Source organism: Kribbella voronezhensis (genome assembly GCF_004365175.1).
Classification (GTDB): Bacteria; Actinomycetota; Actinomycetes; order Propionibacteriales; family Kribbellaceae; genus Kribbella; species Kribbella voronezhensis.
The window spans coordinates 743855-801525 of record NZ_SOCE01000001.1; the positions used below are offsets into that span (position 1 = coordinate 743855).

Here is a 57671-nt window from a genome sequence, read left to right on the forward strand (position 1 = left end):
CCTCGAACCGGAGGAACGATGTCTGCTCCGTGGTTGTCCTGGAAACTGTTCGCCGCAGCTATGGTGCTGATCGGTGGTGTGCTGCCCGGTGGCGCGGCGCAGGGCGGGACCGGTCGCGGGTGGTGCAACAGCGTTGTCAGCCTGCCCAGTGCGCATTGCCGTGGCGCTGCGCCCAGGTTGCGGGACAAGGTGCCCTCGCGGCCGCTGATGGCAGTCGGTCGTTCGCGGCGGCGGGCTCGCCGCCGCGAACTCGAACCGTTCGTGCCCTGTTCAGGGCAGTTGGTCAGCTCTCCCGGACGTTGACCGTCACGAACGGCGGCTTGACCACCTCGAAGGCTTCCTGCCGGCCACGGATGTCCACTGCCACCTCGTCGCCCTCCTTGACGCTCGCGTCGAGGAGGGCGAGGGCGATGCCCTTCTTCAGCGTGGGCGAGAACGTGCCGGAGGTGACCTCGCCCAGCGCGGCGCCGCTGGCGTCCACGACGGTCATGTGCGGCCGCGGGATGCCCCTGCCGACGGCCCGCAGCCCACGGAGGATCTTGGCGGGCCCGGCCTCCTTCTCCGCCCGCAGTGCCTGGTCGCCCCAGAAGTGCTCCTTCTTCCAGCCGACGGCCCAGCCGGACCGCGCCTGGACGGGCGTGATGTCAGGCGAGATGTCCTGTCCGTGCAGGGGGTAGCCCATCTCGGTCCGCAGGGTGTCGCGGGCACCGAGGCCGGCCGGGACGATGCCGTACTGCTCCCCCGCCGCGAGCAACGCGTCGAACACGGCTACGGCCGCCTCGTTCGGTACGACGAGCTCGTAGCCGCGCTCGCCTGTGTAACCGGTGCGGCACACGACGACCGGCGTACCGGAGAAGTCGGCGACCACGAAGGACATGTAGTCGTGCCCGGTCGGCAGACCGATCGCAGCGACCACCGCGTCGCTGTCGTGGCCCTGGACAGCGAGGATCGCGTAGTCGTCGTGGGTGTTCGTCACCACGACGCCCTCCGGCGCCTGGGCCTGCAGCAGGCGGACGACCTCGGCGGTGTTCGCCGCGTTCGGGATCAGGAACACGTTGTCGTCAGCGTGCAGGTACGCGATCAGGTCGTCGACCACACCGCCGTTCTCGGCGCAGCACAGCGTGTACTGCGCCTGGCCGGGCGCGATCTTGCCCAGGTCGTTCGTGAGGCAGGAGTTCACGTACGCCGCGGCGCCGGGTCCCTGCACGGTCGCCTTGCCCAGGTGACTCACGTCGAAGACCCCGACGGAGGTCCGGACAGCGGTGTGCTCGGCGACGACACCGCCGTACTCCAGCGGCATCTCCCAGCCACCGAACTCGGCGAACTTGGCTCCGAGCGCGACGTGCCGCTCGTGCAACGGGGACTTCTTCAGGACACCAGACTCGGTCATGCAGCGGAACTTACCGGAAACCGATGGCGCAACAGTGTGGCCCGCATCTCCGTGCCACTTCCGTGCGGCCATCTGCGCACATCCGCCGGCTGGTGACGCGTAGCATGCACAGGCAGCACGCACGTACCGTGACGACCGGCGGCCTGCCATCCGGTCAAGGAGGACTGAGGATTTCGTGAGCACCATCACTTTGAGCAAGTCCGATGCAGCCGGCGTCAAAGCCGACGTCGTGGTCATCGGCGTGGTCAAGCTCGACGGCGGCGTGGCCCTGCCCGCCGGTACCGAGTCGCTGAACGCCGCGTACGGCGGGCAGCTGGTGGAGGTGCTGTCCGGTCTCGGCGCCACCGGCAAGACCGGGGAGGTCACCAAGGTGCCCGGCCCGAAGCCGGGCAAGTCGGCGCTGCTGATCGCGGTCGGCCTCGGTACCGCCCCGGACGGCGCACTGAAGACCGAGGACCTCCGTACGGCGGCCGGGGTCGGGGTCCGCGCCGCCAAGACCGGCCAGTCCGTCGCGTTCGCCCTGCCGACGCCGGACGCCGAGTGTGTCCGCGCGATCGCCGAGGGTGCGCTGATCGGGCGGTACTCGTTCAACGCCTACAAGTCCGAGGCGAGCGAGGATGTCCCCGGCAACCTGATCGTGCTGACCGACCTGGCCCGCAACCGGGACGCGAAGGCCGCCCTCGAGCGCGCCGAGATCGTCGCCGACGCCGTGCACCAGGTCCGCGACTGGGTGAACATGCCGCCGTCCGACCTGCACCCGGCCGAGTTCGCGGCGCACGCGGTGAAGCTGGGCAAGGAGCACGGCGTCAAGGTCGAGGTGCTCGACGAGAAGGCGCTGGCCAAGGGCGGGTACGGCGGCATCCTCGGCGTCGGCCAGGGATCGGAGAACCCGCCGCGGCTGGTCCGGCTCACCTACACACCGAAGAAGCCGGTCACCCACCTCGCCTTCGTCGGCAAGGGCATCACCTTCGACTCCGGTGGCCTGTCGCTGAAGACCGCCAGCGGCATGGTCAGCATGAAGTCCGACATGGCCGGCGCGGCAGCCGTGATCGGCGCCACTCTGGCGATCGCGCGCCTCGGCCTGCCGGTGCAGGTCACCACGTACGCCGCGATGGCCGAGAACATGCCGTCCGGCTCGGCGGCGCGGCCCTCCGACGTACTGACGATGTACGGCGGCAAGACGGTCGAGGTGCTGAACACCGACGCCGAAGGCCGGCTCGTGCTGGGCGACGCACTGGTCCGGGCGTCCGAGGACCACCCTGATCTGATCGTCGACGTGGCGACCCTGACCGGCGCCTGTGTCGTTGCCCTGGGCACCAAGGTGGCGGGCGCCTTCGCCAACACCGACACCGCCCGGGACCGGGTCGTCGACGCCGCGATCGCTGCCGGTGAAGCGATGTGGCCGCTGCCGATCCCGACCGAGATGCTCGACAAGCTGCGCTCGCACTCCAAGGTCGCCGACCTGGCGAACATCACCGGCGAGCCGTGGGGCGGCGCACTGGCGGCGGCTGCCTTCCTCGGCGACTTCGTTGCCGACGGCATCGACTGGGTGCACCTCGACGTGGCCGGTCCCGCCTTCAACGACGGCGGACCGTCCGGCTACACCCACTCCGGCGGCACCGGCTACTCGGTCCGCACCCTCGTCGAACTGGCCGCATCGGCCAGCTGATCACCCGCTCGCAGGCCGGGTCGAGCAACTGTCCGAAGTACTCGATCCGGCGGATCGGTTTCGCTAGGCGCGGCCGTTCTTCTTCTGGCGCGCGTTGTATTCGCGCATCCGCGGCGGATAGCCGACGACGGCCGCGTCGTACGACGGGATGCCCAGCTTGTTCGCGAAGTTGTGCGCCCAGGCGACCGACGGGACGCGGCGTCGGGTCCACTCACCGTCGATGGCGACCAGCAGCAGCGTGTAGTCGGTCACGGCCGTCTTCGGCTCGACGAATCCCTCGACACCTTGCCGTGTCTGGGCGAACTCCCGCAGGTGCGCCTGGTCGGGGTTGTCCGACTTGCGCATCGTTCCCGGCCGCTGCCGGCGAAACCACTTCATCCCGTAAGTGTCGCCTATCTCCGCAAGCCCACGGTGACACGCCGGTCCCGCAGTACGGGCCCGGGAGCGACAGTCCGCGCCCGCGGTGACAAGATGACGCCGGGCCGGAACCCCGCGATCCGGGGCCGCCCGCCGACTCAGACGCCCACGGAGGAACCTGTGACGAACGCGGCAGACAGCACCACGACCTACGACCTGCTGATCCTCGGCGGAGGCAGCGGCGGGTACGCCGCCGCGCTGCGGGCCGCGGTACTCGGGATGTCCGTGGCGCTGGTCGAGAAGGACAAACTCGGCGGCACCTGTCTGCACCGCGGCTGCATCCCGACCAAGGCGCTGCTGCACGCGGCCGAGGTCGCCGACTCGGCGCGCGAGGGCGAGCAGTTCGGCGTACGGACGACGCTCGAGGGCGTCGACATGGGCGGCGTCAACAAGTACAAGGACGGCGTCGTCGACCGGCTCTTCAAGGGGCTGCAGGGACAGATCAAGTCCCGCGGCATCACCGTGATCGAGGGCGAGGGGCGGCTCACCTCCCCGACGACGGTCGCGGTCAACGGGACGACGTACACCGGCAAGAACGTGATCATCGCGTCCGGCTCCTACTCGCGCTCGCTGCCCGGGCTGGAGCTCGACGGCAACCGGGTGATCGCCAGCGAGCACGCGCTGACGCTGGACCGGGTCCCCGAGTCCGCGGTGATCCTCGGCGGTGGCGTGATCGGCGTCGAGTTCGCCAGCGCGTGGACCTCCTTCGGTACCAAGGTGACCATCGTCGAGGCGCTGCCGCGACTCGTCCCGGCCGAGGACACCGACTGCAGCAAGACGCTGGAGCGGGCGTTCCGCAAGCGCAAGATCGCCTTCAAGACCGGTACGCCGTTCGAGTCGGTCGACACTCACGACAACGGCGTCCGCGTCACGGTCGCCGGTGGCGAGGTGATCGAGGCCGAGCTGCTGCTGGTCGCGGTCGGCCGCGGACCGAACACCTCCGGCCTGGGCTACGAGGAGGTCGGCATCGCCCTCGACCGCGGCTTCGTCACCGTCGACGAGCACCTGCAGACCAGCGTCCCCGGCGTGTACGCCGTCGGCGACATCGTGCCCGGTCTCCAACTCGCGCACCGCGGTTTCCAGCAGGGCATCTTCGTCGCCGAGCACCTGGCCGGCCTGAACCCGGCGCCGATCGACGAGGCCGGCATCCCGCGCGTCACGTACTCCGAACCCGAGGTCGCCTCCGTCGGCCTCACCGAGGAGCAGGCGAAGGCGAAGTACGGCGAGGTCGAGATCCTGAACTACAACCTCGGCGGCAACGGCAAGAGCCAGATCCTCAAGACGGCCGGCTTCGTCAAGCTGGTCCGCGCCAAGGACGGCGCCGTGGTCGGCCTGCACATGGTCGGCTCCCGGGTCGGCGAGCTGATCGGCGAAGCCCAGCTGATCTACAACTGGGAAGCCTTCCCGGCCGACGTCGCCCCGCTGGTCCACGCCCACCCGACCCAGAACGAGGCCCTCGGCGAAGCCCACCTCGCACTGGCCGGAAAGCCTTTGCACTTCCACGAGTAAGTTTGCAGATGCTGGTACGGGTGGGTGCGCTGTGACCCGCGTCCCGCTCGTACCGGCGGCACCGTAGGCTGACTCTCGAACCGATCAGACGAAGGAGCAACGACCGTCATGCCGACCTCTGTATCCCTGCCGGCCCTCGGGGAGAGCGTCACCGAAGGAACCGTCACCCGCTGGCTCAAGCAGGTCGGTGACACGGTTGCCGTTGACGAGCCCCTGCTGGAGGTCTCGACCGACAAGGTCGACACCGAGATCCCCTCCCCCGTCGCCGGCACCTTGCTCGAGATCAAGGCCGCCGAGGACGAAACCGTAGAGGTCGGCGCCGAACTTGCCGTCATCGGCGACGCCGGCGAATCCGCCGGCTCCGAGCAGGCGGCTCAGCCTCAAGCCGAAGCCCCCGCGGAGCAGGCACCCGCCGAGGAGCCCCCGGCGGCTGAAGAACCGGCTGCCGAGGAAGCCCCGGCCGCTCAAGCCCCTGCCGCTGAAGCTCCGGCCGCTGAAGAAGCCCCGGCGCAGGAGGCCGCTCAGGAGGCTCCGGCCGCTGAAGCAGCCCCGTCTTCGTCGGGTTCGTCTTCTGGTACGTCGGTGACGCTGCCCGCGCTGGGTGAGAGCGTGACCGAAGGCACCGTCACCCGCTGGCTCAAGCAGGTCGGCGACGACGTAGCCGTCGACGAACCGCTCCTCGAGGTCTCCACCGACAAGGTCGACACCGAGATCCCCTCGCCCGTCGCCGGCAAGCTCCTCGAGATCAAGGTCGCCGAGGACGAAACCGTCGAGGTCGGCGCCGAACTGGCCGTCGTAGGCTCCGGCGACGCCGCCCCGGCCCAGTCCGCGCCCGCCCAGTCCGCACCGACTCAGTCCGCCGACTCGGCCCCTGCCCAGTCCGCGCCGGCCGCATCGTCGACCACCGACAACGCGCCTTCGAACACCAACTCGGCAGCAGCGGCTCCAGCTCCGGCCGCCGCACCGGCCGCACAGCAGGCAGCCCCAGCCGCCGCTCCGGCCCCACAGCCTGCTCAGGCCCCGGCAGCTCAGGCCCCCGCAGCTCAGGCACCGGCAGCTCAGGCTCCCGCTGCTCAGCCGCCTGCGCAGGCTCCCGCCCCGCAGAGCGCACCTGCACCCGCGGCACAGGCCGCACCCGCCGCGACGCAGGCGCCCGCAGTACCGGCTTCTTCCAACGGCTCCTCCTCCGACGGCCCGAACTACGTCACCCCGCTGGTCCGCAAGCTCGCGGCCGAGCACGGCGTGGACCTCGGCTCTGTGGCAGGCACCGGCGTCGGCGGTCGCATCCGCAAGCAGGACGTGCTCGCGGCAGCCGAGGCCAAGAAGGCCGCAGCGGCCGCCGCTCCTGCACAGGCTCCTGCTTCGTCCGCACCGGCTGCCGCGGCCTCGGCCCCGGCCGTCAGCCCGCTGCGCGGTACGACCGAGAAGATGAGCCGTATCCGCAAGGCGATCGCCAACCACATGGTCAACTCGCTGCACGTCTCGGCGCAGCTGACCACCGTGGTCGAGGTCGACGTCACCGAGATCGCCAAGCTGCGGAACGCGAAGAAGGCGGAGTTCGAGGCCCGCGAGGGCGTCAAGCTGTCGTTCCTGCCGTTCTTCGCCCTCGCCGCCGTGGACGCACTCAAGCAGTACCCGAAGCTGAACGCGTCCATCAACGACGAAGCCGGCGAGGTGACGTACCACGCCGCCGAGCACCTGGGCATCGCCGTCGACGCCGAGAAGGGCCTGATGGTCCCGGTCGTGCACAACGCCGGTGACCTGAACATCGCGGGCCTGGCCAAGAAGATCGCCGACCTCGCCGAGCGCACCCGCAACAACAAGGTGCTGCCGGACGAGATGGCGGGCGGCACGTTCACCATCACCAACACCGGTAGCCGCGGCGCCCTGTTCGACACCCCGATCCTGAACCAGCCGCAGGTCGGCATGCTCGGAACCGGCGCCGTCGTCAAGCGTCCCGTCGTGATCACCCACCCGCAACTGGGCGAGACGATCGCGATCCGCCAGATGGTCTACCTGGCGCTCACCTACGACCACCGTCTGGTCGACGGAGCCGACGCGGCCCGCTACCTGACCGCGGTCAAGCAGCGCCTGGAAGAAGCCCAGTTCGACGTCTGAGCTTCCGCACTGACTGAACATCCCGCGGGGTCGGGCGCTACGAGCGCCCGGCCCCGCGGCCTTTCCCACGCCACCTTCACCAGACACCGCGCGCCTCCGCTCCAACTCGGCACCGCTGCTCCGGCTCAGTGGCTGGCGTACGGCGGTGGTGTGGACGACGTTCCGTCGCCCTGGTTCAGGTCGGCGGCTGTTCGGTGACGAACCGCACAACTCGCGCCACACGAAGCAGCGCGTGAGCGGCTTCGGTGTGACTGCGAACTCAGCGGCGACTTGTCTCGGCGGGTCTCGGCGTTGGTTTTGTGGGAACTGGTTCGATGGCGTTGTCGGCTGAGCTGGAGCTGCCGCCGGACCGAATTCTTTCCGCGACCGAGGGGCCGATGATCGGATGAAGTACGTACTGGCCGGTTCGTCCGGCTTCCTGGGCAAGGCACTCGCGCGCGACCTGATGTCCGACGGCCATGAGGTGGTCCGGCTCGTACGCCGCGCGCCGAGCCGACCCGACGAGGTCCGCTGGGACCCGGCTGCCGGCCAACTGGATCCCGCCGCACTCGCCGACGCCGACGTACTGGTGAACCTCGCCGGCGCCAACATCGGCCGGCCATGGACCCCGGCGTACCGCAAGACCATCCGCGAAAGCCGCGTCAGCACAACGGCAACCCTTGCCTCGGCGGCCGCCGCGCTCGACCACCGGCCGGTGTTCATCACCCAGAGCGGGATCGGCGGATACGGCAAGGACTGCGGCGATCGCATCCTCACCGAAGAATCCGAACTCGGCGAAGGATTCCTCTCCGACGTCGTCCGCCTCTGGGAAGGCGCGGCCGAACCCGCCCGCGCCGCCGGCTGCCGAGTCGCCTCCCTTCGCACCGGCGTCGTCATCGATCGCGACGCTCCCGCCTTCCAGCTCATGTCACTTCCCTTCCGTCTCGGCTTCGGCGGTCGCCTCGGCTCCGGCAAGCAGTACTTCCCCGTGGTGTCGCTCACCGACTGGCTCCGCGCCGTACGCTTCGTCGCCGAACACGACGAGATCAGCGGGCCGGTCAACGTCGACCTTCCGACCCCTGTCACTAACCAGGACTACACAACCGCCCTCGGCAAGGCCCTGCACCGCCCGACCTTGATCCCCGTACCGTCCTTCGTCCTCACCACCCTGCTCGGCGAATTCGCCTGGGAACTCATCGGCAGCAAACGTGCCCTCCCCGCCAAACTCCTCGACGCAGGCTTCACCTTCACCCACCCGACCGCCGAAGCAGCCTTGGCAGCCACCCTCACCTGACCCGAACTCTTTTAGCTCGAACGGATTGGTCAGAGGGCGTTGATCTCGGATATCCGCCACGCGCCGGTCATTCGGGCTTGGAGGACGATGCGGCGGGCAACCGGTCTACCTCTTGGAAAGGTGGTCCGACGGCCGGCCGGATCGACAGCGGCGCCGGCCACCAGGCGATCGACGACCTTGAGGACAGCGCGGTCCGCCTCCTCGCTTTCGATGACCAAGCTTCGGATTTCCATGGTGAGCCCCTCGATTCGTAGTCGCTGCGTCCGGTAGCTCGCGAGCAGGTTCTTGTCCGCCTTCCAGGGCACGCTTCCGGGGACATAGATCGCATCTAGTCCGCCGACGTCTCCCGTCTGGAAGACCGTTGATCGCTTTCTGTCGAGCGCCCTCAACACGTCCAGCCAAGGCGTCGGCCAATCCGTACCAGGCGGAGTAGACACCGCCGTAGCCGTAGGAAGACTCCCTGCGGGATTCGGCGAGCCGGCGTCGGAAATCGTCGCTCGCCCAGACGCGACTGACGCATCGGTCCCCGGAGACTCGGCATCCCCCGTGGATGCCGCAGTACTCGGACCTCCGCCCAAAACACCAACAGCAACCAGACCAAGCACCAGCACAACCATCGCCGCCGCCCCCACCGCAGCCAGTACGCCGTACGCCGGTGCTCGTCCTCGCAGCCTCTCGCTCAGCCGCAGTCGAACACCCCACCAATGCCACGGCCGCCTGCTCTTCCGCCGTCCCGCCCGACCTCGACCCCCGCTCGAACGCCGCTGCCCCCTCCAATCACGCCCTCCTCTCCGGCTACCGGCAGCCGCATCAACTCGTGGAACAACAACAGCAACTACGGATGGTCGATCTCCATCGCCAACACCGAGACCATCTGGTTTGTCTGCTTCAGCACCCGATTGAGCACCACCGAGGCCTTGAAGCCGTAGCCGTCCGCCGACACCCCCTAGCCCCGTCGATCCGGGGCTCGCGAATGTTGCCTCTTCGCGGGCGAAACCACTGAAAGCGCTAACAGATCCCTCCGCCGCTCGACTACCAAATGCACGCCTAGCAGCTGAACCAGCGCGCTGCCGCCCGCCACCGGCACCCTTAAAGAGACGATCGATCAACCGAGCGCGCGAGCTGGAAACCCTCGGCGTAACCGTCCGACCTCTCCCCTGGCGCCCTCCGCTCCGGCCCTTCCCATGACGGTCCACTGCACTCTTTCCGCCACGCCGAGCGCCGCCCACCCCCGGCCGCGCCGACACAGCCGACGATTTGTCGGGAGTTCCGCCCATTGACCCCGCAACATCGCTGGCCTCTGCATCGTCCTCGGAATCCGAGGACCCAAACGCCTCACGGCTCCGCTCTGAAGACCCTTCCTCCGGCCGCTTTCGCCGCCTTCCTTGGCGGTTCCCGTTCAGAACTCCCGCACCGCCGCCCGTTCCGTCCCCGCCTCGAATGCCCGTCCCGCCTCCGCCTCCACCACTCGTACCAGCGCTCTCATCGGAATCGCCAGACGCCGAACTCACGCCCGACGCACCAGGCCGAATTTCATCGGACGCCGGATCCTCGCCCGCCCCCACAGGTGCACCGAGAACCTCGGAACCACCCGCGAAGCTAGCGCCGTCCACGGAACGCGTGTCACCCGCCGATCTCACGTCGCCTGCCAACCCGTCCTCACCAGCCGGGCGCCCGCCGTCAGCCGCGCTTCCGGCGCCCGCCGACCTCGCGTCGTCAGTCGAGGTCATGTCGTTCGCCGAGTTCGTGTCACCTGCAGACGCGGTGCCGTCTGCTGCGGGCGAGGTGGAGCGTCCTGGTCGGCTGGTCGGCGTACGGATGTTTGGGCTTTCGAAGTCGGTGCCGGGCAACGGCAACGCTGGCGGGACTGCTGTGGCGCCCAAGAGGGCGATCGGGGTGGGTACCGCAAGGCGTAGTACCCGGTCGGCTGTCTGCTGGGCGTCGCCGGCGAAGAGCGATGCCTTGAACAGGTCCGGATCTCCACCAGCGGCTATGGCTAGCTCGGCGAGCGCCTCCAGGTCTGACTGCGGGGTCGCGACGGGGTCGGTCAAGCTGCGGAGACCGACATCGGTCAGGACCGGTCGGCCTTCGGCGTCGAGCATGACGTTGTCCAACGTGAGATTGCCGTGAGTCAGCCCGATGCGATGGATCACCGCGAGCCCCTGCGCCAGCGGGCCGATCAACGTCACCAATTCCCCCTCCGACAGCGGTTGGCGGCGCTCCAAGAGACTCGCGAGCGTGCCGGCCGCGACGTACTGGCTGAAGAGCAGCCAAACGCGGTCGGTTTGCCGTACGTCGAGCAAGCGCGCGACGTGCGGGTTGTCGATGGATCTGGTGAGGGACAGGTCCCGCCCGAACTCCTCGACAGCCGGGACCGTGGCTGCCGGGATGCGTTTGAGCACGGCGTGCCGGCCGGAGCGGAGGTCCCGCAGCAGCCAGACAGAGCCGGTCGCTCCGGACCCGAGGCCGCGGCGCAAGCTGTAGCCGGCGATGTCTTCGAGTGCCATGCCTAGGAGGATGCCCGGATTGCTCCCGCCGCCGCGGAAGTTATCCACAGCTCCTGTCGCGGACCGTGCCTGTGGATGGCGACGAACGGCGCCACGACCGGCGACATACACTCGAAGGCGTGCGCGAGATCAAGTATGTGAGGGCCGGGTTCGGCGCCGAAGCGGTCGACTACGAGCAGGCGTGGGCGGAGCAGCGCCACCTGCACGCAGCAGTTGCCGAGGGCACCGGACCGGACACCGTCATCCTCCTCGAACACCCACCCGTATACACAGCAGGCAAACGCACCGAGCCGCACGAACGCCCGCTGGACGGTACGCCGGTGGTCGACGTGGACCGAGGCGGCAAGATCACCTGGCACGGGCCGGGGCAACTCGTCGGCTACCCGATCGTCAAGCTCGCTTCGCATGTGTACGTCGTGGACTACGTTCGGCGGCTGGAGGAAGCGCTCATCGCGGTCTGCGCCGACCTCGGCGTCAAGACCGGTCGCGTCAAGGGACGCAGCGGAGTCTGGGTTCCCGCGGACGACCGCGGACGTGAGCGCAAGATCGCGGCGATCGGCATCCGCGTCGCGCAGGGCGTGACGATGCACGGCTTCGCGCTGAACTGCGACAACGACCTCGCCTGGTTCGACCGGATCGTGCCGTGTGGCATCTCGGATGCCGACGTCACGACGCTCAGCAAGGAACTGGGACGTCAGGTCACCATCGCCGAAGTCCTGGACTCGGTCGAACACCACCTGACCAACGTGCTCGCCTGGAATCCGTACGAGCGCACTCCCGACCTTGTCCACGCTGAGCCCGAGGCCCCCACCGGCATCACCTACGGCCTCACCGTCGCCCCGCTCTCCTGATCCCGCCGCTCGGGCGGCGGAACATCACGGTCGCTTCTGCAGACCGCTGTGATCAGCTGCGCCGGTGCCGACGGATTCGTTGCGACGGTCGGGGTCGAGCGGGAGGAAACCTTCGGCGGCCAGCGCGGCAAGGCCGATGGCGGGCAGGTCTCCGAGGCCACGGTAGAGCAGGTACCGGGGTGCCCAGCGAGGCAGGAACTTGGCGTTGAACCGGCGCAAGGTGTCCAATTGGATGCCGAAGGCGCCGTCGAGTCGCTGCACCAGCCAGGCGGTCATCGCCTGGCTGGGGGTCCGGTCGGTGTGCGGGTCCAGGGCGGAGCGGAACGCGGCGAAGTTGAGGGAGAGGTCAGCGATCCCGTGCGCGCGGGCCCAGCCGATCATGTCGACGATCGCCCGTTCGCCGGCTCCGTTCGGCGCCTGGGGCAACCGGCGCATGACGTCCAGCGACAGCGCCGTTCCGGCCCGGCACGGCCGATAGCGCTGGAACGCCACCGGCCGGCCCGTTCGGTCGCGGCACACCACGATGCGGCAGTCGGGATACTCGTCGGTGAGCAGATCCCCCAGCGCCATCGAGAAGCCGAACTCGCGCTGGCCGAGCCGAGCCCGTGCCGCGAGGTCCAGCAGCACCTGCCGCAGCCCCGGCTCGATGTCGCCCTCGCGGAGTATCTCAGTGGTCAGCCCGGCATTGCGCGAGCGGTTGACCGCCTGGCGGGCATTGCGCATTCGTCGCCCGGCAAGACTGAACGTCGCCACGTCAACGATCGCCTCGTCTCCGATGTAGAGCGCGTGCAACCCCAGCGACCTGTACATCGGCAGCAGCTCCTGGCGGGCGCCCATGATCCCCGGCCGCCAGCCATGCCGGTCGCACAGCCGCAGGAATGCGTCCGTCGCGGCGGCGAACGCAGCGGGGTCGCCGACCGGGTCACCGCTGGCCAGACCGATCCCGCGCACATAGCGGTAGCCGATCGCGGCCTGCCGGTCCGGATCGAAGACCAGACGCTTGTCCCGGCGCAGCGCGAACGGATCCAGCGTGTCACCGTCGGGCCGATCGACCAGCCGGCGGGCGAGGTCCCGGTCGCTGCCAGGCGGCTGGCCGCTCAGCGCGGCGACCGGGGCGAGCACCGCGAGCAGCAAGATCGCCGTGGTGAGTACGCCCAGCGCAGTCAGTGATCCCGGAAACCATTGCCCGAAGCGGCCGTCGATGGTCAGCTGCCCACTGAACCCGACCAGCCTGGCACCGGTTTCGCTGACCATGGCCGTGAAGGAGGGAGCCGGGTGGATGGAGTCGCGATGCGAGTAGAGCCCGCCCAGTCCGTACGCGAGATCCAGCGCGAGAAGGACCACCGCCAGTGGCAGGAGGTCGGTGATTCGCGCCGTGCGTAGAGGGACGACGAACAGCTGCCGCATTCGAAGTAGCGCCAGGGCCAGCAACCCGGTGACCGCAGCGCTCGACAGATCCAGCCCTCTGACCAGGTGTGCCACAGTCGCCAGCAACAACAGGGTGACCGTGGCATAGAGCGCGAACCTGCGCCGTTGTGCCACACCTCGTCCCGTCACCACCAGCGCTGCACCGGCCAAGACCGCAGTGCCGTGCGCCAACTGAGTGCCGCCTACGGTGAACAGCTGCTCGTCCAGCCACACGCCTGCCTGCCACGGCCGTCCCAGTGTCGAGGCGAGGGTGAGCAAGCCAGTAGTGGCGACCAGCAGCCCGAGCAGCCGGGCCCGCGTCACGGCAGCAACCACTTGGCGATAACCACAGTCCGACTATGACCTTTGCCCGGCTGACTTCGGAAGGGTCCTAGGACCCCGGCGCTGCGGGCAGGACGGCAGAGCTGTAAGTCGTCATGTGGTTGTTGCACGGTAGCAACAAGGTGTTGAGTGGGGACGGAGAGTGATTGGCGGCGGGCGGGGACTCGCGAAGTGTCGTCGCTGTGTGGGGGGTAAACGTCGCTACGGTGGGGATGTGTCCAAATTCTTTGGCTTCCTCTTAGGTGTCGTGGTTGCGCTCGTTGGGCCGGCCGTGTTCGGGGTATTGGCTGCGGACGGCGGAATCGAGCTGAACGCGAAGGAGATGGCGCTTGCCTATGGCATCGGAGCGCTGATCTTCTGGGCCGTCGTGTCGTACTTCTCCGGCGCTGCCGCGATCGGTGCGGCGCTGGTTTTCGGCGCGATGATCTACATGGTGCACTGGATTCCCAACCGGATGACGAACTTCCTCAACGATGTTCCCGGGGTGACCACGGGGATGATCGAGGGCATCAAGCAGTACACGCTGAACGGTGTCGTGCCGATTCTTGCGGTGATCTCCTTGGTGTACGGCATCCAGTCGATCGTTCGCTCAGTGCAGCGCCGTCGCCGGGAGCGGGCCGAGGCTGAGCGGGTGCAGCGCGAGCAGGAGTTGGCGCAGGCGCAGCAGGCTGCTGAGGCCGCGCCGTACCAGCCTGCGCCGTATCAGGTTGCCGGAGGCGACTATCCGGCCGGTGGTGAGAACCGGTTCAGTGGATACGGGAACACCAGCTACGACGACTTGTTCGACGACGAGGAAGAGCCGGAGCCGGTGCGGCCGCGTAACCAGGCGGACGAGCAGACTGCGATGTTCGCTACCGGTGGTGCGGATGAGACGTACGCCGATGGTGGCGGGCGTGAGGGTGGCGACGAGACGCGGCTGGTGCCGACGGATCGCGACGAGACCGAATTGGTGCCGACCGCATCGGCCGAGAGCCGGGCCGCGGACGAGGACGACTCCCCCATGCAAGCTGCGGATGACGACACCGTGCAGGCTGCGAAGCCTGCGGTTCAAGTGGAAACGGCCGTCCCGCCGGAGAAATCCGTTGCCCAGGGCGACGATTCCGGCGAGGACGAGACTCGACTCACCCCGGCCAGTACTACGGAATCCCCAGCCCCGGCAGCACCAAGCGCCGCTGCCCCGACTCCGGTCTCCTCTGCGACCGACGCCGGTACGACGCGCGCCGCAGACGCTGCCGCCGAAGGCGAACGGTCCACCGGCCCGACGGCATCCGCCGAAACGCCGACACCGAGTGCACCTGAAGCCGGTACTACGACTGCCGCAAGTGCCCCTGGCGCTCCGGGGGCGAGCAACGCAGGTGCGACCTCACCCGAGAGCGGTGCGCCTGCCGCCGTGCCGGCTCAGAGCGGGCCGGAAGATGTGGCCTCGACGCAAGGCCGTGCACGAGATGCAGATGCAGGACCGGCGGAAAGCGGTCCGGTCGGTCCAGGATCGCCGCAAGGCGGCGCGGATCGCGCAGGCTCGGTAGAGCGCGGCGCGGAGGGTGCCGGATCGCCACAGGGCGGCGCGGATCGCGCAGGCTCAGTGCAGGGCGGCGCGGAGGGTGCCGGATCGCCGCAGGGCGGCGCGGATCGCGCAGGCTCGGTACAGGGCAGCGCGGAGGGTGCCGGATCGCCACAGGGCGGCGCGGATCGCGCAGGCTCCGTACAGGGCAGCGCGGGGATGAGTTCGCAGAACAGCGTGCGGGGAGGGGCGTCTGTCGACAGTGGTCCGGCGAGCGTGGCTGGGGCGGTTGGGGGCGGCGCAGCGTACGGAGTGCAGGGGGCGGGGCAGCGGGTGGAGGAGGTTGGGCAGCAGTATCGGGAGCGGATGGATGGGCCGGAGGTGGATGAGACCGGGGAACATCACTTCGGGGCGTTCGAGAATCCGATGGTTTCCGATGATGCGCGGCCGATGGCGCCGCGGGTTATGGATCTGCCGGGGCAGTTCCGGCCGGCCGGCACCTGAAACCGCGCGACCCCACAGACACAGAACAGGCGCCCCGCCGGTCCGGAGAAAGGATCGGCGGGGCGTTTGTTTGCCCAAAAAAACTAGGCGACGTGCATGCGTTGGTGTTGGCCCCAGCGGGCGTGTTCGGCGAACGCCTCGTCGTAGGCGTGGATCGCCATCTGGCAGACCTCCCCCGCCATCTGCGCCCGCGGTGATTCGGTGCTCCAGGCAAGCATCAGCCGGCGGTGGATCGGGTTGCCTGCCAGCGGCCGGGTCGTCACGTCGCTCGACAACATCCGGTACGACGTCGGCGAGATCAGCGCGACGCCCTGCCCACTGGTCACGAAGCCCATCAGTACCGAGGTGTCGACCGAGTGGTGCTCGACTCGCGGCACGAAGCCGGCCTGTTCACAAGCCGCCCGGAAGAGCACGTGGAAACCACTGTCGTCCGGCGGTTCGCCGATCCACTCCTCGTTCGCCAGGTCGGCGAGGTCGATCTCCTTGCGGTGCCGGCTCGCCACGGCCAGCGGGTGGTCGGCGGCCATCACCACGTACGCCGTCTCGGACTCCACGATCGTGCGGGCCTCCACGCCCGCCGGGAGCCGCACTTCGAAGCCGGGAAACTCACGCAGCAACGCGAAGTCGAGCCGGCCGCTCTCCAGCTGCTGCAGCAGGACACTGGTGGCCCATTCGACCTCGATGCTCACCTGCTCGATCTCACCGTGGTCGCGCAGCCGGCTGGCGATCCCGGACATCGGCGCGGTCGGGAATCCACCCAGCCGTACGGCGCTGGACTCCACCGCCGTCATCGCCGAGACCGTCGCGGAGAGGTGGTCGACATCGACCAGGATCGCGCGCGCCCGGTCCACGGCGTACCGGCCCAGCGGGGTGGGGGTCACGCCGGTCCGGGAGCGCTCGAAGAGTTCACCGCCGAAGGCCGACTCGATCCGCTTCAGCTGCGCGGTCAGGCTCGGCTGGCTGACCTTGAGCCAGCGGGCGGCCCGTCCGACGGACCCCGCTTCTGCCACCAGGACCACCACCCGGAGGTGGCGCAGCTCGACGTTCATGCGTTGTGACCGTAGTCCAGATGCGCGCCCGCCACACAGTCATCCCGTATTGCGGTTTCGTCACAGCCATCAAACTTTCTGTAACGCTCGCACCGGGATCCCGATAGACCTGCGCGATCGAGCCCAGACCCGAGCGATATCAGCTCGCCTCGAGCGCGATCGCCTCGCGGTAGCCCAGCCGGCGGCCGGTCTTCAGCAGCGTCCGTTCGTACACCCTCGCCGCGAGCCGGACGATCCCGGCCGTCGCCACCAGCAGGATCAGGATGGCCAGCAGCGGCTGCCAGAGCGGCACGTGTTCGGTCAGCATCCGGCCCGGCATCGCCATCGAGGACGCGAACGGCACGAACGAAGCGATCGTCTTGGCCGAGGATCCGGCGAAAACCGAGAAGAAGAACGGGATCATCAGGATCATCTGGCCCGGCAACGTGGTCGACCCGAGGTCCTCCTGCCGCGTCGCGAGCGACCCGGCGACCGCCCACAACCCCGCCAGCGCGACGAAGCCGAGGACGAAGAACACCACGAACCAGCCTGCGACCGGCGCGACCACCTTGAGGATGTCGGCCTGCCCGGTCGCCAACAAGCCGATCAGCGAAGCAGCCGCGATCACGACGATCTGCGACAAGGCCAGCACGGTGCTGCCGATCACCTTGCCCCACAGCAGCGCCCGGATCGGGATCGCGGCGGCCAGGATCTCGACCACCCGGCTCTCCTTCTCCTGCACGACACTCTGCGCGATCATCATGCCGAACCCGAGCGCGGTCATGTAGAAGGCAAGCGCCAGCCCGATGTTCACGAAGTCGGCCACGATCTCGGGCAACGGACCCGGGTTCAGCAACCGCTCCTGTACTGCGGTGCCGGCGCGCAACTGCTCCGGGGTCAGCCCGGCCTTGCCCGCGTTCTGTTCCATTCCGAGGTTGACGACAGCTTCGCGCAGCGCGTTCTGGATGCTCTCGTCGAGCTGCTGGTCCCCAACGACGACGTACCCATCGGCACCGGGCACCAGCGCAGCCTTCGCGTCGCCGTCGGACACCAACCGCTCGGCGGCCGCCTGGTCGCTCACCCGGGTGACTTCGAAGGAGTCGCCGCCTTTGATCTGGTCAGCGGTCTGGACGATCTTGGCGCCCGCGTCGTTCAGTACTGCGATCTTGTCCGGCCCGCTGTGACCGCTCAGCAGCGCCGGAATGATCACGGCCGCCAGCACCACCATCAACATCACCGCGGTGGATCCGAGGAAGGTCCGGTCGCGGATCTTCGTGCTGATCTCGCGGTGTGCCACCAGCTGCCAGGGGTACCGCAAGGTCTCGTCGGTCATCGGGTCGCCTCTCGGAAGACATCGCTCAGCGCCACTCGTTCCGGCCCGAACTCCAGTACCTGCCCGCGGCTGATCGCCTCCGCCAGGATCTGTTGCTCTCGGCCCCTTTCGCCCACGTCGAACAACGCCGTGGCACCGGCGACATCGCGGACCGTGATGCCGCGGACGTCACGCAGCCAGCCCGCGTCGCCGTCGACGACCAGCCGGTACGTCGTACTCGGGCCGGCCGCGAGTTCGGAAACGGGGCCTGCGGCAACCACTTTGCCGCGGGCCAGCACGACCAGGTCGTCGCAGAGGCGTTCCACGAGTTCGAGCTGGTGACTGGAGAACAGCACCGGTACCTCAGGAGTGACCTCGTCGCGCAGCAGGTCCACCATCGCGTCGACGGCGAGCGGGTCCAGTCCGCTGAACGGCTCGTCGAGCACCAGCGCGATCGGTTCGTGGACCAGCGCGGCGGCGATCTGGACCCGCTGCTGGTTGCCCAGGGAGAGCGTCTCCAGCACATCGCCGGCCCGCTCGCTCAGCCCCAGCCGGCCGAGGATCTTGTCGGTCCGCTCGGCCGCCCGGAGCTGGTCGAGACCGTGCAGGCGACCGAAGAACACCAACTGGTCACGGATCTTCATCTTCGGGTACAGCCCGCGCTCCTCCGGCATGTAACCGAAGTCGCGACGCACGGCAGCGGTCAACGGCGAACCGTTCCACGACACCTGACCGGCCGACGCGGCCAGGACGCCGAGGACGATCCGCATCGTCGTCGTCTTGCCGGCCCCGTTCGCGCCGACGAACCCGGTCATCCGGCCCGGCACCACGTCGAAACTGACGTCGTCCAGCGCGAGGTGATCACCGAACCGCCGGGTCAGCCCAGCCACGCTCAGCATCCCGTTCACCCGTTCCTCTACTCCTGCGGCACTCCTGCGAGTCCGGCACGCAATCCCGGACACTCCCGTTCGGAAGTGACTCCCACGCTAGTCACCGCAACCCTCCGCCCACGTCGCCCCGCAGTGTGACCCGCAAGGTCATCCGCAGGGTGGACAGCCCGACAGCTGCCCGTACTGCGGCGCGGCGCACGTCTGTACTACGGGCGCCTGCGCGCCTGCCGCCACCACGGGTCGTAGTACGGGCCCTCGGCAACCAGTGACTCGCGGTACGGGTCAGGGCGTGTGCTCGTCGCCGGGGATGACGAGGCCGCATTCGTAGGCGAAGACGACGGCCTGGACGCGGTCCCGGAGACCGAGCTTCAGCAGGACGCGGGAGACGTGGGTCTTCACGGTCGCCTCGCCGACAAAGAGTGCGTTGGCGATCTCGGTGTTGGTCAGGCCGCGGGCGATCAGGCCGAGTACCTCGCGCTCGCGATCGGTGAGGTCGGCCACCAGGTCCGGACGGTAGACCCGTTCGCCGCCGCCGGTGAACCGCTTGATCACCCGCCGGGTCACCTCGGGAGCGAGCAGCGCGTGTCCCGAGTGGACGATCTGGATCGCCTCGACGAGGTCCTCCGGCGCCGTGTTCTTCAGCAGGAAGCCGCTCGCACCGGCGCCGAGCGACTCGAACAGGTAGTCGTCACGGTCGAACGTGGTCAGGATGATCACCTTCCCGGCATCGGCGGCGACAATCCGCTGGGTCGCCGCGATGCCGTCGAGACCGGGCATCTGGACGTCCATCAGGACGACGTCCGGCTGGAGCTTCTGCGCGAGCTCGACCGCCCGTTCGCCGTCCGCGGCCTCGCCGACCACCTCGATGTCGGGTTCCACCGACAGGATCATCCGGAACCCGGCCCGGACCAGATCCTGGTCGTCCACCAGCAACACCCGCATCGCGGCCGTCTCACTCACGCCTTCTCCTCACCCTCGAACCCACCCTGTACTCCGCGAGCCGCCGCGCCCCCGCGATCCACCGGCGCTCCGGAACCCGCCGCACCACCCGAATCCACCCGAGCCCCGGGAACCGTCACCCCGCCGCCAGAATCCACCCGAGCCGGGGGAACCGCCGCGGTATCGGAGTCCGCCCCAGCCCCAGGAACCGCCACCCCGCCGCCAGAATCCACCCGAGCCGGGGGAACCGCCGCGGTATCGGAGTCCGCCCCGGCCCCAGGAACCGCCACCCCGCCGCCAGAATCCACCCGAGCCCCGGGAACCCCCGCTCCGCCGGAATCCGGTCGAACCCCGGGAACCGCCGCACGGCCGGAATCCGCTCGAGCGCCGGAATCTTTCTGCGCCCCGAGCACGGCTTGGGTGGCCAGAGACGTTTGGTCGCCCGGGACGACCTGCAAAGGAATGCGGGCGCGGACCCGGAAGCCGCCGACGGGGCGGGGGCCGATCTCGCTCTCGCCGCCGAGGAGGCCGACTCGTTCGCGGATGCCGACATGACCCAGCCGGCTGCCGACCGGCGCGTGCTTCGGCCGGCCGTCGTCGATCACCTCGACCTCGACCGCCGAATCACCGAGGTAGCGCAAGGTCACATGGGCGCTCCGGGCCGTCGAGTGCCGGCGGACGTTGGTGAGCGCCTCCTGCGCGATCCGGTAGACCGACACCGAGATCGTCTCGGGCAGCTCGATCGGCCGCCCGATCTGGTGGAAGCCGACCTGCAGTCCCTCTCCCCCGACGGTGGCGACCAGCGCCGGCAACCGGTCCGCGCCCGCCTGCGGCTCCTTGAGACTCGGCGTACCGAGTTCGTCGTCGAGCTCCGGGTCGGCCGCACGCAGCATCCCGAGCAGCTGCCGCATCTCGTTGACCGCGGTACGGCTGGAGTTCTCGATCACCGACAGCGCGTTCTTCGCCGCTTCCGGGTCCTTCTCCATCACCCGGCGAGCGCCCCCGGCCTGTACGCCGATGCTGCTGATGTGGTGAGCCACGACATCGTGCAGCTCCCGCGAGATCCGCAGTCGCTCGTCGATCACGGCGCGACGGGCGTTCGCCTGCTGCTGGGCGGCCAGCTCGGCAGCCTGGGTCTCGAGTTCGTAGCGTTGCCGGGCACCTGCCCACGCAGTACGGCCCCAGAAGTAGGCGCCGAAGAAGTAGAGGACGTTCAGCGCGATGGCCAGCAGTACATAGGAGACGTACGGCGACAGCAGGCCCTGCGCGGTCCCCTTGATCGAGTCGTGCCGCAGAGCCCGGACGAAGCCGGAGATGAGCCAGCCGAACATCCCGACGAAGACGACGACCATGGTCACCTTCATGCGGCGCCGGTCCTTCGCCCACGCGGCAGCGGCGTACAGGGCCATGAACTGGGACGCCTGAGTGACCAGGTTGCTGCCGAACGCCCACGGCACCCGCTCGCCCGCGACGAAGAACAACACCGACACCGCGACCAGCGCCGCCAACGGGAACCGGCGCCGCAAGCACAGCGGCAGTGCGATCGCAGCGCTCAGTACGTAGGCCTCGACGCCACCGATCCCGAGCTTGACCGGGCTCGGCGACGCCCCGCGGGCCAGTTCGGTGCCGAGCACGCCGGCGACCGCCATGCCCAGACCGAGCAGCAGGTCACGACGCTGTTCGAGCCGGGACGGCCCAGGCCGGACCCACGCAACCGCAGGTGCCTCCGGTGGGGAGGGCTCCGGAACAGAGGTGGACATGGTTGCCCACCCTACGGGTGACAGCTCCTGTCCGGTGATTGGCTGCTGTCCGGCGCCGCGTACTCTGGTGGGCGTGACGATCGCCCCAGAAGGACGGAAGCTACTCAGGCTCGAGGTGCGCAACGCGGAGACCCCGATCGAGCGCAAACCCGAGTGGATCAAGACGCGCGCGAAGATGGGCCCGGAGTACACCAAGCTGCAGAAGCTGGTGAAGTCCGAAGAGCTCCACACGGTGTGTCAGGAAGCCGGCTGCCCGAACATCTTCGAGTGCTGGGAAGACCGCGAGGCCACCTTCCTGATCGGCGGCGACCAGTGCACCCGGCGCTGTGACTTCTGCCAGATCGACACCGGCAAGCCCGAGGCGCTGGACCGCGACGAGCCGCGCCGGGTCGCCGAGTCAGTCGTCAAGATGGGCCTGCGGTACGCCACCGTCACCGGCGTGGCCCGCGACGACCTGGAGGACGGCGGCGCCTGGCTGTACGCCGAGACGATCCGCCAGATCCACGCGCTCAACCCGGGCACCGGGGTCGAGATGCTCGCGCCCGACTTCAACGCCGTACCGGAGCAGTTGGCCGAGGTCTTCTCGTCCCGCCCCGAGGTGTTCGCGCACAACGTCGAGACGGTGCCGCGGATCTTCCGCCGGATCCGGCCCGGCTTCCGCTACGAGCGGTCGCTGGACGTGATCACCCAGGCCCGCGACTACGGTCTGGTCACCAAGTCGAACCTGATCCTCGGCATGGGCGAGACGCGCGAGGAGGTCAGCCAGGCGCTGACCGACCTGCACGACGCCGGCTGCGAGATCATCACCATCACCCAGTACCTGCGCCCGTCGGTGCGGCACCACCCGGTCGAGCGCTGGGTCCGGCCGGAAGAGTTCGTCGAGATGAAGGAGGAGGCCGAGGAGATCGGCTTCGCCGGAGTCATGTCCGGGCCGCTGGTGCGTTCGTCGTACCGGGCCGGTCGGCTGTACCGTCAGGCTGTGGAGTCGCGGATGACCTCCGCAACGACGGATGCTTAGGTTTTCGCTGAACAACGGACAAAGGTAGAGATGGCCAAGAACGACGCGCCCGCCGAGAAGACCAGCCGGCTCAAGCAGATCCGGTCGGCGTACCAGCTGACCAAGAAGTCGGACCCGAAGATCGGGCTGATCCTTGCCGGGATCTTCCTCGGTGTCCTCGCGGTCTTCGCAGTCGTCGGCGTGCTGACCGGTCACCTGCTGGTGCTGCTGCCGCTCGGCTTCGCACTCGGCCTGCTGGCCGCCACGGTCGTCTTCGGCCGCCGGGTCGAGAAGGCGGCGTACAGCCAGATCGAGGGCCAGGCGGGTGCCGCCGCGTCCGCGCTGCAGACCCTGCGCCGCGGCTGGAACGTCACCCCGGCCGTCGCGGTCACGAAGAACGCGGACATCGTGCACCGGGTCGTCGGCCGGCCGGGCATCGTCCTGGTCGGCGAGGGCCAGCCGAGCCGGGTGAAGAACCTGCTCGCCGCCGAGGGCAAGAAGCACACCCGGGTCGCGGGTGGCGCGCCGGTGATCCAGCTCGTCGCCGGCAAGGGCGAGGGCGAGATCGACATCCGCAAGCTCACCAAGCACGTGATGAAGCTCCCGGCCGCCCTGCAGCCGTCGGAGATCACCGACCTGCTGCAGCGGCTCAAGGCGCTCGACGCGGTCCGTCCGCAGGTGCCGATGCCGAAGGGCCCGGTCCCGACCAGCCTCAAGGGCGCCCGCCAGGCGATGAAGGGCCGCTGAGCCGCACACCGCATCACCGCGTTCCGTCGCTGGTGTAACCGATCGCAGCCAGGGGCGTTCTCTAGGCGTGAGGACTCTTCTGTGCCTGGTGTTGCGGCACCTGATGGCCGATGGGTCATAGAGTGCGGCCAGGACAGCTCGAGTGGCGGGGGAGACGGAAGTGACGGATCTGATGCCGGCGGTACACCAGCCGGCGGCCGACCAGTGGCCGACCCTGGTCCGGCCACGCTCGAACCCGGTACGCCGGGCCGGCGCGCTCGCCGCGATCCGGATGGTCGCCAAGGACCTCCCGGTCACCATCCGCCTGGACAACAAGGCGTACGGGCTGGGCGGCCCAGGGATGCGAGTGCACCGCAGCGCGGCGTTCCTCGACCGGCTCGGACAGGACGCGGGGTCCGGGTTCGGCGAGGCCTATCTGGCCGGTGACTGGGACCCGGAGCCGGGCACCGACCTGGCCGACCTGCTGGTGCCGTTCGCCGAGCGGTTCAGCAACGACGAGACCCGGCACCTGCTGCCGAAGTGGGCGCAGTCGCTGCGCTGGCTGGTCACCCGGACCCAGCCGGGCGATCAGGACAACGACCGGGCCGGCGCGCGTGAGAACATCAGCCGCCACTACGACCTCAGCAACGCGATGTTCGCCGAGTTCCTCGATCCCTCGCTGACGTACTCGGCCGCGCTCTTCGGACCCGACGCGACCGCCGACCTGGGCTCGGCGTCGTACGACGAACTCTCGCCGGCCCAGCTCCGCAAACTCGATTCGATCCTGGACGCGGCCGGGGTGCACGCCGGCTCCCGCGTGCTCGACATCGGCTGCGGCTGGGCGAGCCTGGCGATCCGCGCCGCCCAGCGCGGTGCCTGGGTGACGGCGATCACGATCGCGTCCCAGCAGGCGCTGCTCGCCCAGCGGCGGATCGCCGACGCCGGCGTGAGCGACCGGGTCCAGGTTGCCCTGCGCGACTACCGCGACCAGATCGGCGAGTTCGACGCGGTGCTCAGCGTCGAGATGATCGAAGCCGTCGGCGAGAAGTACTGGCCGGTGTACTTCGACGTCATCGAACGCCGGCTCGCACCGGGCGGCGTCGCCGTCGTCCAGGCGATCGTGATGCCGCACGAGCGGATGCTTGCCACCCGCAACACCTTCACCTGGGTCCAGAAGTACATCTTCCCCGGCGGCCTGCTCCCCTCGGTCCACGCGATCCAGCAGGTGACCGCCGAGCACACGGGCCTGCAGGCGCAGGTACTGCGGCAGCTCGGCCCCGACTACGCCCGCACGCTCCGCATCTGGCGCAACCGCTTCATCGACCAGTGGCCGAACATCGAGGCCCTCGGCTTCGACTCCACCTTCCGCCGCATGTGGGAGTTCTACCTCGCCTACTCGGAAGCCGGCTTCCGCGCCGGCTACCTCGACGACGTCCAACTCCTGCTGACCAAGCGCTAGGCCACTCCCCCACCGGTGGTAACGCGACCGCGGAAAAGCGCTGTCTCACGCTCGGACCACGCCGTACTGTGCGATCGGGATTGTCGACCAGTGGGGAGTGAGCGCGGTGACGAAGATCGGTGAGCTGCCCGAGGTGGTGTCGCGCGAGGAGTGGATGGCCGCGCGCAAGGAGTTGCTGGCCAAGGAGAAGGAGCTGACCCGCGCCCGCGACGAGCTGAACGCTGAGCGGCGACGGCTGCCGATGGTCCGGGTGGACAGGCCCTACGAGTTCGACGGTCCGGACGGGAAGGTCAGTCTGCTGGACCTTTTCGACGGGCGTCCGCAACTGGTGATGCATCACTTCATGTTCGCGCCCGACTGGGACGAGGGCTGCCCGAGTTGTTCGTCGGCCGCCGACGGCATCGGGCGGTTGCGGCAACTCCACGTCCGCAACACCACGCTCGTCGCGGTCTCCCGTGCCCCGTACGCGAAGCTGGCGGCGTACCGGGATCGGATGGGCTGGACGTTTCCCTGGTATTCGTCGTACGGCACCGCCTTCAACTACGACTTCCACGCGACCCTCGACGACCGGATCATGCCGGTCCTGCTGCATTTTCGCGACGAAGGCGAGCTCGCCGAAGCCGGTACGCCGTGGACGGGTGGTCCGTGGACCGAGGACATGAACGGCGAGGAGGTGCCCGGTATCAGCGCGTTCCTACGGGTCGGCGACGAGGTGTTCCACACCTACTCGACGTACGGGCGTGGCATCGAGGAATTCCACAACGGCTATCACTACCTCGATCTCACCGCGCTCGGCCGGCAGGAGGCCTGGGAGGAGCCGAAGGGGCGCGCGGAACCACTCGGCCTGCAGGTCGGCGGGCCGAACATGCGCGTCCCCGACCAGTACGACCTTTAGGGCTGCTCTGGCAGTGTTCGTGGTGACGTCGACATCTGATGAGGTGGGTGCATGAGCAGCAGTGCCGAGGATCGGCTGGACAGGTTTGCGGATCTGGTGGTTCGGGTGGGGGTGAACGTCCAGCACGGGCAGGGGGTCGTGATCTCGGCCGACATCGCGCAACTCGAGGTCGCGCGTGCCGTGGTCGAGCAGGCGTACGTCGCGGGCGCCGGCTGGGTGGAGGTCGCCTGGTCCGACGGGCCGATCCGGCGCTCCGAGCTCACCCACGCGACGATCGAGACGCTGACCGCGGACCGGCCCTGGGCGCTCCAGCGCGCGGCCGAATGGACCGAGCAGGGCGTCGCCACGATCGCTCTGGTCGGCAATCCGGACGCAGGCCTGTTCGCCGGGATCGATCCCGCGAAGCTGACCACGGTCCGCAAGGGCGAGATGTCGGCCAGGCAGCAGGCGGCGATGAGCGGCGAGATGCGGTGGACCGTCGTTGCCGCGCCGAACGCCGGCTGGGCCGCCCAGGTCTACGGCGAGCCCGACGTCGAGCGGCTCTGGACCGCCGTCGGCAAGGCGATGCGCCTGGACGAAGCCGACCCGGTGACGGCCTGGCGGGACCGGGCAGCCACCTTGGCCTCGCGCGCCAAGGCTCTCGACGCACTCCAGATCAGCGAACTCACGTACTCCGGCGACGGCACCGACCTCACCGTCGGCCTGATCCCCGACTGCCGCTGGACCGGCGGCTCCGTCACCGACCCGGCCGGCATCACCTACATGCCGAACATCCCCACCGAAGAGGTCTTCACCAGCCCCGATCGCCGCCGCGCGGACGGCGTACTGCGGGTCACCAAGCCGGTCGTCATCGCCGGGCAACTCGTCGAAGGTCTCCGCCTGACCCTCGAAGGCGGCCGCATCACTGACGTCACCGCGGACGCAGGCGCCGACGTCGCCCGCGCTCAATTGGACAGCGACGAAGGTGCGCGCAGCCTCGGCGAGGTGGCGCTGGTCGATCGCGACTCCCGGATCGCGCAGGCGGACACCGTCTTCCACAACACACTGTTCGACGAGAACGCCGGCTGCCACGTCGCCTGGGGCCAAAGCTTCCCGTTCGCCGTCGACGGCGGCCTGGAACTGAGCCCCGACCAGCGGTACGCCGCGGGCCTCAACTCCGCCCGGGTCCACACCGACGTCGTCATCGGCGGCGACGGCCTGACCGTCACCGCCACCACACCAACTGGCAAGGTCCCGATCCTGGAAGACGACGAGTGGGTCCTGCCGTAGCCCTGGCTGGAGCCGGCTACCGGCGTACGACGATGGTGCCGGCGGCCTTGTCGTGCAGGCCCCGGCGGTCGCGGTCGTAGACGACGGCGGGGATGACCAGGCAGAGCAGGAGTGCCCGGATCGCCCCGCCGAGCAGGCCGACCTGCGCGGCGTACCCGGTGCCACCGGGCTGCGTCCGGATCACGCGGAGCCCGAGCAGCCGGTGACCGATCGTCCCGCCGCCCAGGCCGGACAGGATCGCTGACATGGCGAAGAAACTCACCAGCTGGGCGGTGTTGAAATCGTTGCCTCCGGCCCAGATCGGCTTCCCGGTCACCGCCGAGGCGATCAGGCCCGCGATCAGCCAGTCGGCGAACAGCGCGACCACTCTGCGTCCCCAGCCGGCCACCGAGCCCGGTCCGTCCTCGGGCAGCCCGAGCCGACTGCCCGGATAGCGGAACTCCTCGGTGGGTCCCGCCCCGGATTGCGCAGATGATGCCATGATGCAAGCCTAGTGCTCGCCAGACGAGCACTAAATGTGCGGCCGGGGATCTCACTACCCCGCAGCCGTCACCAGTGGGTCAGCGCGGACCACGCTGGACGTAACATCCGCGAAACATTGGGGTCACGGCCGAGTAATCGGCAGGGCCTACGTTCAGAACAATCTCTGAGCCACCCCGAGGAGTACGTATGTTTTCCAGCGCTGAGGAGCTGCTCGCCTACGTCAAGGACGAGGGCGTCGCGTTCATCGACGTCCGGTTCTGTGACCTGCCGGGCATCATGCAGCACTTCACCGTCCCGGTGTCGTCATTCGGTCCCGAGGTCTTCGAGGACGGCCTGCAGTTCGACGGTTCGTCGATCCGCGGCTTCCAGCAGATCCACGAGTCGGACATGTCACTGCTGCCCGACCCGACCACGGCCTACGTCGACCCGTTCCGCCGGGACAAGACGCTGATCGTCAACTTCTTCGTGCACGACCCGCTGACCGGCGAGGCCTACAGCCGGGACCCGCGCAACATCGCCCGCAAGGCGCAGGAGTACCTGAAGTCGACCGGCATCGCCGACACCGCCTTCTTCGCGCCGGAGGCCGAGTTCTACGTCTTCGACGACGTACGGTTCGAGACCAAGCAGAACGAGAGCTACTACCACATCGACTCCGTGGCCGGCGCCTGGAACACCGGCCGGGTCGAGGAGGGTGGTAACCGTGGCTACAAGGTCCGCTACAAGGGTGGCTACTTCCCCGCGCCGCCGGTCGACCACTTCGCCGACCTGCGCAACGACATCACCAAGCACCTCGAGACCAGCGGCCTGACCGTCGAGCGGGCGCACCACGAGGTCGGTACGGCGGGGCAGGCGGAGATCAACTACCGCTTCGACACGCTGCTCACCGCGGCCGACGACCTGATGAAGTTCAAGTACATCGTCAAGAACACCGCCTGGGACGCCGGCAAGACCGCGACCTTCATGCCGAAGCCGATCTTCGGCGACAACGGCTCGGGTATGCACTGCCACCAGTCGCTGTGGAGCGACGGCAACCCGCTGTTCTACGACGAGTCCGGCTACGGCGGCCTGTCCGACATCGCCCGCTGGTACATCGGCGGCATCCTCAAGCACGCGCCGTCGCTGCTGGCCTTCACCAACCCGACGGTGAACTCCTACCACCGCCTGGTGCCGGGCTTCGAGGCGCCGGTCAACCTGGTCTACTCCCAGCGCAACCGGTCGGCCTGCATCCGGATCCCGATCACCGGGTCGAACCCGAAGGCGAAGCGGATCGAGTTCCGCTGCCCCGACCCGTCGTCGAACCCGTACCTGGCCTTCTCGGCCCAGCTGCTGGCCGGCCTGGACGGTATCCGTAACAAGATCGAGCCCGCGGACCCGATCGACAAGGACCTGTACGAGCTGCCGCCGGAGGAGCACGCGTCGGTCGCCCAGGTGCCGACCTCGCTGCCGGCCGTGATCGACTCGCTCGAGGCCGACCACGACTTCCTCCTCGAGGGCGACGTGTTCACCGCCGACCTGATCGAGACCTGGGTCGACTTCAAGCGCGAGAACGAGATCGCCCCGATCCAGCTCCGCCCCCACCCGCACGAGTTCGAGCTGTACTACGACGTGTGATCGACGCAGGTCCCTGACCTGCTCGTAGTCCGCTGAACGGCGGCTGACCTGGGCAACGTTCTCTCGACGTTGCTCATCGTCAGCCGCCGTTCTGCGTCGCCCGGCGTAAGACGCTTGGGGCTTTCTGCCTACGGAAAGCCTGACTTCCGGCCCTACGGCGGCTTCGGCCACCGGACCAGGCTAGAAGTGGACCATTAGGAGGCAGTCATGACTACAACGCTGCAAGATCAGTCCTCAGTCCGGTCCCCGCGTGGAGACTGGAGTTCACGGATTCTCGTTCGTGAGATGTGGGCCACGGTGGCAATTGTCGCGATGTGGGTGGCCGTGCTGTTCGTTGGCGTCTTCGGAGGCGACACGACCTTCCACAGCGTCGATTCGAGTTACAGCACCATCCCCTCGGGCGTCTTGGTTGCCCTGTTCGCCGCTATCGGCACCGGCTCCGTCGCCAAGCGCGTGTTCGGCCGCAAGCCGGAGTAGGCGGCGGTCGTCGGCCGGTAGCAGGAGTCGGGCGGCGAAGCGGGAGATTTCTGCCGCGGCGTCGAAGTCGGTGCTGGTCGGCTCGGGGTGGTCGGGATTCGTGGGGGCTCCGGGCCAGGAGTGGCCGCCGCCGGGGACAGTCCAGGCGGCGACCTGGGTGCCCCCGACGCCGCCGGTGAACGTCACCCGCGTGGCATCTGCCTGGCCGCGCGGGCAGCGGTCGATCGTCCGGTAGTGGTCCGCTGTCTCCTCGAGTGACAAGGTGCGGCCGCGGAGTTCGCCGTTCGGACCGCGGCGACGGGAGTAGCCGCCGCCGATGGGCGCGAGCTGGTCGGCGTCGCCGTGGATAAGCAGTGCCGACACGGCGTACGCCGGTCGCAGGTGGCTGAGCGAGGCGGGGAGGGTTCCCGCTACGGCGGCCAGTACGGCGACCCGGTCGCCGGAAGTCAGCGCGAGCCGGTGGGCCATGAAGGCGCCGTTCGAGGCTCCGGCGACCACGGTCCGGTCGGGCGTCGTACCGTATCGCTCGGCTGCGTGGTCGATCAGTGCCCGCAGAAAGGCCACATCGTCCACGCCGGCCTCGTCCGCGCTCGTGACGCCTCGACCGTCCGCCCAGGAACCGCCGTGGCCGTCCGGATACGCGACGACCCAACCGCGCGCATCCGCCTCGCGGTCGAACGTGGTCCATTCGCGCATGATCCAGCCGCCGGCCTCGGGATGGTTGCCGTGCAGCACCAGCACGAGTGGCTTCGCCCCCGGATCGACTCTCGGCAGCCGGAGCGTGAAGGTGCGCACGAGCCCACCGATCGTCAGCTGCCCGTCGACCCCGACATCGTTCATACCTTCGACTTTGCCACTGCGACAGGTTCTGAGACAGCCAATGTCTAGTAACTCAATTGAAATAAACTAGCTTTTCATGAGCCGAGAATTCCTGTGGTACATCCCCAATCAGGTCGAACCCGGGCACCGCGGTGACGACGCCGTACCAGGGCACAACAGCTTGGAGCGGTTGACCGAGTTGGCTCGGCTGACCGAGGAGCACGGATGGGGTGGCGCCCTGTTGGGGACGGGCTGGGGACGGCCGGACACGTTGACGGTGGCGACGGCGCTCGCGGCGAGGACGTCCACGTTCCAGCCGCTGGTGGCGATCCGGCCGGGGTACTGGCAGCCGGCCCATTTCGCCTCGGCGTCGAGCACGCTGGACGAACTGTCCGGCGGCCGGTTGCTGATCAACATCGTGTCCGGGCAGGACAACCTCGCGGCGTACGGCGATGCCGAAGGCGACCAGGCGCAGCGCTACGCCCGCACCAAGGAGTTCCTGCAACTCGTGCGCCGGCTCTGGACCGAGGAGAACGTCACCTTCACCGGCGAGTACTTCTCGGTCGAGCGGTCCACGGTCGCGACCCGCCCGGTCCCCCGCGAGGGACGACCACACCCACGCCTGTACTTCGGTGGCGCCTCCCCCGCCGCCGAGAAGGTCGCCGCCACCGACGCCGACGTACAACTCTTCTGGGGCGAATCCCGCGACGGCATCGCCGAACGCATCGACCGGCTGACGACTCTCCAGGCAGAACTCGGCCGCGAGCACCCACCACTCGAATTCGGCCTCCGGATCACCACCCTGATCCGCGACACCACCGACCAGGCCTGGGCCGACGCCGAGGCGAAGGTCGAGAAATTGGCCGGCGCCCAGGACGCCCTCGCCCAGCACTCCCGGCGCTTCAAAGCCGTCGGCCAGCAACGCCTCCTCGCCCTCGCCGAGCAAGGCGAGGTCCTCGACGACAACCTCTACACGACCCCCGGCAAGTACGGCGGTGGCGGCGCCGGCACCACCTGGCTGGTCGGCTCGGCCGAAGACGTCGCCAAGTCCCTCCGCAAGTACGCCGACCTGGGCATCACCCACTTCATCCTCTCGGACACCCCCTACCGCAAAGAGCTCATCCGCCTCGGCGACCAACTCCTCCCCCACCTCGCCTAGCTCCACAACCACGGGCTGTCGCTCGGCCAGGCAGCGTCAGATCACAGAACCCGCTCAGGCGTAAAGCGGCACCTGCGCACCTACCGGCGTCGCGCCGTACGACTCGGTCACCTTGTTCAATTCCGACTGGTAATAGAGGATGCCAAGCCCGAACACCAGCATCAGCAAAAGTCCGACGCCCGGGCTGCAGGTCACCGGAATCCCCGCGGCTCGCTGACTGTTGGCAATTCGCTTGCCCGTGCCGAAGTACGAGACAAGAGGCGCGATGACCGTCCAGCCAAGGAGCAATAGGACAAGCATCGGGCCGGCGACGGGGACGACTCGCCGCCGGTCGAGTTGCGCCATCTCTGCATGGATCTTGTAGTACCAGACGAGGTGGTAAATGCCGAAAGTGATCAGCGGCAAGCCAAGCCAGACACCGACGGGATTGCGATGCTTCATCTGCAAACCCTGGGCGACAGGTGTGCCCACACGTCCTGGTACTGCGATTTCCTGGGTCATGGTCCCCTCCAAAGGTGATCTTGCCTTCAGGCAGCACGCAGTCCCCCCGCGTGGCGCCTGGTACTTGAGTGCGAGCGCGATTATTCGATCTCTGTCGCGCGAACAACCTTTTGATGCCTATGTCTGCGAAATATCGAGGCGACGTGCACAACCCGCCATTGCATGCAATTCGATTAGGCCGGAATTGCGCCGCACTAGTCGCTCATGTCTTCCCCCGGCTGCTACATCGCGAGCCGGTCACTCGGTGTTACAACGGTCGGAATTATCAGCAATGCTGCTCAACTGAGGAGTTCGAGTCGGGTGCAGATTCGGTCGATCCCCTCGACTTGGGGCGGGGGTGTCGGTAGGTTCTCGCGGGCGGAGGTTTAGCGAGGGGGTATTGCGGCAATCACCCTGAGTAGGAGGACGGCCACTGCGCGCTGTCCGCCCGGGTGGGGATCATCGAGGTGAGGAGTTGTCTTGGCCAGGCCGATGACGGCTGATCAGACGCTGGCGGCACTACGCAAGTGGGAGGTGAGGGTCCGCGAATATCCGGGCTGGCGGACGCGCGGCCGGCCGGGCGGGATCAAGGACGCGCGCGGGATCGTCATCCATCACACCGGCAGCACCTCCCAGGCCGACGACTACCTGAACTTCCTGTTCGTCCGCGGCCGCCCCGAGGACGGCATCCCGGGACCGCTGTGCCACGTGTCGACCGACATGGACGGCGACCTGCACCTCGGCGCGGTCGGCCGGGCCAACCACGCGGGCTCGGGTTCACTGACGACGCTGAACCACGTGACCGCGCAGAACTACAGGGGGTACTCCGCCGAGCTGCGTCCCGGCGCGGACAACGTGGACGGCAACGACTACTACTACGGCAACGAGATCCGGTACGACGGCTCGCGCGCGATGACGGCGGCCGCCTACCGTACTGCGCTGTTGCACGCGGCCGCGATCTGCGACTTCTACGGGTGGTCCGCGCTGTCCGTGATCGGGCACAAGGAACACACGCTGCGCAAGGACGACCCGGGCCACTGCTTGATGAACAGATTCCGCACCGACCTGGCCGCAGTACTGAGGGCCGGACCTGGAGACGACATGGCGAACGCAGACGAGGTACTGGCCGAACTCAGGAGGTTCGAGGCCGCGGAGGCGCAGCGGTACGCCGATCTGGCGTCCCGGGTGCAGGGCCTGATCAACCAGGAGGCCGGCCGCTACGCCGACTACCTCCGTCGCTTCGACGCCATCATGAAGGCCCTCCCCAACGCCGTCCTCGAACCACTCCCCGGTACGCCGAGCGACCCGACCGACCCGGCCGACCCGGTCGACCCGGTCGACCCCAGCGACCCGACCGACCCCAGCGAGCCCAGCGACCCCAGCGACCCCAGCGACCCGAGCGATCCGGCAGGTTCCCGCTCCAGCTGAAGCTCGCCGTCTCCCGGGCGCGCCGCGACGGCAGGCGGACCGCGCCCGGGCACACCTTCGCGTCGGATGACAGAATCCAACCGACGAGACGACGCGGAGGTGAGACCGTGCCCAACGGTTCAGAGATCGAGCAGGTGCCGGAGGTTACGACGCCGTCCGCGCGGCGTGCGCCGAGCCTGACCGACGTCGCCGCGCTCGCCGGGGTGTCGCACATGACGGTGTCCCGGGTAATCAACGACAGCGAGGTCGTCCGGCCGGCCACCCGCGAACGGGTCCGGGCCGCGATCGAGACGCTGGGATACCGCCCGAACACCGCCGCCCGGGCCCTCGTCACCGGCCGGACCGGAACGCTCGGCGTAGTGACGATGGACTCCACCCTCTACGGACCGGCCAGCACGCTGTACGGGATCGAGTGCGCCGCGCGGGACGCCGGCTTCGCGATCACCGTCGCGAGCGTGGGCCAACCGGGCCGGGGGTCGATCGCCGAGGCCGTCGAGACCCTGCAGCGCCAGGGAGTCGAGGGCATCGTCGTCATCGCTCCCCACGTCGCGACGGCCGAGGCCCTGGAGTTCGCGCCCCACGACATCCCGCTCGTCGCGGTCGGCGGCGCGGCCGGCCCGACCCCGGCCGTCGCGGTCGACCAGTACGACGGCGCCCGGCTCGCCACCGAACATCTGCTGTCGCTCGGCCACGCCACCGTCTGGCACGTCGCCGGACCGGCCGACTGGCTCGAGGCCGCCGAACGTGAGCGCGGCTGGCGCGAGACGCTCAAGGCTCACGGCGCGCGGCCGCCGCGGTTGATCCGGGGCGACTGGAGCCCGCGCTCGGGGTACGAGGCCGGCCGGACCCTGGCCGCCAAGCGCGACCTGGGCGCGGTCTTCGTCGCCAACGACCAGATGGCGCTCGGCCTGCTGCGGGCGTTCACCGAGGCCGGGATCAGCGCTCCGGCGGACGTGCACATCGTCGGCTTCGACGACATCCCGGAGGCCGAGTTCTTCAACCCGCCGCTGACGACGGTCCGGCAGGACTTCACCGCGGTCGGGCGGCGGACCTTCGCCTTGCTGTCCGAGCAGATGAGCGGCGCCGGACGACCCGGCAGCGAGCGGATCGCCGCCGAGTTGATCGTCCGGCAGAGCACCAGTCCGCGCTGATCAGTTCTGCCGCCGGGTCAGCAACCGCTGGATCACCACGAAGATCAGCAGCAGCGTCCCGATCGAGATCTTCGTCCACCACGAACTCAACGTTCCGTCGAAAGAGATGAACGTCTGGATGGTGCCGAGCAGCAGGACGCCGAACATCGTCCCCAGCAACAGCCCACGGCCACCCGTCAGCAGCGTCCCGCCGATGACGACGGCCGCGATCGCGTCGAGCTCCATCCCCACCGCGTGCAGGCTGTAGCCCGACAGCGTGTACGCCGCGAACAGCAACCCGGCCAGCGCCGAGCACAGCCCGCTGATCGTGTAGACGCCGACCTTGACGAACGCGACCCGCAAGCCCATCAGGTGGGCCGAGCTCTCACTGCCGCCCACGGCGTAGACAGTGCGACCGAACCGGGTCATGTGCAGCACCCAGGCACCGATCGCGAACACGACGACAGCGACGACGACGCTCGGCGTGACGTGGTACCCACCCGGTAGCGGCACGGACCCCTGAGCGAAGGCCGTGAAGGTGCCCTCCCGGATCGGAATCGACTCGACGCTGATCAGATAGCAGAGCCCGCGCGCCAGGAACATCACCGCCAACGAGGCTATGAACGGCTGCACCTCGAAGTAATGGATCACCAGGCCCATCAAGGTCCCGAGGAGTGTCCCTGACACGAGCACGGCGATGATCGTTACCGGCGCCGGCCAGCCCGCCTGCAAGGTCGACGCGGCGATCATGGTGGACAGCGCGACGACCGACCCGACGCTCAGGTCGATACCGCCGGTGAGGATCACGAACGTCATCCCGACGCCCAGTACCAGCAGGAACGCGTTGTCCACGAACAGGTTCAGCACGACCTGCGGATCCGCGAAACCCTGGTAGCGCAGGGATCCGGCGCCGAACATGCCGATCAGCAACGCGACCGTCGCGGCCACCGGCAGATACCGACGTGGCGGACTGTACGTGCGAACGCGATCGAGGAAGGTCGGCGACGCGGTCACCGAAGTCGAGGTGGTCATGCTGCACCGGCCTTCACGGTGGAGACGGGACGACGGCTGCGGAACGCCGCGCGGGCCCTGGGAGACTGCAGAAGACAAACCGCGATCACCACGACCGCCTTGAACAGGTAGTTGGCCTCGGCCGGAATCCCGATCGTCGGGATCGTGGTGGCCAGGGTCTGGATGAACATCGCGCCGACCAGCGTCCCGAGCAGCGAGAACTTGCCGCCGGCCAGCGAAGTGCCGCCGATCACGACGGCCAGGATCGCGTCCAGCTCGATCCACAGACCGGCGTTGTTCGCGTCGGCCGCACTCGTGTTCGAGGCGATCATCAGACCGGCGACGCCGGCGCAGAAGGCGCAGAACACGTAGACGGTCCAGGTGATCGTCCGGGCCCGGACCCCGGCGAGCCGGCTCGCCTCCGGGTTGATGCCGACCGACTCGATGAGCATGCCGAGCGCCGTACGCCGTGCCAGGACCGCCGTCACCGCGAAGACCGCGAGAGCGATCAGGATCGCCACCGGCAAGGTGGCCACGAAGCCCGCGCCGAGCACTTTGAAGGCCGGGTTGACCACGGTGGTGATCTGGCCGTCGGTGATCAGCATCGCGAGTCCGCGGCCGGCTGTCATCAGCACGAGGGTGGCGATGATCGGCTGGATCCCGAACACCGAGACCAGGAACCCGTTCCACAGCCCGAGCAGAATGCAGACGCCGACCGCGAGCGCGACGGCGCTGACCACCGTCGAGGTGGCCGCCGGCCGATCAGAACCCGCGATGTACACGCAGGCCACGGCGCCGGCGATCGCAGCCACGGCACCGACCGAGAGGTCGATCCCGCGGGTGGCGATCACCAGCGTCATTCCCAGTGCCACCAGCAGGACCGGCGCACCGTTGCGAAGGATGTCGATCAGGCTGCCGTACAGATGACCGTCCTGCAGCCGCACCGACAGGAACGACGGGGTGACAGCCGTATTGAGTGCTATCAGCAACAACAGCGCGAGCGTCGACCAGAACAATGGCCGCCGGAGGAGTTCACGCATCGGAGTCCTCTTCCTTCGTGTCGGCGCCGCCGGCGGCGATGGTCGCCAGGATCCCTGCCACGGTGACGCTTTCGTCGTTGAACCGGTCCGCGATCTTGGCCCGGTCCCGCATCACCACGACGCGGTCGCTGAGCCGGAGAACCTCCTCGAGTTCGGTGGAGATGAAGACCACCGACATGCCCTCGTCGGCGAGCTTCGCGACCAGTTGCTGGATCTGGGTCTTGGCGCCGATGTCGATCCCGCGGGTCGGTTCGTCCAGGATCAGCAACTCCGGCTGGGTGATCAGCCAGCGAGCCAGCAGCACCTTCTGCTGGTTGCCGCCGGACAGGTTGCGCATCAGTGCGCTTGGGTCGGGCGGGCGGATGTCGAGCGCCTTGATGTACTCCGTCACCAGCCGATCACGGGTTCGCTGCGGCACCGGGCGCAGCCAGCCGCGGGCGGCCTGCAGCGTCAGCAGCATGTTGTCGGCGATGGTCAGGTCCTCGACCACGCCTTCGGCCCGGCGGTTCTCGCTCGAGAACGCGATCTTCGCGCCGATGGCACCGCGCGGCGTACGGAACCGGCGCCGGGAACCCCGTACGTCGATCGTGCCGGCGTCCGCGGTATCGGCGCCGAACAGCAACCGGGCGAGTTCGGTGCGGCCAGAACCCAGCAGACCCGCGACCCCGATCACCTCGCCGTCGTAGATCTCCAGATCGACGGCCTGCAAGCTTCCCTTGCGGCTCAGCCCCAGCACCTGCAGGAGCGGGACGCGCGCCTCGTCGGGCGCGGCGGTCGGAGCCTGGTGCTCGAGCCGGTCCAGGGTCTCCAGTTCGCGACCGATCATGGCCTCGACCAGCGCGAGCTGAGTGGTGTCCCGGGTCAGGTACTCACCGACGAGCTTCCCGTTCCGCAGGACCGTCATCCGGTCGGAGATCTCGAAGACCTGGTCCAGGAAGTGGGAGACGAACAGGATCGCCACTCCCTGGTCGCGCAGATCGCCCATCACCGCGAACAGTTTGGCCACCTCGTCGGCGTCCAGGCTGGACGTCGGCTCGTCGAGGATCAGTACCCGGGCGTCGATGTCGAGCGCACGGCCGATCGCCACCAGTTGCTGGATCGCGATCGAGTGCTCGCCCAGCGACGAGCCCGGGTCGATCGACAGGCCGAGCCGGTCCAGGATCGACCGCGCCCGGCGGTTCATCGCCTTGACGTCGATCCGGCCGAACCGGTGCGGTTCGCGGCCGAGCAGCATGTTCTCCGCGACCGTCAGGTTCGTGCAGAGATTGACCTCCTGGTAGACCGTGCTGATGCCCGCGGCCTGCGAGTCGGCCGGTGAGGCGAACCGGTGGTCGGTGCCCGCCACCGTCACGGTGCCCTCGTCGATCGTGTAGACGCCGGTCAGGGCCTTGATCAGGGTCGACTTCCCGGCGCCGTTCTCACCCATCAGGGCGTGCACCTCGCCGGGCAGCAGCCGGAAGTCGACATCGGCCAGCGCCTTGACGCCGGGAAAGCTGATGGAGATCCCGCGCATCTCGACGACAGGCGTGCCGACGGCCGGTGGCGGGATCGAAGTGGTCACCTGAGTCATCGAGATTCCTTCACGTGCGGATCGCCCGCGAGGCCGGGCAGGGACCGGCCTCGCGGGCAGCTGGGCGGTGGAACTGGATCAGTACTGCCGCGAGGGCAGGGCCGCCTTGGCAGCGGCCTGGTCGAACGTGGTCTCCTCGGTCAGCACCCGTGCGGGCACCGACTCACCGGCCACGACCTTCTTCGCCAGGTCCATCAGTTGTGGGCCGAGCAGCGGGTTGCACTCGACGATGTAGTTGATCTTGCCGGCCGCCAGCGCGGTCATCCCGTCCTTCACCGCGTCGATGCTGATGATCTGGATGTCCTTGCCCGGCTTGAGTCCGGCCGCCTCGATCGCCTCGATCGCGCCGAGCCCCATGTCGTCGTTGTGCGCGAACACCACGTCGATGTTCTTCTGCGACTTCAGGAACGACTCCATCACCTTCTTGCCGCCGTCACGGGTGAAGTCACCCGTCTGCGAGGCCGCGATGGTGATCTTCGGGTTCGCCTTCATGGCGTCCTCGAAGCCCTTCTTGCGGTCGATGGCCGGCGCCGCGCCGGTCGTCCCCTGCAGCTCGACGACCTTGATGCTGCCGTCCTTGTTCACGTCCGCCGCGTCGCCCTCCTTGACCAGCCACTCGCCGGCCTTCTTGCCCTCGACAACGAAGTCGGAGCCGAGGAAGGTCTTGTAGAGCGAGGTGTCCTTGGAGTCGACCGCGCGGTCGGTCAGGACGACCGGGATGTTGGCCCGCTTGGCCTCCATCAGCACGGTGTCCCAGCCGGTCTCGACCACCGGCGAGAAGGCGATCACGTCCACCTTCTGCTGGATGAAGGACCTGATCGACTTGATCTGGTTCTCCTGCTTCTGCTGGGCGTCGGAGAACTTCAGCTCGATCCCCGCCGTCTTGGCGGTCTCCTGGATCGACTTCGTGTTCGCCGTCCGCCAGCCGCTCTCGGCGCCGACCTGGGCGAAGCCCATCGTGATGCTGTCGCTGGACGCACTCGGCTTGGGCTTGTCACCTCCGCAAGCCACCAGGCTGCCGGCGAGCACCAGGCTCGTCGCAACCGCCACCAGTCTCTTCACTACAGCGCCTCCCTTGTCGTACCGGTCCGGGACCGATTGGGCTGAATGTTAGCGTTAACTTTCGGTACGTCAACACCTCCGAGGCCAGATTGTTAGCGTTCACGATTTGCGCCTCAGGCAGGCGGGCGACAAACGGTCACGGTTCGGACCAACGCTTTCCGAGGTCTTGCCCAGAATTATTCTGAGGGTTAACTTAACCCGCATTCGAACCCCGAAGCGGCCCGCCCGGACCGTCTCCCGGACGGTTCACGAGGCAAGGAGACTGCGCGATGGCGATCGACAGGACACAGCTCACGCGGCGGGGTTTTCTCGGCGTAGGAGTCGCGGCCGGCATCATCACGCTGACCGCGTGCGGCTCGGACAGTGACAAGAAGCCGGGCGGTGGCGGTGGGGGCGCTGCCGACCTGGTGATGACCGTGTGGGGCGGGGACACCGACAAGACGACGTACCAGCAGCGGATCGACGCGCTGGTGAAGAAGTTCCCGGAGCTCAAGGTCAAGCTCCAGTTGATTCCCGGCGACGGTTACGCGCAGAAGGTGCAGACGATGATCGCGGGCGGCAAGGGCCCGGACATCATGCAGGTGGCCGAGAACGTCAACGTCTACTCCAGCAAGAACCAGATCATGCCGCTGGACGACCTGGCGAAGAAGGCCGGGCTGGACCTGGAGCAGCGGTTCGGCTCGATCGGGAAGATCTACTCCTACCAGGACAAGGTCTACGCGATCCCGGACCGCTCCGGCGCGATGATCGTCTACTACAACAAGGGCCTGTTCGATGCCAAGGGCATCAAGCCGCCGACGGCGGACTGGACCTGGGACGACGCGCTGTCCGCGTTCAAGGAACTCACCATCCCCGGCAAGCAGTGGGGTTACGGCGGCGGTGGCTGGTGGGCGCAGTGGTGGAGCTTCGTCTACCAGAACGGCGGCAAGATCATCGACGACGCCGGCAAGCCCGCCGTGGCCACCGACGAGGTCATCGAGGCGCTGCAGTGGACCGGCGACCTGGTCTTCAAGCACGGCGTCGTCCCCACGCCGAAGCAGTTCGCCGACATGGGCGCCGACGTCGGCGCCGACGGTGCGTTCGCGAACGGCAAGCTCGCGGTCAACACCACCGGCTTCTGGGGCATCAGCGGACTGGCCAAGTCCAAGATCGACTGGAACATCGCACCGCTGTGGCGTGGCAAGGAGCAGGCCGTGACCGCCTTCGGCAGCGGGCTCGCCATCTCCCGGACCGCGAAGAACCCCGAGGCCGCGTTCAAGGCGATCGAGTTCCTCACCTCGCCCGAGGCACAGCAGAAGATCATCGCCACCGGCGAGGACGTGCCGGCCAGTATCGAGGTACAGAAGAGCAACGCGTTCCTCAAACCCGCGTGGATGACCAAGCCGGTGGACATGAACGTGTTCGCCGAGTCGAGTTCGTTCGTCTACCGGGCGCCGTTCATCCCGGCCTGGAACGAGATGCAGAAGGCGTTCGACGACGGACTGGCCGACTTCTGGCTCGGCAAGAAGGACGCCCGGACCTCGTTGACCGCGATCCAGCAGCGGCTCGAGACCATCGTCAAGCCCGCGGGCTGATGTCGATGCTCCGGCGCCGGGAGGCGCTGTGGTTCTACCTGTTCGCGTCGCCGTGGATCATCGGCTTCGTGGTGTTCCTGCTCGGTCCGATGATCGCGTCGGTCTACATCTCGCTGACGGACTGGGACTCGTTCACCGCGCCCAAGTGGGTCGGGCTGGACAACTACGTCCGGTTGCTGACCGACGATCCGATCTTCTGGAAGGCGTTGTGGAACACGTTCTACTACGCGGCGGTTTCGGTCCCGCTCGGCCTGGTGATCGGACTGTGGCTCGCCAACCTGCTGAACAAGGGGGTCCGGCTGCGCAAGCTGTTCCGGACCCTGATCTACCTGCCGACGCTGGTGCCACTGGTCGCGACGGCGATGATCTTCAAGATGGTGCTCGCCCCGTCCGGCCCGCTGAACGACGCGCTCGGGCTGTTCGGCATCCCGGGCCCGTCGTGGCTGCTGGAGTCGGTCTGGGTGAAACCCGCGCTGATCCTGCTGTCGGTCTGGGGAGCCGGTGGCGCGACCGTCCTGTTGCTCGCGGCAATGAAAGGCATCCCTCGTGAGCTGTACGAGGCGGCCGAGGTGGACGGCGCCGGCCCGGTCCGGCAGTTCTGGAGCATCACCGTCCCGCAGTTGACGCCGATCATCTTCTTCAACCTGATCATGGGGCTGATCGGCGCCTTCCAGGTGTTCTCCCAGGTGTACATCCTGACCAAGGGTGGACCGGACAACGCGAGCCAGACGATGGTGCCGCTGCTGTTCAACGAGGCGTTCTCCTTCTACCACATGGGTTATGCCTCGGCGATCTCCTGGCTGCTGTTCGCCGTGATCCTGGTGTTCACGCTGATCGCCTTCCGGACCGCGCGGCGCTGGGTGTTCTACGAGACCGAGGTGAAGTGATGGCTACCGCTCTTTCCACCGCCGCCCCCGGGCAGAGTGTCCGCAGTACCGAACGGGTGGTTCGCGCCAAGCGCTCGACGCCGTTCAGCTATGCGACGCTGATCATCGTGTCGGCCGTGCTCTGCGTCCCGCTGGTGTTCGTGATCTCGATCGCGTTGTCCAGTGACCAGACGGTGAACGCGAACACCTTCACGATCATCCCGCGCGAGTTCCACTGGGAGAACTTCACCCGGGTGTTCGGCACCGAGCTGCCGATGCAGCGGTTCCTGCTCAACTCGGTGATCATCTCGGCCGGTGCCGTGGCCGGCCAGGTGCTGTCCAGCGGCCTGGTCGGTTACGCGTTCGCCCGGCTGCGCGCACCGGGCAAGAACGCCCTGTTCATCATCGTCATCGCGACCATGATGATCCCCTCGCAGATCACGATGATCCCCCAGTTCCTGCTGTTCAAGGAGCTGGGCTGGGTGAACACCTATCTGCCGCTGATCGTGCCGAACTTCTTCTCCAACGCCTTCAACGTCTTCCTGGTCCGCCAGTTCGTCTCCCGGCTGCCAAGTGAGATCGACGAGGCCGCGATGGTGGACGGGCTCGGCTTCTTCGGTATCTACCGCCGGATCATGCTGCCGATGCTCGCTCCGGTACTCATCGCGATCGGCATCTTCACCCTGACGGCCACCTGGGGTGACTTCATGGGACCGTTGATCTACCTGAACGACGAGTCGAAGATGCCACTGGCACTGGGCGTGCAGTACATCACCAGTACGTCGCAGGCGCTCCAGGCTCCGCCGTGGAACCTGGTGATGGTGGGCTCCATCCTGCTCACGCTGCCGATGATCCTGGTTTACTACCTCGGTCAGCGGTACCTGTACGAGATGGACATCAGCGGCGGCAGTGCGGGGGTCAAGTGAGTTCGTCCACCACGGTCGGTACCGGCGTCGAACTCGATGCCCAGGGCATCTGGATCGACGGCCGGCCGAAATTGTTGCTCTGCGCATCGTTGTTCTACTTCCGCCTGCCGCGGGAGCAATGGCGGAGCCGCCTGGAGCAGATCCGGACGTCGGGCTACACCTGCGTCGACGTCTACCTGCCGTGGAACTTCCACGAGGTCGCGCCCGGCAGGTGGTCGTTCGACGGCCGCCGCGATGTCGCCGCATTCCTCGATCTCGCCCACGAGGTGGGCCTGTCGGTGATCGCCCGGCCGGGCCCGTACATCTGCTCGGAGTGGGACGGCGGCGCCCTGCCGGCCTGGCTGGGCCTCGATCCCGACGTACGGGTCCGGCAGAACGAACCGCGGTACCTCGCCCAGGTGACGGCCTGGTTCGACCAGGTGCTGCCGCTGCTCGCCGAGCGGCAGTATCCGGCGGGTCCGGTCGTCATGGTCCAGTTGGAGAACGAGCTCGACTTCTTCGACTGCGGGGACCGCACCGGTTACCTCACCTCCCTGCGCGACCAGGCGATCGACCACGGCATCACCGTGCCGCTGATCGCCTGCGCCGGGCAGGGCGACCTCGCCGGCGCCACCGGTGACGTCCCCGGCGTCGTGGCCGCCTGCAACTTCTACCCGAACGACGACTCGCCGCACATCGAGGCAGAGGTACGCCGGTACGCCGGGCTGCTCGCCGATCGCGGGCTCCCCCTGCTGATCACCGAAACCAACCGCCGGCACCGAACACTCCGTCGGCTCCTGGCCAGTGGCGCCGCGCTGATCGCGCCCTATCTCCAGTCGTCCGGCTGGAACTTCGGCTTCACGCCGTCCACCGGGAACTGGGGTGCCCCAGGCAACTTCATGAGCCACGACTACGACTTCGGCGGCTACGTCTCCCCGACGGGGGCGACCCGGCCGGAGTACGACGAGGCGCGGGTGCTCGCCCGCGTCGTCGCGGCCCTCGGGTCTCAGCTGGCGCTCGCCACCGCAACGGTGCCGCGCGTCGAAGTGACGGCCGACTTTCCGACCAGTTCGTCGATCTCGGCGCTGGACCTGGACGGCGGCGGCCAGCTGATCGCCGTACCGAACCTCGACCAGGCTCCCGGACGAGCGGTCGTCAACGGGGTGTCCGTGGCGGTCGCGGCCGGGTCGTGTCCGCTCATGCTGGTCGATCTGCCCTTGCAGGACACGACTTTGACGCTCGCGTCGGCGGATCTGGTCGCTGTCGGCGACGGCGTACTGGTGTTCTCGTCGGTCGTTCCTGTCACCGTCGTGCTGGGACAGACCCAGGTCGAGATCCCGGCCACCCCGGGCCGGGTCGAGCGCAGAGTTGTCGACGGCATCGATCTGGTCGTGCTGACACCGCCGAACGCGGCGCGGTTCAACTCCATCCGGCCCGACCGCACGATCGAGCTGGATCATGTCCGGGACCGGAAGGTCCTGGCCCCGGCGACCGAGGTCCGGACCGTCCGGCAGCGGTCAGGTGCGGCCCCGGCGAAGTCGGCCGGTACCCACGACCTGCCGCCGTCGCTGGAATCGCTCGGCGTCTTCCGTGGTCGTGGAACCTACTCCGCGACGACGGATCTGACCGGGATCGACGAACTGCTGCTCGTCGGCGCCTGCGACATCGTGGAGCTGTCGATCGCCGGCCAGCTGCAACCGGCCGTTGCCGATTTCGGCGCGACCCGGCGGGTCGACGTACGGGCCGCGCGAGGCCGCTGTGAGATTGACGCGTCGGTCGAGATCTGGGGACACGCCAACTTCGACGATGCCCGCCTGCCGGCTCTCCGCCTCGGCGCGCTCCGCGGACTGGGCACTGTCTGGAAGGTGGAAGGTGTCCAGGACCTCGATGCCTTGTGGACGGTGGACGGCCACTGGTCGGGCGAGCCGGCGCCGATCCGGTCGCTCGGAGGCTGGAGCAGTACGCGCGTCGGCGTACCGATCACCTACTCGCGGCGCCTCGATCTCCCGACACGCTCGGCCCTCCACTTCAGCGGTCTCGACCAACCGATCACGGTCACTCTGGACGACGGCGAGCCGATCACCGTTCATCGGGAGAACCCCTGGCTGATGCTGCCGGCCGGGACCACCGAGGTCGCGGTCACCCTGCAGCACGATCCGAGTGGCGCCGGGCTGCACGCAGAGCTGCTGAGCCTGCAACCAGTGATGGACTGGACCTGCACTGTCCAGGACGACGAACTGCTCACCGCCTTCGCCACCGGCAGCACCGTGACGTCGGACGTCGAGCTCCCGCTGACCCTCGAACCGGGCGAAGAGGTCTGGCTCGACATCGATCTTCCGGCCGATCACGAAGGTCTGCTGATCCGGTTCGGCGGCTCGCAGCTGCGGGTGACCGGCTGGGCGGCCGGCGAGTGCCTCGGCCGGACCTGGATCGGTGACCGGCCCGCCTTCTCCGGCGGCGACCCCGATGTCTTGTGGGTACCGGCCGGCTGGTCCGGCCTGACCCTGCTGCTCCGGGGCGTCGCGGGCCCCGCCGATCCGGTCCTTCGTACGCTACGGCTGAGCCCAGCGACGACCGGAGGGGAAAATGGTGCCGCGGCAGACGTCTCGTGACCTTCGCAACGAAAGCCGGTTCGAGGTTCTCCGGGCGCTCTTCGAGCTGGGTCCGTCGACCCGGCAGGAGATCGCCCGGCATACCCGGCTCAGCACCGCGACGGTGGCCACGCTGGTCACCGAGTTCCTGTCCGAGGGCGTACTGCGGATCGCCGCCCTGGAGCGCCGGACGGTCGGACGACCGTACGAGCGGCTGGCGATCGACCCCGACCGCGGCCGCATCGTCGGTGTGGACGTCGCCGAGACCTACGTCGCCGCGACCCTGTTCGACATCGCGCTGACCCCGATCAGCCACGGCGAGGTGACGCTGGACGAGCACGAGAACAGCCAGGCGTACGTGGTCGACGGGATCGTCCGGGCGGTCGAGGCGGCCGTCGGGACCGGCGCGGGCGAGGCCGATCGCATCCTCGGCGTCGGCGTCAGCATGCCGGGCCAGGTCAGCCCCGGTGCCGGTGTCTCCGTCTTCGCGCCGAACTGGGACTGGCACGAGGTCAAGATCGAGGAACTGCTGGCGCAGGGTCTCCGGATCCCGGTGTACGTCGACAATCCGCTCAAGGCGGTCGCGTTGTCGGAGATGTGGTTCGGCGTCGGCCGCGTCGCCGACAGCATGGCGGTCGTCAATCTCGGCACCGGCGTCGGCGCCGGGATCGCCATCGACGGCGCACTCATCCGCGGCGCCAACAACAACGCCGGCGAGTGGGGGCACACGCTGCTCCAACTGGACGGCCGCCAGTGCCGTTGCGGCCGCCGTGGCTGCGTCGAGGCCTACCTCGGCGTCCACGGCATCGAGACCTCGCTCGCGGAGATCGACAAGGACCACCCGGCGCTGCGGCAGCCGCTGCAGCGCGATTTCATCGACGCGGTCGCCACCGGCCTGGCTGCCGGCGACCCGGTGCTGGCCGAGCTCGCACGCCGTACGGCGCACTACCTGGCCGCCGCGCTCGGCGACCTCGTCACCCTGCTGGACATCCCGTACATCACCCTCACCGGCTGGACCTCGACCGCTCTCGCGGAGTGGCTCGTGCCGGCGGTCCGCGCGGAACTGCCGGACCATGTCCTGCCCGGATCGCTGCCGGACCTCACCGTCGAGGTCTCCCGCGTCCCCGGCAACCCGGTCGCACTCGGTATGGCGGCCTTCGCTCTGGAGCACTTCCTCGGCCGGCTCGGCCTGCCCAGTCCGGCCAGCGCCCCGATCGCCCGCCGCCGGACCCGCCCTCAGTCCTAGGAGACCCCTCTTGTCCAGCCCCGCAGCCGCCCGGATCGTGATCGACCTCGACCTTCCCGGCCCCACCATCAGCCGGCACCTCTACGGCCATTTCGCCGAACACCTCGGCCGGTGCGTGTACGACGGCTTCTACGTCGGCGAGTCCTCCGACCTGCCGAACGAGGGCGGCATCCGGCTCGACGTGGTCGAGGCGCTGCGTGCCCTGAACATCCCCAACCTGCGCTGGCCGGGCGGCTGCTTCGCCGACGAGTACCACTGGATGAACGGCATCGGCCCGCGCTCGGACCGGCCCGGGATGGTCAACACCAACTGGGGCAACGTCGAGGAGAACAACCACTTCGGCACCCACGAGTTCATGGCCCTGTGCGAACTGCTCGGCGCCGAGGCGTACGTGAACGGCAACGTCGGCAGCGGCACCGTCCAGGAGATGAGCGACTGGGTCGAGTACCTGACCCGCAGCGGCGACAGCCCGATGGTCCGACTGCGGAAGGCCAACGGCCGGGAAGAGCCGTGGAAGGTTCCGTTCTGGGGAATCGGCAACGAGGCCTGGGGCTGCGGCGGCAACCTGTCCGCCGACGCGTACGTCGAACTGGCCCGCCGCTACGCCACCTTCTGCCGCGAGCACGACGGCAACAAGCTCTACCGGATCGCGGCCGGCGCCTCCGACGACGACCTCGCCTGGACCGAAGCCCTGATGAAGTCGATCAGCACCCTGGGCGGCGAACCGCGCAACATCTTCCAGGCCATCTCGGTGCACTACTACACGGTGCCCGGGACGTGGGAGCACAAGGGCAGCGCGACCGAGTTCGGGGTCGACGACTACTACCGGACCATGATCAAGGCGCAGGACATCGACCGCGTGCTCACCGGTCACTCGACCGTGATGGACGCCTACGACCCGAAGCGCAAGATCGGCCTCGTGCTCGACGAATGGGGCACCTGGTGGGACGTCGAGCCGGGCACGAACCCTGGCTTCCTGTATCAGCAGAACGCCCTGCGCGACGCGTTGGTGGCGAGCCTGCATTTCGACGTGTTCCACCGGCACGCCGAGCGGCTGGTGATGGCCAACATCGCCCAGACGGTGAACGTCCTGCAGGCGATGCTGCTGACCGACGCCGGCGGTGGGCTCGTGCTCACTCCGACGTACCACGTGTTCGAGATGAACAAGGGCCATCACGACGCGACCTCCGTGCCGGTGCACCTGGTCGACCGGCCCACGCCGTACGCGCTGGAGGGCAAGGAACTCGAGCTGCTCACCGCCTCGGCCAGCGTGAAGGACGACCGGGCCCTGGTGTCGGTGACCAACCTCGACCCGGGCGCGCCGGCGGACGTCGTACTGGATCTGCGGGGGGCGACGATCCGCGGGCATCAAGGACGGTTGCTCACGGCACCTGAGTTGCAGGCGCACAACTCGGCGGCCGATCCGCAGGCTGTTGTTCCGGTGCCGTTGACCGACGTGACCATTGACGACCGAGGTCTCCGGTTGACGCTACCGCCACACTCCTTCGCGACTGTCGAGCTGGACCTTTGAATATCAGCCGGCTCACGGAGCACTGACGGAGTTGATGGTGGAGCCCTTGATGTAGACGGGCCGGACGCCGACCGGGACGGTGATGTTGCCGGCGGCGTCCGGTGTGTAGGTGGTGGACAGGCCGTACAGGCTGGTGACCTGGATCGGGCCGCCGGCATTCACCGTCACCGTCGTGTTGGCGCCGGTGGCTGCCCAGATGGCGCGCAGCGGTGATCCGTCCGCGGCCGAGAAGACCTGGTCGATCAGTCCGTTGCCGGGGTTCTCCCTGCCGAGGAAGGTCGCGCCCGCGAGTTGGCGGGCGGCGGTCGCATAGGCGACGAACGACGGCTTCGGGGTGTACGGACCGAGCGGGTCGGAGCTGTGGTGGATGAGACCGAAGTTGTCCTCCAGTCCGGCCGGATCGGATCCGTCGTTCATGAAGTCGTAGAGGTAGTACCGCTGGATGCCGTGGCCAAGGGTGACGAGTTCGGCACGGGCCAGGTACATCGCCTGGGTGGCTTCGTCGACCGAGTCGCTGCTGGTGGCCGTCCGCCAGCCGGCCTCGGTGATCCAGATCGGCTTGTCGACCCCGCCGTTGTACTGGCGGATGATCGCTCGTAGCTGCGCGATGTACGTGCCGAGGTTCTCCGGCGCGTGGAGGTAGTTGTACGGATGGATCGACACGACGTCGAGATACTGCAAGCCTCCGAGAGCTGCGAACGACTGGAACCAGGCCAGCTGGGTGACGTCTGTGTCGCCTCCGCCGACCACGGTGACCGCCGGATGGCCGGCCTTCACCTTGGCGTACGTCGCCTTCAGCAGGGTCAGGTAGCTGTCCGGGGACTTGTTCGCCGGCCCGGCGGCGTTGTTGTCCCACTCGTTCCAGACCGCGAGGTTCTTCACCTGCGGGTACTTCGTGAGCAGGGCGTCGGCGTAGTTGGCGAACGCTGCTCGCCCCGCATCGGTGGACGGCGCGTTGAACGCGTGGTCCGGGCAGTCGTACAGACAGTTGCCGTAGTCGGCGATGAGCAGCGGATCGATCGAGTTGTTCTGCAACGCGGTCAGGTAGTTCGTCACCTTGGCCGGGAAGGCGAACGTCCCCCTCGTCGTCTCGGCGTCGGCCCAGTAGGCCTCGTCGCGCACCGTGCGGGCGCCGGACTGCGCGACCAGCGGCAGTGGATCCGGGCCCCACTTCGCGCCGAAGTGCGTGCCGGCACCGAGCAGTGGGCCGGCGTACAAGGCCGTCACGCTGTCGATGCTGACAGTCGCGGCTGTCCCGCCACCGATGATCTGTGGCTTGTCGACCGTGAGCGAGACGGCCTTGGCCGGACCGTGCCAGATCCCGTCGTCCGCTCCGCCGAAGTGCAGGTACGACGTACCGGCGTCGAACCGGGAGACGGTCAGCGACTGCCAGTTCGAGGTCCCGGACAACGGAAGGCGTTGCTGATGGACCTGACCGGTGGCATCCGTCAGTCGCAGTCCGATCGACGACAGCTGAGTGGTACGCACCCACAGGGTCAGCGACGAAAGGTTCTGCGAGGTCAGCTCGCGTTGCAGCGCCACGTAGTTCCCACCGCCGGAGAAGTCGGCGGAAAGCTTGGCCGACTGGACCCCGGTGTGTCCGGTACTCGGGTCGAGCGTGTAGCTCCCGGTGGCGCCGGGAAATTCACTCCCGGGGTAGAAGCTCCAGCCTTCGGCCGAACTCTCGTAGTCGCCGAGCACCGTGTTCGGCTGCGCCGCGGGTACTCCGGCCGTCAGGTCGTCGATGCTGATGGCGGCCGTCGTACCGCCGCCGGTGATTCCGTTGCGATCCAGGACCAGTTCGACGCCCTTCGCGGGGCCGTGCCACACGCCGTCGTTCGCGCCACCGAAGTGAACGTACTGCCGGCCCCCGTCGAAGCGGGTGATCGCCAGCGCCTGCCAATCCGTCGCGCCCGAGAGGTTCACCCGCTGCTGGTGCACCTGTCCGGTCGAGTCGGTCAGCCGGACGTTGATCCAGGACACGTTCCCGGCGGTCCGGGCCCAGAAGCTCAAGCTGGTGGCGCTGACCGCCGGTACGGCGCGTTTGACGCTGACGTAGGCGCCACCACCGGAGAAGTCGCCGGACAGCCGACCGGACTTTCCGCCGGTATGACCGTCGGAAGTGTCCTGGGCAAAGCTTCCGGTGGCGCCCGGATATTCGCTGCCCGGGTAGAAGCTCCAGCCTTCGGACGTGCTCTGGAAGTCGCCCAGCACACTGGTCGTGATCCCTGACTGCGGGGCCGCGCCCAGTGGACTGATGATCGCGAAGGTCGTCCGGGCTGTCGTTGTTCCACCGCTGTCGGCCGCCTGCACGCTCAGCTGATACCAGCCGCGCGTGGTAACCGGGAGCTGCAACGTACTCGCGGCAGCCTGGCTTCCGCTGGTCACCGTCGCGCCGTTCACGTCGGTCACCGTCCAGCTCACCGAGGCCGCACTCGTGCTGAGTCCGACCTGCACCTGCTGACCGTCGGTGAACACGTTGCCCAGGGCAACCGTCGAGAGCGTCAACGCCGGCGCGGCGAAGACCGGCGGCGTGCCCAGGCACCCGAGCAGGACGACCAGGACGATGGCGGCGAAGCGGAACCGTCGACGTGTCATGACGACTCCCCCGTCAGCTCGCCGGAAGGGCGGCCGGAGCCAGCCGGACCGCGTTGAACCCGGCCGGGTTCTTCGTCTCCGCGACGCCCTTGCCCCAGCTCAGCCAGCCGCGCCGGCCGGTTCCGTCGTTCTCGTTGATCACGACGGTCGTCGACAGCAACCGGTCGTCCGGAGCGAACCCGAGTGTGCTCCACGGGAACGCGATCTCGTACGTCGTGCTGTGCGCCGCCTCGTCACGAACCACCTTGGCCTGTACGCCGGGCGGCGCACCGGTCTGGCTCACCGGGGTCCATCGCCAGGTGTCCACGGTGCCGGCATCGGTCAGCGCGACGCCGATCTCCTGGACCTGCGTCGCCTCACCCGGCGCACCCGCGCTCATGCCGAGTTGCAGGCTGTCGCCGGCCCAGATGTTGCCGTTGCGGTTCGGTTGCGCGAACACGTCGTCGGTGACCTTGGCGGACAGGTAGAGGAACTGGTCGTCGTGCGTCAGCCACAGTGATCCGGACAGGTCGTCCGGTCCCGTCCATCCCGTCACTGGCGGAGTACCGGTGCCCTCCAGCGCTGTCGCCGGCTGCGCGGCCACGGCTGGGTCGATGACACCGTCCAGGCTGACCGGATGCCGGTAGGCGACGGTCGGCGCAGCCACCGCAGTGAGCTTGCCTGCCTCCTTGATGTCCGCCGTCCCTGGCCGGCGAACACTCGCGGACCACGTCGACGGCCCGGTCAGGGTCAGCGGTACGTCGGCCTGACCAGTACCGTGTGCCGGGACCGTGGATCCGGCGAGCAGCGTGCCGGACGCAGGGCCCGAGGCCCAGTCGAGTCCCGCGATCGGGATGGGCCGCGACGACGCATTGGTGACCCGGAATCTGAGCAGGTCCTTGCCGCTGCCGTTGAGCACGTGCGAAGCGGTCACCGACAGCGGTGCGGTCGCTGTGCCGGCCGCAGTGATCAGTGCCACCGGTCGACCGTCCATCGTCACCTTGGCGGAGTACGTCCGCGGGCCAGTCGAGTCCTGCGCCGGGTAGCTGACCGCGGCGGTCGCTGTAGCGCCCGAGCCGACCGAGCCAGTTGTCTCGGCGCCGCCGGCACTGACGGTGAATGCGTGCGCGACAGCGTCCGGGTTGGTGAAGGTCAGCGTGCCGGTGGCCGGATCCCCAGCGATCTCGGCAGCGACCGACAAAGCGAAACGACTCGACGGGAGCATCGGTCCTGTAATGGCCCCCCGCAGATAGACAGGGTCCGGTCCGGCCGTCACCCAGACATGCCCGTTGGGATCTGCGGTGAGTGTCGTCTCCACGCCGTACAGGTTGGTCACCTGAACCGTCGAGCCCGCCGGTGCCGTAGCGGCCACGACTCCAGGGGTCGCGGACCAGACGGCGTGGACGCTTTGGCCGCCACCGGCGTTGAAGCTGACGTCGTACCCGGCGCTGCCGAAGCGGGTCTGGCCGATCAGCGGGAGTTCGTCGATCTGCCGCGCCAGGACGGCCGTGGCGACATAGGACGGCTTCGGTACGAGCGCTCCCCGTGGGTCGAGCCGGTTGCGCACCAGGCCGAACCGGTGCTCGACGTTCGCGGGGTCGTTGCCGGAATCCATGAAGTTGTACGAGCTGTAGCGGGCTACGCCGGCGCCGTACGAGAGCAGCTGGCCGCGGACCAGGTCCCGGGCCTGGGCCGGCTCGGAGACCGCGCTCGGGTTGGAACCGGTCGCCCAGCCCTGCTCGGTGATGTAGATCGGCTTGGTCGAGCCGTGCGCCGTCATGATGCTGCGGATCGTGTTGAGGTACGTGACCGACGCCTCCGGGTCGAGCGGCTGCACGTACGGGTGGATGGTCACCGCGTCGACGAAGTCCAGCCCGCCCAGGTCGGCGAACCGGGTGAACCAGCCCTGCCAGTCATTGATGACCGCCAGCGCCGGACCGGTCAGCCTCACGTCTGGATGCTTCGCCCGCACCGCCGCACTGACCGTCTTGAGCAGCGCGACGTAGTTGTCCGGGCTGGCTTTGGCAGCACCGTTCGGGTCGCGCAGGTTCCACTCGTTCCACAACTCGTACGTCGTGTGCTCGGTGCCGAACTCGTCCACAGCGGCGACGGCGTACCGCGCGAAGGCGGCGCGCTGGTCGTCCGTCGCGGGCGCCTCGTCCGGGTAGTACAGCGTGTTGCCGTAGTCGAGGATGTTCAGGAAGTCGACGTGGTTGGCGTCCAGTGCGGCCTTGTAGTCCTTGACCTTCTGCGGGAATTGGATGATGCCCTTCGTCGTCTCCGCCGAGGACCAGAACGCTTCGTCGCGGGCTGTCGAGATCCCACCCGTCGCCATCAGCGGTACCGCCTCGAGCCCGGGGTTGGCGGCGCCGCCGAAGGCCAGCGCTGAAGCGACGCCGATCCGGGTGTCGGTCGAGGTGGAGAAGTCATGCGGGCTGAGGACCGCGAAATCCGTGCCACCGGAGGTGGTCGAGCCGTCGGAGCCGATGGCCGTGAGGTCGGTCTGGTACCAGCCCGGCGTACTGATCGGCAGCGTGAGCCGGCCGTTCAGCGACGCGGCCGGCGCGGAGCCTTCGGCCACCTCGGTGCCAGCGGCGTCGCGAACGGTCCAGCCGACGGTTGCGGCGTCGGTACTGAAGCCGAGCGTCACCGGCTGACCGGCAGTGAAGGTGTTGCCGACGGTCGGCGTGGTGACCGCAAGGGCCGGCGCGATCGTCGTGGCGGCGCGGGCGGGTGACTGGAGTACGGCGGCCAGCAGCAGACCGGCCGTGAGAAGACTGACTGCGCCAGAGCGGCGGCGGGCCATGTGGTGCTCCTCCCAAGAAAGCGAAAGCGGTTTCGCAAGTCACACCTTGATACCGGCTCAAACCGCTGTCAATGGCTCGGGACTGACTACGATGAACAGATGGCCGACCAGCTGATCACCCTGTCCGACGTGGCGAACGCGGCTGGGGTTTCGCTGTCGACGGCCTCCAAAGCTCTCAACGGCACCGACCGGATCTCGGCCGCGACCCGCGAGCACGTGCGCGTCACCGCGGACCGGCTCGGCTTCCGGCACAACGCGCTGGCCCGCTCCTTCGCCCGCGGCCGCAGCCAGACCATCGGCGTCCTCACCCACCGCGCCTCGAACCCGTTCAGCCGGGTCGTGCTGGCCACTGTCGCCGCCGAACTGGGCGCCAAGGAGCAGGCCGTCCTGCTGTACGACGCCCGGATGGACGAGCAGGACATCACCGAGAGCGTCCTGCAGTTGCGCGCCCGCCGGATCGACGGCGTGATCGTGATCGGCACCGGTACGTCCTTCCCGACCCCGTCGCTGACGAACCGGTTCGAGGTCCCGGTGATCAACGCCTTCACCGTCACCGAGGACCCCGGAGACGTCACGATCACCGCGGACGACGTCGCCATCGGCCGACTCGCCGCGACCCACCTGCTGGCCGGCGGCCGCCGCCGGATCGTCCACCTCACCGCCGAGCCGCACGACCTCGCCGCGCAGCGCCGAGCGGAGGGCGCCCGCGAAGTGCTCGCCGCGGCCGGCCTCGACTGGGCGACGCCGGTTCGCTTCGGCCGCTGGCGCGAGGAATGGGGCGAGGAGGCCGCGACCGAGGTGCTCGCCGCGGTGCCCGACGTGGACGCGGTCTTCTGCGGCAGCGATGCGATCGCCCGCGGCGCCGAGCGGGTGATCCGGGCCAGCGGCCGCCGGGTGCCCGACGACGTCGCGCTGATCGGCGTCGACAACTGGGAGCAGCTGATGCACGACCAGCGGGTCCGCCGGCACCTGACCACCATCGACGTCGGGCTCGAGGAGATCGGCCGGCTGGTGGCGGACCGCCTGCTCGAGCCCGACCTCGAGCCGGGCATCCAGTACGCCGTACCTCAACTGGTGATCGCGGACACCGCCTGATCGCCGGTGTGGATCGAGTAGCGCGGCACGAACCCGAGGAGCTGCCGAGCCCGGGAGGTGTCGACCAGCGACCCGCGACCGGCGACCGGACGCCGCAGCGGAACCGTCGGGGCGTACTCGCGGAGCAGTTCGTCCGTCGGGCGGTCGATCAGGATGTCGGCAGCGGCAAGTCCGACCACGTGCGCGCCGGGTGTCTCGCATTCGAGCGCCGCGATGATCGCCCGGACCCCGTCGCGCAGGTCGAGGTAGGCCCAGCCTTCCCGAGCCATCGACGACGGGTCGCGTTCCGCGGTGGCCCGGAACCGCAGCAGGTGCTGCTGCGACTTCACCAGCGGGAAACGCAGGGCGATCACGTCGGTGCCCCAGCGCCGCCAGGCCATCCGGGCCGTCTGCTCGTCCACGTACTTGGACAGCGAGTAGGCATCGGTGATGTCCACCGGCACGTCCTCGTCGAGCGGGTAGTACGCCGGGACCACCGGGTTCACGTTCATCGGTACGCCGAACGCGTTGATGCTGCTCGCGATCACGGCCCGGCCGATCCCGCGCTGGCCGGCCTGGGCCAGCACGTTGAAGGTCGCGGCGACATTGTTCTCGAACACCTCCTCCGGCGTACCGAGGCTCGGATGCGGGATCGCGGCCAGGTGCAGGACGGCATCCACGTCCTCGAGGGCCGCACTGACATCGACGGGTGATCGCGCATCGCCCACCAGCGGACGGTCTGCCGGACTCGCGTGGTCGTACCCCAGCGACAGCCCGGTCACGCCGTACCCGGCGTCGCACAGGCCGGCCACGGCGGCCCGGCCGATCGATCCGTCCGCACCGGTGACCAGGACCCGGGTCACGCCTTGATCCCGCCGGACAGACCGACGCCCCGCAGGAACGCCCGCTGGAAGACGAGGAACAGCGCCACCGGGATCAGCAGGGCCAGGAACAGCCCCGCCAACTGGATGTTGAGCTCCGTCACCTTCGCGATCTTCGGCAAGGCCACCGAGATCGGCTGCAGATCCGGATTCGTCAGCACCAGCAAAGGCCACAGATAGTCCTTCCACGAGGAGATGATGCTGAGCAGCAGAACCACACCGAGGATCGGGCGCGACAGCGGGAGCACCAGTGCGGTGAACACCCGCAGCGAGCCGGCGCCGTCGATCCTGGCCGCTTCGAAGTACTCCCGCGGGATGCTGTCGAAGAAGCGCTTCACGATCAGCACGTTGAACGCGCTGGCGGCCGGAGGCAGCCAGACGGCCCAGAACGTGTTCGTCAGGTTGGTATGGACGACCGGCAGCTTCAGCACGGTCAGATACAGCGGGACGAGCGAAACGATGTGCGGCACGAACAGCGTGACCAGAATCGCCGCGGACAGCACTGAACCCCAACGCGGCCGGAGCACACTCAGTACGTAGCCGGCCGTCGTACAGACGATCAGCGAGCCGAGCGCCGTACCGGCAGCGATGATCGCCGTGTTGCCGAGGTAGTAACCGACGTGACCCTGTTGCCACGCGGTGGCGAGGTTCTGCCACTGCACCTCACCGGACGGGAACACCGCGAGTGGCTTGCGGATGCTGTCCTGGGTCGGCGAGATCGCTGCCTTGAGCAACCAGAGGAACGGGCCGAGGCCGGCGACCAGCAGGCCGGCGAACACCACCACCTGCCCGATGACGAACGGCACCCGGACCCGCCGCCGCAGGCGGTCGGTCTGCGAGAGCAGTCCGCGCTCGGCGCTCATTCGGTACTCCAGCGACGCGTGGCGAGCTGGAAGCCGGCCGAAAGGACGGCGAGCGCCACAGCCAGCAGCACGCTCAACGCGGTGGCCGCGCCGTAGTCACCGTTGACGAAGGCGTAGTTGTAGATGAGCAGCAGGATCGTCAAGGTCGAGTTCTGCGGTCCGCCACCGGTGAACAGCAGTGGCTCGGTGAACAGCTGCATGGTCCCGATCACCTGCAACAGCAGCATCAGCAGCAGTACGCCGCGCAGATGCGGCAACATCACGTGCCAGACGCGTCGCACGATGCCCGCACCGTCGAGCTCGGCCGCCTCGTAGAGATCGGTCCGGACCGAGGTCAGCGCGGCCAGGTAGATGATCACCGCATTGCCGGCGCCGGCCCAGGTTGCCTCGAGCACGATCGACGGCATCGCCGAATGCGGACTGTCCAGCCAGGGAAACGGCCCGAGGCCGAACACGCCGAGGATGCCGTTGAACATCCCGTTCGGCGACGGGTCGTAGAAGAACCGCCACAGCAGGATGGCGACCACCGGCGGAGTGATCACCGGCAGGTAGGCCAGCGTCGTGTAGGCCCATGACCGTCCGCGCAGCTCGGACAGGAACATCGCCAGCAGGACCGGCAGCGGGAACCCGAACAGCAAGGCCAGCAAGGTGAACCACACCGTGTTCACGGTGGCCTGTCCGACCGCGGGATCGGCCAGGACGTACCGGAAGTTCTCCAGCCCCACCCATTTCACCGGATCGACCAGGTTGGTCTGCTGCAGGCTCATCACCAGACCCTTGACGATCGGTCCCCAGGAGAAGAGCAGGAAGACCAGGAGCACCGGCAGGGCGAACACCACTGCCGGTACTCCGTTGCGCAGGCGGCGGAGCAAGTCAGCGCCCGAGCTTGGCGTTCACCGTGGCGGCGGCCTTGGTCAGCAGCGCCGGGATGTCGGCCTTCGCGTTGCCCAGCACGGTCTGCACGACCGGGTCGAGCGCGGCGTACACCTCCTGCGCCTTCACCGGCGGCTCGGGGATGATCTTCTGCTCGGCCGCCACCTTGGTGTAGGGCGCGAAGTTGTCCAGCGGCACGTTCACATACGGCTTGATCCAGGACTGGTACGTCGCGTACTTGTCGGCCGCGATCACCGGCAGACCCGGGACGCCGACCGGCTGCTTCGCGGCCACGCCGTTCTTGGCGCTGGTCACGGCGGCGTCCTGCGTCACGTACTTGTTGAGGTTGGCGAACTTGATCCACTTGATCGCGGCGGCCTTCTCGGCGTCCGTCGTGGTCTTGCTGACGATCTGGACACTGCCACCGGTGAGCGTGCCGTGGTCCCCACCCTGCTGCGGGAGCGGGCCTACCCCGAACGACGCCGGCTTCAGCCCGTTGGTGACGACCACCGAGCGGTACATGTCCGGCGCGCCCATGTACATGCCGATCTTGCCGGCCGCGAACGCCTTCTGGATCCCGTCGTAGTCGTAGAGCACGGCCTGGCCCATCGACTTGTCGACCCACTTCATGTCGTGCAGCGCCTGCAACGCCGCCCGCGACGGCGCGTCGTCGAAGGTCGCCTTGGTGCCCTCGGCGTTCTCGACCGTGCCGCCGAACGCGTAGGTCTGCGTGGTGAACATCCAGCCACCGGTGTTGGTGGTGGTCATCTGCCCGTAGCCGGCCTGACCAGTCTTCGCCGCGATCTGCTTGGCGTCCGCGCGGACCTCGTCCCAGGTCGCCGGCGGCTTGT

The 57671-nt window shown here is 68.4% G+C and carries 44 protein-coding genes and 1 pseudogene (1 of these 45 cut by a window edge); 22 read left to right on the plus strand and 23 right to left on the minus strand.

All coding sequences use genetic code 11. The features are described 5' to 3' along the window. Nucleotides 1–283: 283 nt before the first annotated feature. Nucleotides 284–1390: a glycine cleavage system aminomethyltransferase GcvT gene (gcvT, locus tag EV138_RS03285; protein ID WP_133976964.1), complete on the minus strand. Its 1107-nt coding sequence runs from the start codon at nucleotides 1388–1390 to the stop codon at nucleotides 284–286. 175 nt (nucleotides 1391–1565) lie between these two features. Here gcvT and EV138_RS03290 point away from each other — a divergent pair, with 175 nt between their 5' ends. Further along, complete coding sequence (locus EV138_RS03290; protein ID WP_133976965.1) at nucleotides 1566–3059, plus strand: leucyl aminopeptidase; 1494 nt, start codon at nucleotides 1566–1568, stop codon at nucleotides 3057–3059. Between the two features lie 63 nt (nucleotides 3060–3122). Here EV138_RS03290 and EV138_RS03295 read toward each other — a convergent pair whose 3' ends face one another. Beyond that, nucleotides 3123–3437: a hypothetical protein gene (locus EV138_RS03295; protein WP_133976966.1), complete on the minus strand. Its 315-nt coding sequence runs from the start codon at nucleotides 3435–3437 to the stop codon at nucleotides 3123–3125. 159 nt (nucleotides 3438–3596) lie between these two features. On the opposite strand from EV138_RS03295, the gene lpdA reads away from it, so the two are divergent. The 3 genes from lpdA (at nucleotide 3597) to EV138_RS03310 (ending at nucleotide 8376) form a co-directional block, all read left to right on the plus strand. Continuing rightward, on the plus strand, nucleotides 3597–4985 hold the full coding sequence (gene lpdA, locus EV138_RS03300; RefSeq protein WP_133976967.1) for a dihydrolipoyl dehydrogenase: 1389 nt from the start codon (nucleotides 3597–3599) through the stop codon (nucleotides 4983–4985). Nucleotides 4986–5093: 108 nt separating this feature from the next. Beyond that, nucleotides 5094–7103, plus strand: coding sequence for a 2-oxoglutarate dehydrogenase, E2 component, dihydrolipoamide succinyltransferase (sucB, locus tag EV138_RS03305; protein WP_133976968.1), 2010 nt, complete (start codon nucleotides 5094–5096; stop codon nucleotides 7101–7103). A gap of 385 nt (nucleotides 7104–7488) precedes the next feature. Continuing rightward, the gene (locus EV138_RS03310; protein ID WP_133976969.1) at nucleotides 7489–8376 is read left to right on the plus strand and encodes a TIGR01777 family oxidoreductase; all 888 of its coding nucleotides are present in this window, start codon (nucleotides 7489–7491) and stop codon (nucleotides 8374–8376) included. 29 nt (nucleotides 8377–8405) lie between these two features. On the opposite strand, the gene EV138_RS37840 is transcribed toward EV138_RS03310, so the two are convergent. Both EV138_RS37840 and EV138_RS38550 read right to left on the minus strand, forming a co-directional pair. Further along, nucleotides 8406–8765, minus strand: a complete 360-nt coding sequence (locus EV138_RS37840; RefSeq protein WP_238157936.1) for a hypothetical protein — start codon at nucleotides 8763–8765, stop codon at nucleotides 8406–8408. A 1668-nt stretch (nucleotides 8766–10433) separates the two neighbouring features. After that, nucleotides 10434–10883, minus strand: a pseudogene (locus EV138_RS38550) (protein kinase domain-containing protein); the annotation flags it as partial. Between the two features lie 119 nt (nucleotides 10884–11002). Here EV138_RS38550 and lipB point away from each other — a divergent pair. Next, the gene (gene lipB, locus EV138_RS03320; RefSeq protein WP_133976971.1) at nucleotides 11003–11734 is read left to right on the plus strand and encodes a lipoyl(octanoyl) transferase LipB; all 732 of its coding nucleotides are present in this window, start codon (nucleotides 11003–11005) and stop codon (nucleotides 11732–11734) included. A gap of 24 nt (nucleotides 11735–11758) precedes the next feature. Here the strand turns inward: lipB and EV138_RS03325 are convergent, their stop codons facing one another. Continuing rightward, nucleotides 11759–13465, minus strand: a complete 1707-nt coding sequence (locus tag EV138_RS03325; RefSeq protein WP_133976972.1) for a bifunctional lysylphosphatidylglycerol flippase/synthetase MprF — start codon at nucleotides 13463–13465, stop codon at nucleotides 11759–11761. 160 nt (nucleotides 13466–13625) lie between these two features. Between EV138_RS03325 and EV138_RS03330 the strand changes: the two genes are divergently transcribed. Beyond that, the gene (locus EV138_RS03330) at nucleotides 13626–15488 is read left to right on the plus strand and encodes a hypothetical protein (protein ID WP_166678476.1); all 1863 of its coding nucleotides are present in this window, start codon (nucleotides 13626–13628) and stop codon (nucleotides 15486–15488) included. A gap of 83 nt (nucleotides 15489–15571) precedes the next feature. Here the strand turns inward: EV138_RS03330 and EV138_RS03335 are convergent, their stop codons facing one another. The 5 genes from EV138_RS03335 to EV138_RS03355 form a co-directional block, all read right to left on the minus strand. Next, nucleotides 15572–16537 carry a LysR family transcriptional regulator gene (locus EV138_RS03335; protein WP_133976974.1) on the minus strand — a complete coding sequence of 322 codons (966 nt, stop codon included), beginning with the start codon at nucleotides 16535–16537 and terminating at the stop codon, nucleotides 15572–15574. Between the two features lie 139 nt (nucleotides 16538–16676). Then, on the minus strand, nucleotides 16677–17849 hold the full coding sequence (locus EV138_RS03340) for an ABC transporter permease (protein WP_133976975.1): 1173 nt from the start codon (nucleotides 17847–17849) through the stop codon (nucleotides 16677–16679). Continuing rightward, nucleotides 17846–18727, minus strand: a complete 882-nt coding sequence (locus EV138_RS03345) for an ABC transporter ATP-binding protein (RefSeq protein WP_133981692.1) — start codon at nucleotides 18725–18727, stop codon at nucleotides 17846–17848. Before EV138_RS03345 ends, EV138_RS03340 begins: the two co-directional genes overlap by 4 nt. 273 nt (nucleotides 18728–19000) lie before the next feature. Beyond that, nucleotides 19001–19660, minus strand: a complete 660-nt coding sequence (locus tag EV138_RS03350) for a response regulator (protein ID WP_133981693.1) — start codon at nucleotides 19658–19660, stop codon at nucleotides 19001–19003. Nucleotides 19661–19674: 14 nt separating this feature from the next. Continuing rightward, complete coding sequence (locus tag EV138_RS03355; protein WP_238157937.1) at nucleotides 19675–21417, minus strand: sensor histidine kinase; 1743 nt, start codon at nucleotides 21415–21417, stop codon at nucleotides 19675–19677. 73 nt (nucleotides 21418–21490) lie between these two features. Between EV138_RS03355 and lipA the strand changes: the two genes are divergently transcribed. The 5 genes from lipA to EV138_RS03380 all read left to right on the plus strand — a co-directional run bounded on the left by lipA (nucleotide 21491) and on the right by EV138_RS03380 (nucleotide 26763). Beyond that, nucleotides 21491–22435, plus strand: a complete 945-nt coding sequence (gene lipA, locus EV138_RS03360; RefSeq protein WP_112248819.1) for a lipoyl synthase — start codon at nucleotides 21491–21493, stop codon at nucleotides 22433–22435. A 30-nt stretch (nucleotides 22436–22465) separates the two neighbouring features. Continuing rightward, nucleotides 22466–23161: a DUF4191 domain-containing protein gene (locus EV138_RS03365; RefSeq protein ID WP_133976976.1), complete on the plus strand. Its 696-nt coding sequence runs from the start codon at nucleotides 22466–22468 to the stop codon at nucleotides 23159–23161. Between the two features lie 160 nt (nucleotides 23162–23321). Beyond that, nucleotides 23322–24599, plus strand: coding sequence for an SAM-dependent methyltransferase (locus EV138_RS03370; protein WP_133976977.1), 1278 nt, complete (start codon nucleotides 23322–23324; stop codon nucleotides 24597–24599). Nucleotides 24600–24705: 106 nt separating this feature from the next. Further along, nucleotides 24706–25494: a DUF899 domain-containing protein gene (locus tag EV138_RS03375; RefSeq protein ID WP_133976978.1), complete on the plus strand. Its 789-nt coding sequence runs from the start codon at nucleotides 24706–24708 to the stop codon at nucleotides 25492–25494. A gap of 51 nt (nucleotides 25495–25545) precedes the next feature. Beyond that, a complete protein-coding gene (locus tag EV138_RS03380; protein WP_133976979.1) occupies nucleotides 25546–26763 on the plus strand; it encodes an aminopeptidase in 1218 nt (405 codons plus the stop codon). 16 nt (nucleotides 26764–26779) lie between these two features. Here the strand turns inward: EV138_RS03380 and EV138_RS03385 are convergent, their stop codons facing one another. Further along, a complete protein-coding gene (locus EV138_RS03385; protein ID WP_133976980.1) occupies nucleotides 26780–27244 on the minus strand; it encodes an RDD family protein in 465 nt (154 codons plus the stop codon). A 188-nt stretch (nucleotides 27245–27432) separates the two neighbouring features. Here EV138_RS03385 and glnA point away from each other — a divergent pair, with 188 nt between their 5' ends. Next, nucleotides 27433–28857, plus strand: a complete 1425-nt coding sequence (gene glnA, locus EV138_RS03390; protein WP_112247528.1) for a type I glutamate--ammonia ligase — start codon at nucleotides 27433–27435, stop codon at nucleotides 28855–28857. Nucleotides 28858–29121: 264 nt separating this feature from the next. On the opposite strand, the gene EV138_RS03395 is transcribed toward glnA, so the two are convergent. Beyond that, entirely contained in the window at nucleotides 29122–30174 is a 1053-nt protein-coding gene (locus EV138_RS03395; RefSeq protein ID WP_133976981.1) for a CE1 family esterase, read from the minus strand. Nucleotides 30175–30250: 76 nt separating this feature from the next. On the opposite strand from EV138_RS03395, the gene EV138_RS03400 reads away from it, so the two are divergent. Continuing rightward, nucleotides 30251–31312, plus strand: a complete 1062-nt coding sequence (locus EV138_RS03400) for an LLM class flavin-dependent oxidoreductase (RefSeq protein ID WP_133976982.1) — start codon at nucleotides 30251–30253, stop codon at nucleotides 31310–31312. A gap of 54 nt (nucleotides 31313–31366) precedes the next feature. On the opposite strand, the gene EV138_RS03405 is transcribed toward EV138_RS03400, so the two are convergent. Next, nucleotides 31367–31813 carry a DUF4234 domain-containing protein gene (locus EV138_RS03405; protein WP_133976983.1) on the minus strand — a complete coding sequence of 149 codons (447 nt, stop codon included), beginning with the start codon at nucleotides 31811–31813 and terminating at the stop codon, nucleotides 31367–31369. A gap of 459 nt (nucleotides 31814–32272) precedes the next feature. Between EV138_RS03405 and EV138_RS38450 the strand changes: the two genes are divergently transcribed. Next, nucleotides 32273–33220, plus strand: coding sequence for a peptidoglycan recognition protein family protein (locus EV138_RS38450; RefSeq protein ID WP_133976984.1), 948 nt, complete (start codon nucleotides 32273–32275; stop codon nucleotides 33218–33220). Between the two features lie 107 nt (nucleotides 33221–33327). Then, entirely contained in the window at nucleotides 33328–34371 is a 1044-nt protein-coding gene (locus tag EV138_RS03415) for a LacI family DNA-binding transcriptional regulator (RefSeq protein ID WP_238157938.1), read from the plus strand. On the opposite strand, the gene yjfF is transcribed toward EV138_RS03415, so the two are convergent. The 4 genes from yjfF to EV138_RS03435 form a co-directional block, all read right to left on the minus strand. Further along, nucleotides 34372–35382 carry a galactofuranose ABC transporter, permease protein YjfF gene (gene yjfF / locus EV138_RS03420; RefSeq protein WP_133976985.1) on the minus strand — a complete coding sequence of 337 codons (1011 nt, stop codon included), beginning with the start codon at nucleotides 35380–35382 and terminating at the stop codon, nucleotides 34372–34374. Then, complete coding sequence (locus EV138_RS03425; RefSeq protein ID WP_133976986.1) at nucleotides 35379–36401, minus strand: ABC transporter permease; 1023 nt, start codon at nucleotides 36399–36401, stop codon at nucleotides 35379–35381. The genes yjfF and EV138_RS03425 overlap by 4 nt, the downstream gene beginning before the upstream one ends. Next, nucleotides 36394–37971 carry a sugar ABC transporter ATP-binding protein gene (locus EV138_RS03430; protein ID WP_133976987.1) on the minus strand — a complete coding sequence of 526 codons (1578 nt, stop codon included), beginning with the start codon at nucleotides 37969–37971 and terminating at the stop codon, nucleotides 36394–36396. Before EV138_RS03430 ends, EV138_RS03425 begins: the two co-directional genes overlap by 8 nt. Before the next feature lie 78 nt (nucleotides 37972–38049). Continuing rightward, nucleotides 38050–39033, minus strand: coding sequence for an ABC transporter substrate-binding protein (locus tag EV138_RS03435; RefSeq protein ID WP_166678477.1), 984 nt, complete (start codon nucleotides 39031–39033; stop codon nucleotides 38050–38052). Nucleotides 39034–39302: 269 nt separating this feature from the next. On the opposite strand from EV138_RS03435, the gene EV138_RS03440 reads away from it, so the two are divergent. Genes EV138_RS03440 through EV138_RS03465 form a run of 6 tightly spaced genes read left to right on the plus strand, consistent with a single transcriptional unit; the run spans nucleotide 39303 to nucleotide 47746 of the window. Then, nucleotides 39303–40607 (plus strand): ABC transporter substrate-binding protein, encoded by a 1305-nt coding sequence (locus EV138_RS03440; RefSeq protein WP_133976988.1) that lies wholly within the window; start codon nucleotides 39303–39305, stop codon nucleotides 40605–40607. 5 nt (nucleotides 40608–40612) lie between these two features. Further along, on the plus strand, nucleotides 40613–41494 hold the full coding sequence (locus EV138_RS03445) for a carbohydrate ABC transporter permease (RefSeq protein WP_232828687.1): 882 nt from the start codon (nucleotides 40613–40615) through the stop codon (nucleotides 41492–41494). Further along, on the plus strand, nucleotides 41494–42399 hold the full coding sequence (locus tag EV138_RS03450) for a carbohydrate ABC transporter permease (RefSeq protein ID WP_133976989.1): 906 nt from the start codon (nucleotides 41494–41496) through the stop codon (nucleotides 42397–42399). Before EV138_RS03445 ends, EV138_RS03450 begins: the two co-directional genes overlap by 1 nt. Further along, a complete protein-coding gene (locus tag EV138_RS03455; protein WP_133976990.1) occupies nucleotides 42396–44990 on the plus strand; it encodes a beta-galactosidase in 2595 nt (864 codons plus the stop codon). Before EV138_RS03450 ends, EV138_RS03455 begins: the two co-directional genes overlap by 4 nt. After that, nucleotides 44965–46215: an ROK family transcriptional regulator gene (locus EV138_RS03460; protein WP_133976991.1), complete on the plus strand. Its 1251-nt coding sequence runs from the start codon at nucleotides 44965–44967 to the stop codon at nucleotides 46213–46215. Before EV138_RS03455 ends, EV138_RS03460 begins: the two co-directional genes overlap by 26 nt. A 10-nt stretch (nucleotides 46216–46225) precedes the next feature. After that, the gene (locus tag EV138_RS03465; protein WP_133976992.1) at nucleotides 46226–47746 is read left to right on the plus strand and encodes an alpha-N-arabinofuranosidase; all 1521 of its coding nucleotides are present in this window, start codon (nucleotides 46226–46228) and stop codon (nucleotides 47744–47746) included. Nucleotides 47747–47758: 12 nt separating this feature from the next. Here the strand turns inward: EV138_RS03465 and EV138_RS03470 are convergent, their stop codons facing one another. After that, the gene (locus EV138_RS03470; protein WP_133976993.1) at nucleotides 47759–50344 is read right to left on the minus strand and encodes a glycosyl hydrolase; all 2586 of its coding nucleotides are present in this window, start codon (nucleotides 50342–50344) and stop codon (nucleotides 47759–47761) included. 13 nt (nucleotides 50345–50357) lie between these two features. Then, nucleotides 50358–53129, minus strand: a complete 2772-nt coding sequence (locus EV138_RS03475; protein WP_133976994.1) for a sugar-binding protein — start codon at nucleotides 53127–53129, stop codon at nucleotides 50358–50360. 99 nt (nucleotides 53130–53228) lie between these two features. Between EV138_RS03475 and EV138_RS03480 the strand changes: the two genes are divergently transcribed. After that, the gene (locus EV138_RS03480; protein WP_202866606.1) at nucleotides 53229–54224 is read left to right on the plus strand and encodes a LacI family DNA-binding transcriptional regulator; all 996 of its coding nucleotides are present in this window, start codon (nucleotides 53229–53231) and stop codon (nucleotides 54222–54224) included. Here the strand turns inward: EV138_RS03480 and EV138_RS03485 are convergent. The 4 genes in view from EV138_RS03485 to EV138_RS03500 are tightly spaced (at most 34 nt apart) and all read right to left on the minus strand, a layout consistent with a single transcriptional unit that may run on beyond the window. Beyond that, entirely contained in the window at nucleotides 54197–55066 is an 870-nt protein-coding gene (locus tag EV138_RS03485; protein ID WP_133976995.1) for an NAD-dependent epimerase/dehydratase family protein, read from the minus strand. The two genes, EV138_RS03480 and EV138_RS03485, sit on opposite strands and share 28 nt — an antisense overlap. After that, on the minus strand, nucleotides 55063–55947 hold the full coding sequence (locus EV138_RS03490) for a carbohydrate ABC transporter permease (protein ID WP_133976996.1): 885 nt from the start codon (nucleotides 55945–55947) through the stop codon (nucleotides 55063–55065). The genes EV138_RS03485 and EV138_RS03490 overlap by 4 nt, the downstream gene beginning before the upstream one ends. Further along, the gene (locus EV138_RS03495; protein WP_232828689.1) at nucleotides 55944–56786 is read right to left on the minus strand and encodes a carbohydrate ABC transporter permease; all 843 of its coding nucleotides are present in this window, start codon (nucleotides 56784–56786) and stop codon (nucleotides 55944–55946) included. Before EV138_RS03495 ends, EV138_RS03490 begins: the two co-directional genes overlap by 4 nt. 34 nt (nucleotides 56787–56820) lie before the next feature. Then, nucleotides 56821–57671: the 3' portion of an extracellular solute-binding protein gene (locus EV138_RS03500; RefSeq protein ID WP_133976997.1), read on the minus strand. The gene runs 523 nt beyond the window's last position; only the last 851 of its 1374 coding nucleotides appear in the window; its start codon lies beyond the right edge, outside the window; its stop codon occupies nucleotides 56821–56823.

Coding starts and splice junctions, on each gene's coding strand:
- EV138_RS03475 (WP_133976994.1), bottom strand. CDS start 53,129: ATGGCCCGCCGCCGCTCTGGCGCAGTCAGTCTTCTCACGGCCGGTCTG.
- sucB (WP_133976968.1), top strand. CDS start 5,094: ATGCCGACCTCTGTATCCCTGCCGGCCCTCGGGGAGAGCGTCACCGAA.
- EV138_RS03385 (WP_133976980.1), bottom strand. CDS start 27,244: ATGGCATCATCTGCGCAATCCGGGGCGGGACCCACCGAGGAGTTCCGC.
- EV138_RS03395 (WP_133976981.1), bottom strand. CDS start 30,174: ATGAACGATGTCGGGGTCGACGGGCAGCTGACGATCGGTGGGCTCGTG.
- EV138_RS03355 (WP_238157937.1), bottom strand. CDS start 21,417: ATGTCCACCTCTGTTCCGGAGCCCTCCCCACCGGAGGCACCTGCGGTT.
- EV138_RS03450 (WP_133976989.1), top strand. CDS start 41,494: ATGGCTACCGCTCTTTCCACCGCCGCCCCCGGGCAGAGTGTCCGCAGT.
- gcvT (WP_133976964.1), bottom strand. CDS start 1,390: ATGACCGAGTCTGGTGTCCTGAAGAAGTCCCCGTTGCACGAGCGGCAC.
- EV138_RS03380 (WP_133976979.1), top strand. CDS start 25,546: ATGAGCAGCAGTGCCGAGGATCGGCTGGACAGGTTTGCGGATCTGGTG.
- EV138_RS03350 (WP_133981693.1), bottom strand. CDS start 19,660: ATGCGGGTGTTGCTGGTGGACGACCAGGATCTGGTCCGGGCCGGGTTC.
- EV138_RS03365 (WP_133976976.1), top strand. CDS start 22,466: ATGGCCAAGAACGACGCGCCCGCCGAGAAGACCAGCCGGCTCAAGCAG.
- EV138_RS03295 (WP_133976966.1), bottom strand. CDS start 3,437: ATGAAGTGGTTTCGCCGGCAGCGGCCGGGAACGATGCGCAAGTCGGAC.
- EV138_RS03345 (WP_133981692.1), bottom strand. CDS start 18,727: ATGCTGAGCGTGGCTGGGCTGACCCGGCGGTTCGGTGATCACCTCGCG.
- glnA (WP_112247528.1), top strand. CDS start 27,433: ATGTTTTCCAGCGCTGAGGAGCTGCTCGCCTACGTCAAGGACGAGGGC.
- EV138_RS03470 (WP_133976993.1), bottom strand. CDS start 50,344: ATGACACGTCGACGGTTCCGCTTCGCCGCCATCGTCCTGGTCGTCCTG.
- EV138_RS03430 (WP_133976987.1), bottom strand. CDS start 37,971: ATGACTCAGGTGACCACTTCGATCCCGCCACCGGCCGTCGGCACGCCT.
- EV138_RS03480 (WP_202866606.1), top strand. CDS start 53,229: ATGGCCGACCAGCTGATCACCCTGTCCGACGTGGCGAACGCGGCTGGG.
- EV138_RS03335 (WP_133976974.1), bottom strand. CDS start 16,537: ATGAACGTCGAGCTGCGCCACCTCCGGGTGGTGGTCCTGGTGGCAGAA.
- EV138_RS03445 (WP_232828687.1), top strand. CDS start 40,613: ATGCTCCGGCGCCGGGAGGCGCTGTGGTTCTACCTGTTCGCGTCGCCG.
- EV138_RS03440 (WP_133976988.1), top strand. CDS start 39,303: ATGGCGATCGACAGGACACAGCTCACGCGGCGGGGTTTTCTCGGCGTA.
- EV138_RS03460 (WP_133976991.1), top strand. CDS start 44,965: ATGGTGCCGCGGCAGACGTCTCGTGACCTTCGCAACGAAAGCCGGTTC.
- EV138_RS03425 (WP_133976986.1), bottom strand. CDS start 36,401: ATGCGTGAACTCCTCCGGCGGCCATTGTTCTGGTCGACGCTCGCGCTG.
- EV138_RS03310 (WP_133976969.1), top strand. CDS start 7,489: ATGAAGTACGTACTGGCCGGTTCGTCCGGCTTCCTGGGCAAGGCACTC.
- EV138_RS03400 (WP_133976982.1), top strand. CDS start 30,251: ATGAGCCGAGAATTCCTGTGGTACATCCCCAATCAGGTCGAACCCGGG.
- EV138_RS03405 (WP_133976983.1), bottom strand. CDS start 31,813: ATGACCCAGGAAATCGCAGTACCAGGACGTGTGGGCACACCTGTCGCC.
- yjfF (WP_133976985.1), bottom strand. CDS start 35,382: ATGACCACCTCGACTTCGGTGACCGCGTCGCCGACCTTCCTCGATCGC.
- EV138_RS03490 (WP_133976996.1), bottom strand. CDS start 55,947: ATGAGCGCCGAGCGCGGACTGCTCTCGCAGACCGACCGCCTGCGGCGG.
- EV138_RS03340 (WP_133976975.1), bottom strand. CDS start 17,849: ATGACCGACGAGACCTTGCGGTACCCCTGGCAGCTGGTGGCACACCGC.